This window comes from Nitrobacter vulgaris (assembly GCF_002028545.1).
Classification (GTDB): domain Bacteria; phylum Pseudomonadota; class Alphaproteobacteria; order Rhizobiales; family Xanthobacteraceae; genus Nitrobacter; species Nitrobacter vulgaris.
Genome location: NZ_MWPQ01000055.1, coordinates 1 through 57,315 on the forward strand (window position 1 = coordinate 1; position 57,315 = coordinate 57,315).

A 57,315-nucleotide genomic window follows, 5' to 3' on the forward strand; every position below is an offset into this window, starting at 1 on the left:
CCGGGCTGAGCGGCTCGATGACGAGCAGTTGCAACTCGGCTTCGAAGACCTCAACGCCGATCTTGCGCGCGTCGAAACTAGCCTTCCGCCTCCGCCAGCCGAGAGCCGTCCCCCGAGGACCCAAAGCGAGCGCCCGAGCCTGCCGGTGCACTTGCCCCGCGAGGATGTCAGGCTCGATGTTGAGCATCAAACCTGCCCCTGTTGCGGCGGCATACTGCACTTGATCGGCGAAACGACGAGCGAGATGCTCGACCATGTGCCGGCGCGACTGCGGGTCATCCGCATCGGCCGGCCGCGCTATGGCTGTCGGGCCTGCGGGACTATCCATCAAGCGCCAGCACCAGAGCGGCCGATCGCCAAGGGGCTGGCCTCCCCGGCTCTGCTCGCCCATGTTCTGGTCTCCAAATACTGCGATCACCTCCCGCTCTACAGGCAGAGCCAGATCTTCGCCCGGCAGGGCGTCACGTTGGACCGCTCGACCTTGGCGAACTGGATCGGCGGCGCCTGCTGGTGGCTGGAGCCCCTTCAATCCAAGCTCGCTGAACACATCTTTGCATCGCAGAAACTGTTCGCCGACGACACGCCGATCCCGGTACTCGATCCCGGCCGCGGCCGCACCAAAACTGGCCGGTTGTGGGTGTACGCCCGCGATGACCGGCCTTGGAACGGACCGGATCCGCCAGCCGCGGTCTATCTCTACACTCCGGATCGCAAGGCTGAGCGTCCCGCTGCTCATCTGGCCAACTTCAGCGGCATCGTTCAGGTCGACGGTTATCCCGGGTTCGATCGGCTTCGCGACGGCGGTACCATCCAGCTCGCAGCTTGTTGGGCTCACGCCAGGCGGAAGTTCTACGAGGTGCAGCAGGCGACCGCCTCGCCTGTCGCGACCGAAGCGCTGCGACGCATCGCCGAGCTTTACGTGATCGAGGCCGCCATCCGCGGCCAGACCGCGGAAGCACGGCAAAGCATGCGTCGATCAAAGTCGTTGCCTCTGGTCACGGCGATGAAAGCATGGCTCGAAATGCAACTCGCCCAAATCCCGCCGCGCGGCGGGCTCGCCAATGCCACTCGCTATGCCCTGAGCCGCTGGGATGCTCTTTGCTGCTTCCTCAATGACGGCCGCATCGAGCTCGACACTAACACCGTCGAACGCGCCATTCGTCCGGTCACGCTCGGACGAAAGAACCACCTGTTCGCCGGATCAGATGGCGGGGCTCAGCGCTGGGCCACAGTCTGCTCCCTCATCACCACGGCAAAGCTAAATGACGTCGAGCCCTTCACCTATCTCAAGGACATCCTTGAACGCATGTCGGCCGGTCATCCCATGAGCCGGCTCGATCAGCTCTTGCCATGGAACTGGCGCCCGGCAACTATCCTCAACTAAGATAACGTGTCAGGAATAGACGCTTACTATTTCGCCATGTCGAAAGTGCGGAGCATGCCAATCAGGACCAGAAGCACCGCGCATGGCCACAGCAGATGGTTGCCGGTCTTCAATGCGGTCATGACCGCCGCAATCGCAGCGCAGACCGCGCCAGCCAACATCGGCGCCGGATTCTGGAATAGCGAACCCACAAGCGCCGCATATATCGCTGGCGACATCGTATCGGTATCGCGATGGTGGTCGGCCAACTGCATCGACTGCGCGCGCATCCTTTCCGCGCGCACAGTGTTACCGGCCGCTAGTGAAGCCTTTCTGAGCGAACATCGTTAGCGAGACGTTTGAACCAGTCACCTGAAGGCCGAATTTACCCTGTAAAACAGAATGTTATAGGATCAAGGTCCAACCGACGCCGATCCGGTTTCGGCTCGGGGATCCGGCTTATGAGAGCAAGGGCGACCATGCCGGATCGGACGCAAAACCAGGCGTGGGAACTTTCAGTTCGTTGCGGCCGGAGACGTCGATCGTATAAAGCGATGGTCCAGCGTTGCCGCCGGGGTCGCGGAAGAACATCAGGACCCGCCCGTTAGGCGCGAAGGTCGGACCCTCGTTGTGAAATCCCGACGTCAGAATTCGTTCGCCGGAACCGTCCGGCTTGATAATGCCGATGGAAAACTGACCACCGCCTTGCTTCGTGAAGGCGATGTAGTCACCGCGGGGTGACCATACCGGAGTCGAGTAGGAGCCTTCCCCGAACGAGATGCGTTGGGCCCCGCCGCCGGTCGCTCCCATCACATAAATTTGCGGTTTGCCGCCGCGATCCGACTCAAAACAGATGCGGGCGCCGTCCGGCGAATACGAGGGCGACGTGTCGATCGCCGGCGTGTCCGTCAGACGTGTCGTCGACTTCGAGCGAATGTCCATCACGAACAGGTTCGAGTTTCCACCCTGCTGCAGGCTCATGATGATGCGTTGGCCATCCGGCGCGAACCGCGGCGCGAACGACATACCGGGGAAGTTGCCGACGATTTCGCGCTGGCCGGTTTCGATGTTGAACAGATAGACCCGGGGATCGCCCTGCCCGAATTCCATATAGGTGATTTCCTGGGTCGACGGCGAAAAGCGCGGGGTGATCACGAGGTCAGCTCCGCGCGTGAGGTAGCGCACGTTGGCGCCGTCCTGATCCATCAGGGCCAGCCGCTTGACGCGGTGCTGCGCTGTTCCGGACTCATCGACGAACACCACGCGGCTGTCGAAATAGCCTTTCTCGCCGGTCAAACGCTCGTAAATCTGATCCGAGATGATGTGCGCGATCCGCCGCCAATATTCCGGCGATGTAAAATATTGCTGGCCTGCAAGCTGCTGGCCGGTCGCGACATCCCACAAACGAAACTCGGCCTTGAGCCGCCCGTCGCCCTGACGCGTCATACGTCCGGTCACCAGCGCCTGTGCGTTGATGGTCTTCCAGTCGGCGAACTGCGGCGGCACGTCGATATTGGTTATCTTCTGGATATACGCGGCCTGGTCGATTGGCGCGAACAACCCGCTGCGCTTGAGATTGTTGGTGATGACCTTGGCGACGCCGGCACCGACCTCGCTATCCGACGGCGAACCGGCAATGAAATTCGGAATGGCGATCGGGAGCGGCGCGACGTTGCCCTCGGTGATCTGGACCCGCGCCTGGGGGAAGGCTTGCCGGCCGCCCAGCAACACGGCAGCCGATGCCATCCCGGAAATCATGTGTCGGCGGTTCAGACGGAACGGCATTCTCTGCAATCCATTTCTCTCGATCATCGGTCAGACTTTTCATCCGCAACGTTCGTTGCTTACGACTTTCGTTCTGTGAATACGGGCTCGAAAAACTTCCATTCGTCGAAATATGCCGCAGGCAGATTGTACGGCTGGCATTCAATGATCGCGCGCAGCGCGCTTTCCTGATAAACGCGGAAGTAGGGTGTCGACGGGTTGCTGATCGCGGTCGGCGTGGTCTCCAGTGTGCCGTCGCGTTTCAGCTTGATGCTGAACACCGCTTCGGTCATCTGAGCTTCGAGCCCGCCATAGGGCTTTTTCCAGCAGCGCTCGACCTGGGACTTGAACATCGACCCCCAGGTCGCGGAATTGTCCGCGGCCTTGCCATGAGCGAGGCCGAGCGCGGCATTCGGATTCAGCGTGTCTCCGGTGACCGAGCGGCGGGTGGGCTCGCGCTTGTCAAGCAGCGCCGCAATCTTTGATTGGTCGAACACGCGCTCAGCCTTCTTCGCCTCTGCCTGGGCTTTCGCCTCGGCTTCTGCCTTGGCCTTTGCCTCGGCTTTGGCTTTGGCTTCCGCTTTCGCTTTCGCCTCGGCTTTTGCTTTCGCCTGCGCTTCGGCCTTCGCCTTGGCCTTGGCTTGAGCCTCCGCCTTTGCCTCAGCTAAGGCTTCCGCCTCGGCCTTCGCGGCCTCTGCTTTGGCTTTCGCATCCGCCTTGGCCTTTGCGTCGGCTGCTTTGGCTGCCGCCTCGGCCTTCGCTGCTGCTGCGGCAGCCTCGGCAGCGGCCTTGTCATCTGGTTTTGGTTGTTCTTTGGGTGCCACGTCGGTCATGACCGGCGGCTTCTTGTCGTCGATCTTGCCGACAGTGTCCTCCGGCGGAGGTGTGGCCTCGGCGACCTTCTCGACCAGGGGTTTCGGTTTTTCCTTCTTGCCGGTCTTCATTCCCGCCGTGACGTGGGCAAGTTGATCGGCGGAGATGATGTCGACCGGCAAAGATTCCTCTGGCACCGATTCGAAAGCCTTCGACGAAAACGACACCAACCCCCACCCGATCACAAGGACGTGCAGGGCAACCGATGCTGCCAATGTCTTATCGACCTTGATCTTCAACCTTAAGATCCCTGCTCCACTTCGGTGACCAGCGCCAGACGCTTGAACCCGGCGCCCGACAGCCGACCCATCACTCGCGCCACCGTGCCGTAGTCGGCCTTCTTGTCGGCGCGCATGAAGATGCGCTCGTCAAGACCGCCGCGTGCATCGGTGATCGCCGTCAATTTCGGAACCAGCTCCTCCATCGTGACTTCGGTGTCGTTGATGAAAATCCGTCCCTGAGCATCAACCGACAACTGCAAGGGCGTCTTGTCCTGCTCGAGGCTTTTGGCCTGGGTCTGCGGCAAATCGAGCGGAACGCCCACGGTCAAAAGCGGTGCCGACACCATGAAGATGATGAGAAGCACCAGCATGACGTCGACCATGGGCGTGACGTTGATCTCGGCCATCGGCTGTGACCGCCGCCGTCCTCTTCGTCCACCACCGCTGGAGGAAGCCGCTGCCGGATTCATTGCCATGATGGACCGCCCGTTTCCATGCCGCTTGACCTCACGCCCGCTCGTCGATCTGACGTGAGAGGATCGCGGAAAACTCGTCGGCAAAACCCTCAAGGCGCTGGGCCTGACGATTCACTTCCGCAGTGAACTTATTGTAAAAAATAGTCGCGGGGATGGCGGCGATAAGGCCGATTGCCGTTGCAAACAGCGCCTCGGCAATGCCCGGCGCCACCACCGCGAGCGAGGTATTCTTCGATGCGGCGATCGACTGGAAGCTCGACATAATGCCCCACACGGTCCCAAACAGGCCAACGAAAGGACCGGCAGAGCCTACGGTCGCTAACACCAGCAACCGCCGTTCCAGCCGCTCGATCTCCCGCGCGATGGAAACGTTCATCACTTTCTCGATCCGCATCTGAAGCCCGGCAATCGAGCGCGCCTGACTTTCGAAAGAACGTTTCCACTCGCGCATCGCTGCAACGAAACAGGCCGCCATCGATTGTGTCGGCTTGGCCGACAACGCCCGGTACAGGTCCTCAATCGACTCCCCTGACCAGAAGGCTTGCTCGAAACGGTCCATCGCGCGCTTGGTGCGGGCGTAGAGAAAGATCTTGTCGATCGCGATCGCCCACACCCACACCGAGCAGGCTAACAGGCCCAACATGACTGCTTTCACGATCCAGTGAGCGTGAAAAAAAAGCGTAATCAGCGACACGTCGGCCGAAGCTAGGGGCAAGGCTGACTGCGCCACGTCGGCCGGATTCATGAGCAGTTTCCTCTCAACGCAAGATATCCCTTCGACGCGAGGCGCGACCTCAAGCCGCCAGTTTCGCGGCCACGAACTCACGCGGCGTAAAAGCGCCACGTAACAAGCCGGTTGAGTCACTTGGGGGGTCTGTCCAATGCCGGAGCCTGCATCCCCTGCCAACGTGTCAAAACGAGGGCTAACGGCGCGCCTTTACGGCTGTAACCAAACGCTAATCATGGTTAAGACCAGGTTACCAAAGAGGATTGAGGCTCTGAAATCCGCCTTAATATTCCAACCCTTGCTCACCGTGAGCCGTGCCCGGCGGAGAGCGGGTGGAGGTGGCCGACCGTCGATTATTCCCCAGGACGGGAGTTCCGGCTCAATGGGCGTGTGGCGATGATCCGACGCCTGAATCGAGAGAGGCTTCAGACCCGCAGATGAGAAAAAGCCCGCCTGTCGGGACAGGCGGGCTTTCCTATCGGTTGGTGGAAGCCGGGCAGCGTCAAAACCAGCGCCGGTCGCAGCGTCCGATTAGTGACTACTGGTCTTGCGGCCTATCGTTCGGCGGCGTCGGCTGGGTGCGATGCTGGGCCATGAAGGCATCGAACTCTTCCTTGTCCTTGGCGTGACGAAGCCGTTCGAGAAAGTCCTTGAACTCCTTCTGCTCGTCCTCGAGCCGCCGCAGCGTCTCCATGCGATACTCGTCGAAGGCGCGGTTACCGCTGGACGGCGCGCCAAAACCGCGGAAGCCAAAACCGCGGCGCTCCATATGGTCCCGCATCCGGTCCATCTTGTACTGCATCCGTTGCATTTTGCTCTCAAACCGGTCGTTGCTCCAGCAGCCCATTTTCCTGCTCCCTAGAGTGAAAAAGAGAATCGCGAGACCGATCGGCCACCACACCATGAAGCCCAGCACGATCAGGACAATCCGGAACGGATGCCAGGGCGCGTCCGTGAAACAGTGGGAATACGGGGGCTGACCTTGGCCCCGCGCATTGTTGGGGCCATTCCAGCGATCGTAGTCAGCGGTGTGGGCCATAGGCCTTCTCCATGAACGGCGTCATGCCACGTGAATGTAAATAACATTTACATAGGTAGCCCACTAAAGGCTTTTGTCAAGCGTGACTTTGACTGGAAATGCGGGGTTTTGGCGGTGCTACGGTTTCCCGCCGTTGTAAGGTCTCGTCACATTGAAAGCGGCAAATACTGGCGAGCAGATCGGAAAGCCTATCCATAAGAAGCTCTTGGCCGATTGCCGCGACCGCACGATAAAACCCAGTCCCGGTATACGCGCAGCTGAACGGTTGGTCAGGTCGCGGACTTTTGATCCCACGGCCCTCGCGGCGGCTTGGCCGGGGCGTTCGGGTCTTCAGGCGACCTGCGTTCGGTCGGAAAGCCGAGCCCTCGCAGATAAATCAGCACGCCGGCTTCGAGCAGATCTTCGGCGGACATCGGCAGCTTGCGTCGCGCCGCGTCGCCGCGGCCGAACAGGGAGGCTATGCCGTGCGCCAACGACCAGATATGCAGCGCCATCATCAAAGCCGGTGGTCGCGCGACGCCCGGCGGTGTCAGTGCTGCAAGCCGTTCCGCCGCGGCGCGAATGATGCTGAAGGCGCGCTCGCTCGCGGCTGACAGCATCGGATTGACATCGGTCGGCAGCCCGGATTCGAACATCGCCGAGTAATAAGCCGGTTCGTTGCGGGCGAAGGCGAGATAAGCGCGGCCGACGCGCTCGAACGCGCTGACGGTATCCGGGCGTCCGTCATCCCATGCCTTGGTCAACACCGCCTCGAACTGCTCGAAGCCGCGTTGCGCGATGCTCGCCAGCAGTTCATCGCGATCACGGAAGTGCCGGTACGGCGCCGCCGGACTGACGCCTGCGGAACGCGCCGCATCGGCGAAGGTGAAACCCGCCGCGCCTTTCTCGGCGATCAGGCCGAGTGCCGCCTCCAGCAGGGCCTCCTTCAGATTGCCGTGATGGTAGCCCCGCTCCGGGCGGCGATGGTCCTTGCGCCAACTCATGTGAAGAGTTTTTACATGAGCACGCGGGAAACACCACTCGTTTCGTCCTGCTTTCATTCGAGAAGCAGGGCGAAATCCAGCATGAAGAACCGCAACCCGTCGCGGCGAACCCCGACCTCCGGTCAAACGAGGCCGGTTCGCCGGAAGTCGGCCAATGGCTGTGGCGGCCTGATGCGGAGCCTATCGGCGCGCGACCTCTGCGCGCAACCGTTCTTCCTGCTCGCGCAGTTCCGGCGTGAACGCCTCGCCGAAATCCTCCGCGTCGAACACCTGACGCAGTTCGAGTTCATCTCCGGGTGCGAAAGGCGCGCGTTTCATCCACTGGATCGCCTCGTCTTTTGAACCGACCTCGATCAGCCAGAATCCGCAGACGAGATCACTGGTCACCGGGAATGGGCCCTCTGTCACCACAGGTGCAGCGCCTGAATATTTGATGCGCGCGCCTTTCGAGGTCGGATGCAACCCCTCGCCCGCCTGCATCACACCGGCCTTCACCATCTCTTCGTTGAACCGACCCATCGCGGTCAGCATTTCGGTGCTCGGCATCTCGCCCGCTTCGGTTTCCTTCGTCGCCTTCACAATCACCATGAAACGCATCGCGATTCTCCTTCGATCCAGTGATCCAGGCCGTTTCTTGGCGGCCCCGCAATGAAGACGGGCGGACTGCGGCCTCTCCGACATGTCCGGTAGAAATTTTTAGGCGTGTGCGCTGATCCCTCAGTCGCCCTGCGGAAACATGTGGAAATACGGCTCGGCGTCCTTCAGCACGCGGGCATAGGACGGTCGCGCCTTGAGACGTTCCAGATAGGCGGCAAGATGTGGATGGCTGTCAGCATATGGCAGCACCCTGGCGGCATAGAACAACGCCGGCGCGGCTGCGCAATCCGCCATCGAGAAATCGTCGCCGGCTGCCCAGCTGCGCGATGCCATCTCGCGCTCGGCGATGTCATAAGCCGCGCGCATCCGCGTTTTCGCATCCTCAACGCCGTGCGGGTCCTTGCTACCGGCTGGCCGTAGCCGGTCGCCGACCACCTTTTGCATATGGTTGTGAATGTGCAGATCGTAAAAGCGGTCCTTCAGCCGCACCTCGCGCTCCGCGTCGCGATCTTGCGGGATGAACCGCGTCCCGCCCGGATAATACCTGTCGATATACTCAATGATGATGCTGGATTCCGGCACCACCTCGCCGCGGGCGGCATCCTGCAACACCGGAAATTTGCCGACACCCCACAGCTTCAGCAGCACCGCGCGCTCGTCCGGATCGCCGAGATCGACCGACATAGCCGTGAACGGCGTCGCGTTCTCATGGAACGCGATTAGTGCCTTGTGGCAATAGGACGACAGCGGATGCATGTACAGCGTCAGCGGCATGATGTTCTCCCGATAAGCGAGCGCTTTGCAGCACTGCATGTGATGACGCAAGACGAAACCATCACGCGTCGTCAAGCGCACATGAGCGCGTATCGCGCGTTTTCCATCGCAACAAATTCCCGCCGCATTGCTTGATCACGCTTGCATCATTGCTTCGGCCGCGGGGACAAGATGCGGGCGCAGCAATTCCAAGGGGCGTTCCGCGTAAACATCGATTCAATTTTGGCTCGCGCGCAAGCCGTGATGAGTCATGCCCGAACCACACTGGCCAAAACCAAATGGGGGAGGACACCATGACCGATGCCACAAAGCGGACGGCTTCCGGCACGCTCGCCGATATGTTCGCGCATATCATGGCGGTAACGGCGCTGCTGGTGATCGCAGCCTGCGTCTTCTACGTGAAATAGCTCTTCGGCCGCCGTCACGGCATCGCGAACACGACTGCGCGAGAGGAAAAATAAGCGAATCTCTCGCGTGTGTCCTCGAAGGGGACATGGGAATTGATTTTCATCCTGCTCCCCCAAGTATGAGCGGTTAATTCAGCTTTCCACTGCCTTGCGCAGATTGGCGAGACCAGCCTCGAAATCAGTACCGACCATGCGATCCATGTTGATGAACACGTGCATGATCTTGCCGATGAACGGCGTCGGCCCCTGCATCGTCCATGTGACACGGGTGCCATCGCCCTGAGGCTGCAATGTGAATTCGGCGGTGTTGTGCGCCTCGAAGGGTTTCAGGAAATCGAGCTTGATGACGACATTCTGGGAAGCGGGCGCATCGAGGATTTCCATGTGGCCCGTGCCGATATTGCTGTCGCCTTCCCAGGCGTAGGTCGCACCTTTGCCGCGTTCGGCGCCGCCGTAGGTCCGCTTCATCGCGGGATCGCGGGTCTCATAAGGCGACCACCGTCCCCACTGATGGAAGTCGGCAATCAGCGGGAAGATATTCTCCGGCGACGCCTTGATGACGGCCGACCGCTCAACGCGGAACGTATCGGGCTTGGTCGAAGCCAGTATTAGAACAACGGCGAGAGCAATGACGATGATGGCAATGACGGCGGCAAGGACTTTCAACATGGCAATCCCTCAAGTCTGGATAAACAGGACAGCCCAAGGACGAACGGCGAGGCGACATCCCGACAGGGCCGGACACTTTTTTGAATCAGCCCCCAGAACCCTACTCCGCCGCCCTGGTGCGAGGCGCGCCGTCTTTCATCAGCCGATCCAGATGCATGCGGATATGCGCCGCCTCCGCCGAGGTATTGGCGAGCGCGATGGCGCGGTCGAATGCAACGCGGGCTTCCTCGTCGCGGCCGAGTTGCATCAGGTATGCGCCCTTCGCGCCGAAGAAGTGAAAATAGCCTGACAGGCGCTGCTCCAGCGGCGAGATCAGCGCGAGCGCCGCTTCCGGCCCCTTCACCTTGGAGAGAGCCACGCTGCGATTGAGCGTCACCACCGGCGACGGCTGCAATTGCTCCAGCGTCGCGTAAAGAAGATCGATCTGGCGCCAGTCGGTATCCTCCGGCTTTGGCGCGCTCGCATGAAGCGCCGCGATTGCCGCCTGCACCTGATAGGGGCCGGCGCGACGATGGCGCATCGCCTTGTCGATCAGCGCCGTGCCTTCCGTGATCATCTTTCTGTTCCACAGACTGCGGTCCTGATCCTCGAGCAGGATCACTTCGCCGTCGGAATCAAAGCGTGCGGCAGCGCGGGCATGCTGCAATAGCAACAGTGCCGTCAGCCCCATGATCTCCGGCTCGTTCTGAAACAGCCGAAGCAGCAGCCGCGCCAGGCGAATCGCCTCCTCACATAGCGGCGCCCGGACCTCGGAGGTGCCGCCGTTCGCCGAATAACCTTCGTTGAAGACGAGGTAGATCATGGCGGCAACGACGCCGAGCCGCTCGCTGCGCTCGACCGCGCCAGGCGTCTCGAACGCGACGCCGGCTTTCGCAACCGCCGCCTTGGCACGGGTGATGCGCTGCTCCATCGCAGCTTCGCTGACGAGAAATGCACGCGCGATCTGCTTCACCGTCAGACCCGAGACGATACGCAGCGCCAGCGCGATCTGCTGCGTCGCAGGCAGATCAGGATGGCAGCAGATGAACAGCAAACGCAAAATATCGTCGCGGTAGTGCGAGCCGTCGAGCCGCTCGGCGATTTCACTCTCGGCGTCGCCGAGGTCGGAGATCACATCGTCGTCCGGTAATTCCTGCTGCTTGCTCCGCCGCCGCACCTCGTCAAGCGCGGCGTTGCGCCCGACCATGATCAGCCACGCCGCCGGATCGCGCGGCGGCCCGTTTTCCGGCCAGTTCCTCAAGGCCCGCAAGCAGGCGTTCTGGTACGCCTCCTCGGCTGTGTCGAGATTGCGGAAATAGCGCAAGAGCGCGCCGAGCGCCTGGGGTCGCGCCGCCGTCAGGGCCGCATCGATCCAGGCGACGTCGGTCATGTCAGACCCCCTCCGGAATCGAACAGGCCGACGGGACGGATTTCATAGGAGCCACCCGGATTCGCCTCGCCGAGTTCCTGCGCCGCCTCCAGCGCCTCCTCAAGGTTCTTGCAGTCGATCAGGTAGAACCCGAGCAACTGCTCCTTGGTTTCTGCGAACGGACCATCGACGATCAACGGCGGGTTTTCCTTGCGCAAAGTGGTCGCCGCGGTGGTCGGCAGCAGCCGTGCCACCGGTCCAAGCCGGCCCTGCTTCTTCAACTTGTCCTGCACGACCGCGAGCTTTTGCATGACGGCAGCGTCCTGCTCCTTGCTCCAGGAACAGACGACATCCTCGTTATGGTAGCAAAGTAGGGCATAGAGCATGCGCAATGGTCCTTCTTCCTCTCAGGACGAACCAGTATGCCGATAGCCGACACATGACCCAACAAAATTTCCGGGGGGATTTTTTGGGCGACAGCACGCGCAAGGTCCAAACGCCCTTGGATAGCCGACGCGACCATTGAGTTATGGAAACGCGCCTTTTGACTTCCCGGCCCCCAACCAGGATAACGGGTTCGGGTTTGAGAAAAAGAAGCTAACCGTTCGCCGCCGCCTCGATATCGGCAATGACGATCTTCTTCATCTTCAACATCGCCTTCATGGCACGACCGGCTTTGGCTCGATCCGGATCCTGCAACAGGCGCGGCATCATATCGGGTACCACCTGCCACGACACGCCAAACCTGTCCTTGAGCCACCCACACTTAAGGGGCCCGCCGCCATCGGCGGTGAGCTTGTTCCAGTAGTAGTCAACCTCGTCCTGCGACTTACAGTCGATGCTGAACGAGACAGCTTCACTGAACTGGAAATGCGGGCCGCCGTTCAACGCGATGAACCGCCTTCCCTCGAGATCAAAGGCGACGGTCAGCACCGTTCCGGGCGGCTTAGAGCCGCCTTCGCCATAATAGGTCGTTTCGACGATCTTCGAATTGCTGAACACGGTGGTGTAAAATTTCACTGCTTCCTCGGCCTGCGTATCGAACTAAAGGAACGGGGTGATGTTGGGCATCGTGGGCTCCATGATTGCGCGCCCCGGTTGATGCGAGGCACCCCGCCAGCAACCGTCGGGTTCCGCAAGGACGTGGCCAAAGGACGACCGGCCCCGCCGCGATCGACATCACTAAGGGATTTTTATATCAGACATTTTTCCGCCTGGATTCGGCGACGTCCCGCCATTGTCGGCCATGCAAATCATCGTGACCGTCGGGGCATGGTGGTCCGGAATATCGGCGTGAGGCGCGCTCAAATCTTAAGAGGGATCTTCGTGTGATCCCCGGTGATCAGACCTGATCGGCCTTCATCGCGACACGAAGCGCCTTGGGTATCGGCTTCGCCCGCCCTTCGGATATGAACGCCACCTTCACCCTCGCGTCCAGCAGCAGCACGTCGCCACACCGCACCTCCTGATGCAAGGTGATCGAGGCGCCCCGGACTTCCAGTGGCCGCGTCACGATGTCGAGTACGTCGTCCATCCGCGCGGGCTTCAGAAACTCGAGCTGCATCGCGCGCACCACGAAGGCAAAACTGGGCGCCTCGCTTTCGGCCTCCGCGAACAGCGCGCGCTGGTCGGCGCCGAGCAGCCGCAGATAGTTGCTACGTCCACGCTCCATGAAGCGCAGATAATTAGCGTGATAGACGAGGCCGGTAAAATCCGTGTCCTCATAATAGACGCGGACTTGCATGTGATGCCTGCCGTCGCGAATCTCGCCGTCGAGATGGCGGGTCTGCGGCGACGCATTCATTGATCTTCGTCCTGCCCGAACAATCCGAACTGCGCGGGATCGCGCGAGGGCTCAGTCAGGCCGAGATGACGGAACGCGTGTGACGTGAGCAGCCGTCCGCGCGGCGTGCGCTGCAGGTAGCCGCACTGGATCAAAAACGGCTCGATGATGTCCTCGATGGCGTCGCGCGGCTCCGACAGCGCCGCCGCCATGGTCTCTACCCCCACAGGTCCGCCACCATAGTTCAGCGCAATGGTCGTGAGGTAGCGGCGGTCCATCGCATCGAGACCGGCCGCATCGACTTCGAGCGCGCCGAGCGCGTGGTCGGCGATTTTCCGGTCGATCGACGCCGCATCGGCGGCGGACGCGAAATCGCGCACCCGGCGCAGCAGGCGGCCGGCGATGCGCGGGGTGCCGCGGGCGCGGCGGGCGATCTCGTTGGCGCCGTCCGCCGTCATGCCGACATTGAGAACACGGGCGCCACGGCTGACGATCCTCTCCAGCTCATCGACGGTGTAAAAATTCAATCGCACCGGAATCCCGAAGCGGTCGCGCAGCGGATTGGTCAAAAGCCCCGCGCGCGTGGTGGCGCCGACCAGGGTGAACTTCGCAAGCTCGATCTTGACCGAGCGGGCCGCCGGCCCCTCGCCGATGATGAGATCGAGTTGAAAATCCTCCATCGCCGGATAGAGCACCTCCTCCACCGCCGGCGAGAGGCGATGAATTTCATCAATGAACAACACGTCGCGCTCTTCGAGGTTAGTCAGAAGCGCTGCGAGATCGCCGGCCTTGGCGATCACGGGACCGGAGGTGGCGCGAAAGCCGACGCCGAGTTCGCGCGCGACGATTTGCGCCAGCGTGGTCTTGCCAAGGCCCGGAGGGCCGACGAACAGCACGTGGTCGAGCGCCTCTTTTCGTTTACGGGCAGCATCGATGAAGATCTGCAGGTTAGCGCGGGCCTGCGCCTGGCCGACGAACTCGGCCAGCTTCTGCGGCCGCAGCGCGGTGTCGCCGACATCGTCGGCGCGGCGCTCGGGCGTGACGATGCGGGATGGCGTGGTCACTTCGACAGCTCCTTCAAGCCGAGCCGGATCAGTTGCGCGGTCTCCGCATTTTCGCCAGCGCCGCGCGAGGCGGCCGCGATCGCTGCGGTCGCCTGCGGTTGACCGTAACCGAGATTAACCAGTGCGGAGATCGCATCTCGCACCGGGCGCGGCGCATGCTGGTCATCGACGGCGCCTGCGAGATGCACCACCGCCGGATCGACATTGGCGAAGGACGGCGCCTTGTCCTTCAGTTCGGTGACGATGCGTTCGGCCACCTTCGGTCCGACCCCCGGCGTGCGCGCCACCGCAGCCTTGTCGCGGAGCGCAATGGCGTTAGCCAGATCGGCCGGCGACAGCGTGCCCAGCACCGCGAGTGCCACCCTCGCACCGACGCCCTGCACCGTCTGCAACAGACGGAACCACTCGCGCTCGTGGTCGGTGCGGAAACCGAACAGCTTGATCTGGTCCTCGCGCACATACGTCTCGATCGACAGCACCGCCGCCTCGCCCGGCGACGGCAGCGTCTGCAGCGTGCGCGAGGCGCAATGCACCTGATAGCCGACGCCGCCGACATCGAGGATCACGTAGTCCTCGCCGTAGGAGTCGATGATGCCTTTCAGTTTACCGATCATGCGCCCGCCACCTTCATCCGCAGCGCCGCAGCGCCCCGGTGATGCGCGTGGGTAATGGCAATAGCGAGCGCGTCGGCGGCGTCCGCGCTCTTCGGATCGGCTTTCGGCAGCAGGATTTTCAGCATCGCCTGGATCTGGGTCTTGTCGGCGTGTCCCGCGCCAACCACGGTCTTCTTTACTTGGTTGGGCGCGTATTCCGCCACCGCGATGCCGAACATCGCCGGCGCCAGCATCGCAACGCCGCGCGCCTGTCCGAGCTTCAGCGTCGCCACGCCATCCTTGTTGACGAAGGTCTGCTCGATCGCAGCCTCGGCGGGACGGAATCGGTCAAGCACCGCGCCGAGCCCGGCATGGATCGCCAGCAGCCGGCTCGCCAGCGCCATATGTTCGCGCGTCTCGACCGAGCCGCAGCCGACGAAGATCAGCCGGTTGCCCTCGATGTCGAGCACGCCCCAGCCGGTGCGGCGCAGGCCCGGATCAATGCCCAGAATGCGAATCGGTGCGGAGGTCATGGCCCATGTTAGCGCAAAGCATCCCGCTGCGTCCCCCAAGCGGGCTCCGGCTCTATTCGTTTCAACGCAATCGCACGGCCAGGACAGTCTCCCGAGGCGGGGCCATGATAAGCAACGTTGCGGCGAATCCTGGTTTGTCGAACCTTGCCCGTTCCGGTAACGACAAAACCGTATCCGCCATCCGACCGATCGATCCATGTTCGGCTGAACATGGTCCGCTCGGAGACGGGATGGCCACGTCATAAGCGACGGCAGATCCGTCTCCGAGACAGGACCGAAGAGGAATCTCAAGCGTCATGCGGACAGCAGTTGCCGTTTTCTTCATGATGACGATCGTCAGCACCGCTGTTTCGGCCGATTCGCCAACCGCCGCGCAAAGCCGGTTCACGTCCATTGCCAACAAGGACTGCACTTTCGCTCCGATCGGCGACGAGCCGGGCGACGAGGAAGACCAACTCAAGACATGTCCTGGCGTCGGTGGCGCGCAGGTGCTGGTCAACGCCCTGGGAACTCGTCTGCGGATAGGCTTCCGCTGGCCGAAGGGAGCTCACCCGCAAAAGATCATCTGGGCGGTGGAAGCATGGTCCGCCGGATCAGCCGTCGACTGGCGCGGGTCTGGCAAGGGCAAGGAGTTCGAGCCTTATGCCGCGATCGTCAGGATGAAACTCCAGAAACAGGATTTGCCGGTTTCGGGCGACCAGGTACTCGCCGTGATCCGGGTCGCACAGGATACCGCCTGCGTCATGGGGGCTGTTGACACCGGAGCGAACCCGAATGCCAATGAAGCTGCGCATGCACTCGCCGATGCAGCGGCATCGTTCGCATGTGGCAAGGACAAGCCAACGATCGGCGGAATGAGAACCAAGGCCGCAGAAGAGATTGTGCAAGGCATCGCCGAATGATGAACCGGCAGATCAAGCCAACAGGCCGGCAAGCGTAAGCCGCCGGTGCTGGAGCACGGACGGAAAGAGTATTCGCCAAGAGAATTGAGGCGGCCAGTCAGGTCGCGCGTCGAGCTAACCCTTCAACCGCATTCTGCCGGGGTTTTCACCACGATGAGCATACTGTTCAGAATCGTCCTTGCGTCCGTCCTCACGAGCCCTGCGCTTGCACTCGCGCAAACGCCGAAAAAACCCGCCGCGTCTCCTGCCTTGGAGGCGGAATTCAATGCCTTTATCGTCAAGTTCCGAGCGGCTTTGAAAGCGAACGATCCGGCTGCCGTCGCCAGCATGACCAAGCTGCCTTTCATGGGTGACAAGGCGTACGCGGATGCCGCACAGTTTCGGGCGAAGGCTTATCCGGAACTGTTCCCCGCGAAAGATCGTGCGTGCATCCAGCGGAAGAAAGCGGAATACGGTCGAGATGGCGAGAACAACGACAACTACTTTGTCATCTGCGGCGAGAGCATTTTTACCTTCACCAGGACGCCAGCCGGATTCCTTCTGACGGAGGTTGGCGTAAATGATTAGGCATGCGCCATGGCGTTTTCGAGCAAAGTGGAGCGGAAATGCTCTACAGCAGCGTCCCGCTCAGGATCAGCACCGCCACGCTGAAGTAGATCATCAGCCCGGTGACGTCGACCAACGTCGCCACCAGCGGCGCCGAAGCGCTCGCGGGATCGAAGCCGGCGCGTTGCAGCATAAACGGAAGCATCGATCCGGACACCGAGCCGAAAACAACAACGCCGATCAGCGCAGCCGCGACGGTCAGCCCGATCAGCATCCAGTGCTCGCCATAGTCGTAAATGCCGAGCTTCTGCCAGGCCACCACGCGGACCAGTCCGATGACGCCCAGCATGGCGCCGAGGATCAATCCCGTCGGCAGTTCGCGCAGGGCCACGCGCCACCAGTCGCCGAGCTTGACCTCGCGCAGCGCCAGCGCGCGGATCAGGAGCGAGGTCGCCTGCGAGCCGGAGTTGCCGCCCGAACTCATGATCAGCGGGATGAACAGCGTCAGCACGATGGCCTTTTCCAGCTCGCCCTCGAAGTGCTGCATGGCGCTCGCGGTCAATAGCTCGCCGATAAACAGCACGCACAGCCAACCGCCGCGCTTGCGGATCATACCCGGCAGCCCAACCTGCAGATACGGTTCGTCAGTCGCCGCCATGCCGCCGAATTTCTGGGCGTCCTCGGTGTTTTCTTCGATGATGGCGTCGATGATGTCGTCGACCGTGACGATGCCGAGGACATGCCCGGCCTTGTCCACGACAGGCACCGCCAGCATGTCGTGCCGCGAGATCAGCCGCGCGACCTCTTCGCGATCCGTTAGCGGGGAGGTGGTGATCGGGGCGCGCGCCAGATCGGCGATCTGGGCCGAAGGCTCACCGGCGATCAGCCGCCGCAACGACACCGCGCCCACCAGCCTTCGCGTGAAGGCGTCCAGTACATAGATCGCATAGACCGTCTCGCGGGTCCGTTCGACCTGGCGGATATGCTGTAGGGTCTGCTCCACTGTCCAGGTCGCGGTGACGCTGACGAATTCGGTTGTCATCATCGCGCCCGCGGTGTTTTCCGGGTAAGTGAGCAGATTCTCGATAGTGGCCCGCGTGTTTCGGTCGAGCCCCTGCATCAGTTCGCTGCGCGCCGGCTCATCGAGCTGCTGGACGATATCGGCGGCGACGTCCGCCGACATTTCAGTCAATAAGATGATGGCGGTGCGCCGGGGCAGCGAGGCGATGACCTCCGCGCCGTGATATAGTTCCGGCTTGTCGAGAATCTCGACCGAAGTATCGACCGGCAGAAGCACCAGCACCGCCGCGGCGTCCTGCGGTTCGAGCTGGTTGAGAATTTCGACGTTATCGGCGACATGGCCGCCGCTCAGGCGCGAGGCCAGCGCGTACACATCGAGGTCGCCGTCCGTTGTGGCGGTGTGGATATCCGTCATAGCTCACCTTCGTGGTCTGCCGGCAACGGCAGGCCTGGCGAGCCCATCAAGCTCTCAGACCGGCGCCGCTGTCGGCGAGGTACCTGGCAAAGTACCTGGACTGTCGCTTGGCATAATGTCGTGGTTTCCAGTGATGGGCGTGCGACCGAGGCCGCAAGCATCCCGCTTGGCTGACATGATCCTTCAGCCGGACGGCGTCAAGAAAAAAGCGCGATCACTCAGGTTCGGAAATTTGATGTGACCCTGCGCGACGGCAAGGCGCGCGCCTCAAGAAGCCGCCGTCGCAAGCATGTCCAGAATATCCTCCGGGAAGACCTGTTCGGTAGGCCTCGCGAGTTCGGCGCGCGACCACCAGCGATATTCCGCCATCACCTCGCGTTCAAGCTCGGTCCACGCCCCGCTGGACACGGCATGATAGCCGGTTCTCACCAGAAAGAACCGCTCGTCGGCCATTACACGCTCGCCGCCGATGAGTTCGAGAACGAATTGGCGCTGCGCGATTTCCGATCCGACGCTGGCGACACACAGGCCGGTCTCCTCCCATAACTCCCTGATCGCTGCCTGTTCGAAGGTTTCGCCATCGTCGACAGCGCCCCCCGGGGTCGCCCAAAAGCTTCTGTCCGCCGACGCGCTGTCCTTATGGGCGAAACGAAACAGCAGCAAGCGCTCGTCGGGGCCGAGCAACAGCAGCCGCGCCGCGGGGCGCAGACGCAGGGAGCCATGCGAGACCGCGCTCACCCCCCCAGCTTCGCCATCAGAGCGTCCGACACCTCAAAGTTGGCATAGACGTTCTGCACGTCGTCGTGCTCGTTCAGGAGGTCGATCAGCTTGAGCAATTTCTCACCGGTGTCGTCATCGACGGCAACGGTGTTCTGCGGCTTCCAGATCAAGGCGACCTTGCGCGCCTCGCCGAACCTGGCTTCCAGCGCCTTGGCGGCCTCGCGGAAGGTGTCCTGCGAGGCATAGATTTCGTGGCCGCCCTCGCCCGACACCACGTCGTCGGCGCCGGCTTCAATGGCAGCTTCCAGCATGTCGTCGGCCGAGGCCTTGCCCGCGTCGTATTCAATAACGCCAAGCCGGTCGAACATAAACGACACCGAGCCGGTTTCACCGAGATTGCCGCCGGCCTTCGTGAAATACGAACGGATGTCGGAGGCGGCGCGGTTGCGATTGTCTGTCAGCACTTCCATGATAACCGCCACGCCGCCGGGGCCGTAGCCTTCGTAACGCAGTTCGTCATAGCTCTCGGCATCGTTGCCGCTGGCCTTCTTGATGGCGCGCTCGATGTTGTCCTTGGGCATATTTTCTGCCCGCGCCGCGATCATGGCAGCGCGCAGCCGTGCATTCATCGCCGGATCGGGCGCCCCCAGTTTGGCCGCCACCGTGATTTCGCGCGCGAGCTTGCTGAACAGTTTCGACTTTTGGGCATCCTGCCTGCCCTTTCGGTGCATGATGTTCTTGAATTGGGAATGTCCGGCCATCGGCAGGGTCTCTCTCAAATCCGGGGCAGGCCCGGCGGCGGCACCGGGCGGCCTCTGCAAAGGTGGAAGCGGCGCGGCGTTATAAGACGGGTTCGCGCCGAATCAAAGACCCGCTCGGCAATGTGCGGTGCGGCCATGTCATCGAATCAGAATCCTTCAGCGGATCACGTCCAGAACGACGGCTCTGCCTGCTCGAGCCGTCCGCCGAGCCGCACCGGCGCGATTCTGAGCGCGAGCCCCGTCGCGTCGTCGGTCTCGACCGCGACGCCGCTCAAGGTGGCGACGCCGCCCGCCGGCTCGAACCGGGCGCTCGAAATGCCGGTGGTGAAGCGGCGCAGCGGCTCCTCCCTCTGCATCCCGATCACGGAGTCATAATCGCCGGTCATGCCGGCATCGCTCATATAGGCGGTGCCGCCGGAAAGGATGCGATGATCCGCCGTTGGCACATGGGTATGCGTTCCCACCACGAGGCTGACACGGCCGTCGCAGAAGAAACCCATGCTTTGCTTTTCGCTGGTCGCTTCGCCGTGGAAATCCACGACGATCGCGTCCACCGCCTCGCGCAGCGGACAGGCATCTAACTCACGATCGATAGCACGGAAGGGATCGTTGAACGGCTCCATGAAGATGCGCGCCATGGCATTGATGACAAGCGCGCGGCGGCCATCCTTGGTGTCGATCAGCATTGCGCCGCGTCCTGGCGTATGACGCGGGAAATTCAGCGGACGAATGAGCCGCGGCGCCCGCTCGATGAATACCAGCGCCTCTTTCTGATTCCATGCGTGATTGCCGAGGGTGACAGCGTCGGCACCGGCGTCGAGAAATTCCTGGTAGATCGTCTCCGTGATACCGAAACCGCCGGCCGCATTCTCGCCGTTGACGACGACAAGATCGAGCTTCCATGCGGCAATGATCACCGGCAGGTGTTCGTTGACCGCGGTGCGCCCGGTCTTGCCGACGACGTCGCCGATAAAAAGAATCCGCAACCTTATAAACTCCGGAAATCGAACAGATCGGTTTCGGTTAGCACATAATCGAGCCGGACGTCGTGGGGCAGTGCCGGCACCTGCGGTATCTCCTGCACCGTAAAAGCAAGACCGATCGCGACAAGGGTCTTATGTCGCCGCAGAGCCTCAAGCGTGCGGTCGTAATAGCCGGCGCCATAGCCGATACGATGGCCGGCGCGGTCGAACGCGACGAGCGGAACCAGCACGATATCCGGGACGACCTCGGCCGCAGTGGCGGACGGCTCGGAAATCCCGAACGCGCCGGGCACCAGCGCCGCGCCTTGCTTCCACGCGCGGAACGCCAGCGCGGCGTCAGGCCGTGAGATTGCCGGCATCGCAAGCGCCGCGCCCTGCCTGGCGAGGCTCTGCATCAGCGGCACGGGATCAATCTCGCTGCGGATCGGCGCGTAGCCGGCGACGACTGTTGATGACGTTATATCGAGGGGCGGCATCCGTGCCGCCATCGCGACCGCCGCACCGGCGCGCTGCTGTGGATCCAACGCATCGCGACGAGCCAGTGCGGCGGCGCGCAATTCGTTCTTGGGTGGAGCGTCAGAGGAAATCGACATGCAGAATGTTTATAGCGTTTTTTAGCAAAGGGGCCCGGTTCGTTCGACGAAAGCGTCAAGACAAAAATCACGGAGCCTAGCTTCTGGTCCCGTCAGAAGCAGAGCCGCTAACAGTTCAAAGCGAGCGACATGAAACTAGAAACCCGGCAATGCGGACAAATTTACAAAGTCTGCGACTGCTATGGCGGGCATAACAATCGAATAGCGCAAAGGGAAGCGCGAAGCCGCAATCGCCGTTGGAGCGCTCGATCCCGGAGTTCCCTACGAAAGTAGGTGGGCACCATATGTCCGGGTCCACGGACCCGGCCAGGGACAGTTCCCTTAAGGATCGATAAGGCCCCGGGGATGTATGGCTCCTGACGCGCGACGCAGCCTCGCATTGCGGAATGTATCTACGATGAGCAGCGAGCGCCAGTGCGACACGCTATCAGGCACGAACTTTCATGGTTGCTGTAAAAGATCTAGAAACGCGCACACCTCGACCAGATCAGTGTTGAAGCGAGATACTTCCAATATCGCAAACCGATCCAGATTCAGGATAACTCAGGCTCTGCCCACTGCATATGTGCGTGCGCGTTCCATTGGGCAGGCATCTCATAATTGCGATCAATCAAAGCCTGTCATTCGAATACTTACCCGATGGCGATGCCGCCGCCGACGGTGCGGTTTAACATCTGCGTGGTCTTCTCGATGCGGTGGGCCGCCATGTTCAGCGCGGCGACAACCGCTGTCTGCGTAGCGCGTGCGCGCTCGGCGGCCGCAGCGCGCACATCGCGCAATGCCTTGAGCTCTTCCTCCAGCGCCCGGATGCGCTGTTGCGCATCCAGCAGTTCGTCGGAGGTTACCAGCGCTGCCATGACCTCGAGCCGCTGGTCGCCGATCTCGCCGAACTTGCCGCGCAATTGGCCGATACGGCTTTCCAGATCGCCTGCAAGCTTCAGCAACCGGTCTTCCTGGCCATCCTCGCAGGCCATCCGGTACTGGCGGCTATTGATCGTCACGTTGACGTGGCTCATGGCTTCTCTCCCGCCGCCTCGAGCACGGACTTGATAGTGCCGATCGCCGCGTCGAGCTTTTCGGCGATCTCGCGATTGGTGCGCTCGAGCTTGCGGGTGCGCACCAGCGATCCGTCGAGCTCATCCGCAAGGCGCGAACGATCCGCACCCAAAGCCTGAATACGGCTCGCTAGCTCGTCCTCATTGCGGTCGGCATCGCGCCGTCGCTCCACCGCTCTCTCCAGCGCATCAAGCGCGGCCGTCAGTCGCCGGGTTGCAGCGTCGATATCGGTTCCGCCACTATTGGCCGGTTCAGCACTGCCGGAACGATTGGCCGGTTGGTCGTTCATGTTCGTCCTGCGCGCCTTTGGGCCAACTGCCGGCCAGACTACAAAGGTGCGGCTCGGCAAGCCCTTAGGGACCGAAATTTACGTGGCGGACGAGGCCAACGCAACGCCGCTGCAAAACTATGCACCGCAAAACATTCTCGCCCTAAGGAGGGCCTCCCGCCCCTTGGACTCCGCCGACGCAGGTGCTATGCCCCCGGCAAGCTAGTTTTTACCCCCTTGGACACCATCGGATTCCCATGCAAACCGTCAGCCCTCCTCCCTATCAGGATCGGATATCTCCCATGCCGACCGTCGATTCCTCCCGTATGGCAAATGCAATCCGCGCGCTCGCGATGGATGGTGTAGAAAAAGCAAAATCGGGCCATCCCGGCCTGCCGATGGGCATGGCCGACGTCGCCACGGTGCTGTTCACCAAGTTCCTGAAATACGACGCCGCCGATCCGCACTGGCCGGACCGCGACCGCTTCATCCTCTCCGCCGGCCACGGTTCGATGCTGCTTTATGCGTTGTTGTACCTGACGGGCAACAAGGACATGACGCTCGATCAGCTCAAGAATTTCCGGCAGCTCAACTCCAAGACGCCGGGCCATCCCGAGAACTTCATCACCGACGGCGTCGAAACCACCACCGGCCCGCTCGGCCAGGGCGTCGCCACCTCGGTCGGCTTTGCGCTGGCGGAGCGCCTGCTGGCCGCGGAGTTCAGCAGTGAAGTGGTCGACCACTACACCTATGTGCTGTGCTCCGACGGCGATCTGATGGAAGGCATCAGCCATGAGGCGATCGCGCTGGCTGGTCACCTCAAGCTCAACAAGCTGATCTTCCTTTACGATGATAACGGCATCACCATTGACGGCCCGATCTCGCTGGCCGACGACGTCGATCAGGTGGCGCGTTTCAAGGCGTGCGGCTGGGACGCAAAACGGATCGACGGCCACGATCAGAAGGCGATCGCCGCCGCAATCCGCCGGGCGCAAAAATCCGACAAACCGTCGCTGATCGCCTGCAAGACCATTATCGGTTTCGGCGCCCCCACCAGGGCCGGCACGTCCAAGGCGCACGGCGAAGCGCTCGGCGCGGAAGAACTCGCAGGCGCGAAGAAAGCCCTCGGCTGGGATTACGGCCCCTTCGAAATTCCCGACGATGTCCTCAAGGTCTGGCGAAGCGCTGGACGCAAGGGCAAGCGGCACAACAAGGAGTGGCGCGCGCGATTCGCAGCCCGGCCAGAGGCGGAGCGAGACGAATTCAAGCGCCGCGTCATTGACCGCAAGCCGTCTCAAAACCTCGCCGAGGTGATCCGCAAGCTCAAGGACAAACTGGTCGCCGAGCCGCCGACGGTCGCCACCCGCAAAGCCAGCGAATTGGCGCTCGAGGTGCTGGTTCCGGCGGTGCCGGAACTGCTGCTCGGCTCCGCCGACCTCACGCCGTCCAACAACACCCGCACCAAGGGTCTAAAAGAAGTGCAGCCTGGCCACTACGATGGCCGCTACATCCACTACGGCATCCGCGAACTCGGCATGGCCGCGGCCATGAATGGCATCGCCCTGCATGGCGGATATGCCCCGGCCGGCGGCACCTTCATGTGCTTCGCCGACTATGCCCGCCCGGCGATGCGCATTTCGGCGCTGGCGCATATTCCCACGATCTACATCATGACGCACGACTCGATCGGACTTGGCGAGGATGGCCCGACCCATCAGCCGGTCGAGCATCTGGCAAGCTTGCGCGCGATGCCAAACATGCGCGTGTTCCGCCCCGCCGATGCGGTCGAGACCGCCGAGTGTTGGCAGCTCGCTCTGGAGCGGCCAAAGGGACCGACGGTTCTGGCGCTGTCCCGCCAGAACCTCACGCCGGTGCGTAAGACCGCGCATGCGGACAATCGCTGCGCGCACGGTGCCTATGAGCTGGTCGCGGCCAATGGCGAGGCGAAGGTGTCGATTTTCGCGACCGGATCCGAAGTTGAGATCGCCGTCGCCGCACAACAGCAACTGTCCCAGCGCGGCATCGCGTCGCGGGTGGTTTCGGTACCCTCGCTCGAGCTATTGCTCGAGCAGCCCGAGGATCGCCGGCAGGCGATTATTGGCAAGGCGCCTGTCAAGATCGCCGTGGAAGCGGCTGTGCGCTTCGGGTGGGATGCTGTGATCGGGGCGGACGGACTTTTCGTCGGCATGCACAGTTTCGGTCACAGCGCTCCTGCCAAGGACCTCTACAAGCATTTCGGCATTACCGCCGAAGCCGTGGTCAAAGCGGTGGAGACGCGCCTTGGTTGAGGTTGAGATTGCCTCAATATCAAAAAGGCGCTAGCTAAAAACCGTGGAATGGATTTGGCCATTCGCTGCTCGGCCAATCATGGGCCCTGGATGCGAATGGAGAATCCAAAATTCCGCTGGCAACTTACATTTGCTGGCGGTCTCTGTGATTTCAACATTCGGGAAGATGCTCGCTGAAATGGGCATTCGAATGTTAAAATCGGACCGCTAGACATTACCAATGGTCACGGCCTGGCAGAACCGGGCGAAAAGGCGTTGACGCTGCGCGCGCAAAATGTGGTTGCGCGCAGGGAACGTCACCCATTTGAAGGAGAATGAAGATATGGCAGTCCGGGTCGCAATCAACGGGTTTGGCCGCATTGGCCGCAATGTTTTGCGCGCCGTTTACGAGGCCGGCCGCGACGAAATCGAGATCGTCGCCATCAACGATCTCGGCCCGGTGGAAACCAACGCGCACCTGTTGCGCTTCGACTCGGTGCACGGCCGCTTCCCTTTCGAGGTGAAGGTCGAAGGCGACAGCATCGTGATCGGCAAGAAAAAGATCAAGGTGATCGCCGAGCGTGATCCATCGAAACTGCCCTGGAAGGAACTCGGCATCGACATCGCGATGGAGTGCACAGGCCTCTTCACCGCGAAAGAAAAAGCCTCCGCACATCTCACCGCCGGCGCCAAGCGCGTGCTGGTATCGGCTCCGGCCGAAGGCGCCGACATGACCGTGGTCTACGGCGTCAACCACGACAAGCTGACGAAGGACCATCTGGTCGTTTCGAACGGTTCCTGCACCACCAACTGTCTCGCTCCGGTGGCGAAGGTCCTCAACGATCTGGTCGGCATCGAAACCGGGTTCATGACCACGATCCACGCCTATACCGGCGACCAGCCGACGCTCGACACCATGCACAAGGATCTCTATCGCGGCCGCGCCGCGGCTCTCTCGATGGTCCCGACCTCGACCGGCGCCGCGAGGGCGATCGGCCTGGTGTTGCCCGAGTTGAAGGGCAAGCTTGACGGCGTCGCGATCCGCGTACCGACGCCGAACGTCTCGGTGGTCGATCTCAAGGTGATCGCCAAGAAGGAGACCACCACCAACGAAATCAACGAGGCGATGAAGCGGGCTGCATCACAGGAGCTGAAGGGCATCCTCGGCACCACGGACCAGCCCAATGTCTCGAGCGACTTCAACCACGATTCGCACTCCTCGACGCTCCACATCGACCAGACCAAAGTGCAGAACGGCACGCTGGTGCGCGTGTTGTCGTGGTACGATAATGAATGGGGCTTCTCCAACCGCATGACTGACACCGCCGTAGCAATGGCGAAGCTGATCTGAGACCACGTGTCCGGGCGCATCGCGGCGCACGCGCCGCGATGCGGAACCGGCGCCATTCATACCGCAACTTTTCCTGCGTGGCGGTCCCGGTTTGCGGCGCACCGTTGACGCGGCACCATGTTCGGGACATCCAGACCATGACAAAATCCTTCCGCACCCTCGATGACGTTGACGTTAGAGGAAAGCGCGTCCTGCTGCGCGTCGACCTCAACGTCCCCATGGAGCAGGGGCGCGTTACCGACGCCACGCGGTTGGAACGGGTGGCGCCGACGATCACGGAAATAGCGGACAAGGGTGGCAAAGCGATCCTGCTGGCGCATTTCGGCCGGCCCAAGGGTCCCGATCCCAAAAACTCGTTGCGGCCGGTCGCGGCGGAACTTGCCAAAGTACTCGGCAAACCGGTCGCGTTCGCCGACGACTGCGTCGGCGAACCGGCACAACAGGCGATCGCCGCGATGAAGGATGGCGACATCCTGTGCCTGGAAAATACCCGCTTCCACAAGGAAGAGGAAAAGAACGATCCGGAGTTCGTCGCCGAACTCGCCAAGCTCGGCGATATCTGGGTCAACGACGCCTTCTCAGCCGCGCATCGCGCCCACGTCTCGACCGAAGGTCTCGGCCACAAGCTGCCGGGTTATGCCGGACGCACCATGCAGGCCGAGCTTGAAGCGCTCAACAAAGCGCTCGAAGCACCGACCAAACCCGTCATCGCCGTGATCGGCGGCGCAAAGGTCTCGACCAAAATCGACCTCCTGGAAAACCTCGTCAGCAAGGTCGATGCGCTGGTGATCGGCGGCGGCATGGCCAACACCTTCCTGCACGCGCAGGGCATCAACATCGGCAAATCGCTGGCGGAAAAAGATCTCGCGGCGACCGCGCTACGCATTATGGAAAAAGCCGAGGCCGCCAACTGCGCCATCATCCTGCCGGTGGATGCGACCGTGGCATTCCATTTCGCTGCCAACGCGCCGTCCCAAGCCTACGGGCTCGACGCTATTCCTGCGGAGGGGATGATTCTCGATGTTGGACCGCAGTCGGTGGAGCGCGTTCATTCGGCCATCGACGACGCCGCAACGCTGGTCTGGAACGGCCCGCTCGGCGCGTTCGAACTGACCCCTTTCGATCATGGCACCGTCGTCGCGGCAAAACACGCGGCAGCCCGCACCAAGACTGGAAAGCTGGTGTCGGTCGCAGGCGGCGGCGATACAGTCGCGGCGTTGAACCAGGCTGGCGTAGCCGGTGACTTCACCTATGTTTCAACGGCCGGCGGCGCGTTCCTGGAGTGGATGGAAGGCAAGCCGCTGCCCGGCGTTGAGGTGCTAAGGGCAAAATGACGCTGCTCCTCGCGGCAAAATGAGTTGCGGTGTCAGAAAACCGCAACTCTCATGCCTGCATGATCCTCAAGTTCCGACCTTATCGGAAGTCGGATGAGGTATGCAGGAGGAGCCGCTGATGAATCTCGCTGACCTCAACGAAGTGGCGCAGGCCATGGTCGCGCCGGGCAAGGGCATTCTTGCCGCCGACGAATCGTCTCCCACCATCACCAAACGGTTCAACGCCATCGGCGTGACATCCACCGATGAAAGCCGGCGCGACTATCGCGAGATGATGTTCCGCGCCGCCGACGCCATGACGAAATACATCTCCGGCGTTATCCTTTATGACGAAACGATCTGGCAGAACGCGAAGGACGGCACGCCGCTGATCAAACTGATCGAGCAGGCCGGCGCCATTCCCGGCATCAAGGTCGATGAAGGAACGCAACCCTTACCCGCATGTCCCGGCGAACTCGTGACCGTTGGACTGGACCGGCTCGCGGAGCGGCTGAAAAAATACTACGCTCAGGGTGCACGCTTCGCGAAATGGCGCGCGGTGATCGACATCAACACGGCGGGTCGTATCCCGAGCATGACGGCGATCGGCGTCAATGCTCATGCCCTGGGGCGCTACGCCGCGCTGTGCCAGGCTGCCCAAATCGTACCTATCGTCGAACCGGAAGTGTTGATGGACGGCGATCACGACATCGATCGCTGCTTTGAGGTCACGACGCGCGTGCTCAACGTGACGTTCCAGGAATTGCGCAAGCAGCGCGTCGCGCTGGAAGGTATGATTTTGAAGCCAAATATGGCGGTCCCGGGCAAAAAGAGCGGGAAAAATGCATCGGTCGAAGAGGTCGCGGAAAGGACGGTGCGCATGCTGAAGGCCTGCGTGCCGGCCGCCGTCCCCGGTATCGCGTTTCTGTCCGGCGGACAGTCCGACGAGGAGGCCACAGCCCATCTCGATGCCATGAATCGGATAGACAACCTGCCGTGGAGGCTCACCTTCTCCTACGGCCGCGCGTTACAGGCGGCGCCGCAGAAGGCGTGGTCCGGCAAGTCCGAGAACGTCGCAGCCGGGCAACGGGCTCTCATCCACCGGGCGCGGATGAATTCGCTCGCAAGCAAAGGAGAGTGGAGAGCCGACCTCGAGGAGAAAGCTGCGTGAGGGATTACCGCCCAAGCGCCTGTCCATGATTTGCCCTTGCGGTACGACGCCGCAACTGTTTTTGAGGGTCGATGCCTGAATCACGGGCGCGGAGAAGGTGCTGCGCCCTGATATCGCGATGATTTTGGATCAGATCGATCCGAATGATGAACGTGATCTACCAGCAGGTCGAACGCCGCTAAAACTTTCCCCTGCTGCTCACGCTAAATTCGACGAAAATGTCCTGACATTGAGCCGCTCACTTTCACCTGTCCGGCTACCTGAGGCCCTCCGATGCTCGCGAAATCAGCCCCCCTCCGGCCCGCGCCGCGTCTTTATCTGGCGACGCCGGAGATTGACGATCCGGCAAGGATCATGACGCCACTGGCCGACGCGCTGGCGTCCGCGGATGTCGCCGCAGTGCTGATGCGGCTCGCGCCCTCCGATCCACGCACAATGATGTCGCGCATCAAGGTTCTCGCGCCGTTGATCCAGAATAGCGGCGCTGCGCTTTTGCTCGATGGTCACGCCGATCTGGTCGCGCGGTCCGGCGCCGACGGCGCACATTTTACCGGTATCGAGGCGCTGCAGGAGGCAATGCCGCCACTAAAACCCGACCGCATCGTCGGCGTTGGCGGCTTGTCGACACGCCATGACGCCATGGTCGCTGGCGAGACCGGCGCCGACTACGTGCTGTTCGGCGAGCCGGATAAGACCGGTGATCGGCCGTCCGCGGAAGCGATTGCTGATCGGTTGACATGGTGGGCCGAACTGTTCGAGCCGCCCTGCGTCGCCCACGCCGCGAACCTCAATGAAGCACAGGTTTTCGCAGCATCGGGTGCGGATTTCGTGCTGGTCGACGACATCGTCTGGAACGACCCCCGCGGCGCGGCGCTGGCGCTCACGGATGTCGCAACCGCAATCTGCCAAGGTTTCGGATCGCAAGGAAGCGCGCAACGTGCGGACCATCCTAATGGGGACGCCGGATGACCTTCCTGCGTCCTGTTGTCATCGTCGCCAGCATTCTCATGCTCGGGGAAAGCGCCCTGGCGCAGCTCCAGTCAGCGCCGACGGCCGCCCCCCCATCCGCCAGCAAGAACGTGAAGACGAAGACCATCAAGTCGGTCCCGCCAACGCCACCAGCCAGGCCCGAACCGGACAACAAGGCGAGCGCACAAGCCCCTGACGACCCGAATGCGGATCTGGTCTACGGCGCCTATCAGCGCGGTCTCTACAAGACCGCGTTTGATCTCGCATTGAAACAGGCACAGGAAAACAAGGCTCCCGCCGCCATGACCATGCTCGGCGAGCTCTACGCCAATGGGCTCGGGGTCAAGCGCGACTACGGCAAGGCAATCGAGTGGCACCAGCGTGCGGCCGATCTGGGGGATCGCGAAGCAATGTTCGCACTCGCGATGCTTCGCATCAGCGGACGCGGCGGACCGCCCGACAGGGCGAGCGCTGTAAAATGGCTGGCTTCGTCCGCCAAGCTAGGCCAGCCCAAAGCCGCCTACAACCTGGCCCTTCTCTACATGGACGGGCAAACGCTGCCGCAGGACTTCAAGCGCGCCGCCGAACTGCTGCGATCCGCAGCCGACGCCGGCACCCCGGAGGCGCAATATGCGCTGGCGACCTTCTACAAGGAGGGCAACGGCCTCGAAAAGAATCTCTACAAGTCAGTGCGGCTGTTGCAGGCGGCCTCGCTCGCCGGCAACGTCGATGCCGAAGTCGAGTATGCGATCGCGCTGTTCAACGGCAGCGGCACCGAGAAGAACGAGGCCGCCGCGGTATCGCTGCTGCGCAAAGCCGCCAGGCAAAACAGCGCGATCGCTCAAAATCGCCTCGCCCGGGTTCTCGTCACGGACATGGGCGTGCCAACAAACAAGATCGAAGGCCTGAAATGGCACATCGTGGCGAAGACCGCCGGCAAGGGCGATCTGATGCTCGACGAAGCGATGGCGCAGGCAACGCCCGAAGAACGCGCCAAGGCGGAGAGCGCCGCCCGTAAATGGCTTGGAATCCAATGAACCGCTTGACGGGAACCTTCCCGCAGGGCACCCAGACCTCATCATCCACCTGAGCTCAATCATGCTGCAATCCGCTCTCATGAACGTCATGGTCAAGGCTGCGCGCCGCGCCGGCCGGAGCCTGAAACGCGATCTCGGCGAGATCGAGAATCTTCAGGTGTCACTGAAGGGACCTGCGAACTTCGTGAGTCTCGCGGACAAGCGGGCGGAGGACATCCTGTATGAGGAGCTCAGCAAGGCACGTCCCGGCTACGGCTTTTTCGGCGAAGAAGGCGGCAACCGCGAGGGCACGGACAAGAGCCACACCTGGATCGTCGATCCGCTCGACGGCACCACCAACTTCCTGCACGGCATTCCGCATTTCGGAGTCTCGATCGGCCTGCAGCGTGACGGCGTGCTGATTGCCGGCCTCGTTTACAATCCCGCCAATGACGAGCTCTACACCGCGGAGCGCGGCAAGGGTGCCTTTCTCAACGATCAGCGGCTGCGCGTGTCGGGGCGCCGCCAGATGAACGACTGCGTTATCGCCTGCGGCCTGCCGCATATCGGACGCGGTGACCATGAATTGTCGCGACGGGAGATGGCCGCCCTGCAGCCGAAGGTGGCGGGCCTGCGGCGTTTCGGCGCGGCCTCGCTCGATCTCGTCTTTGTCGCGGCGGGACGCATCGACGGCTACTGGGAGCGCAACCTGCAGCCGTGGGATATTGCGGGCGGACAGATCATCGTGCGCGAGGCCGGCGGCATCGTCAGCGGCATCCAGGGCGATGACGATCCGCTCGCGACCGGTGATGTGATCTGCGGCAACGAGTTCGTCCACGCCGAACTCGTAAAAATCCTCAAGCCGCTGGGATAATGGCCCAGGCCAATGAAGGCGTTTGCTCGACGCAAAGCGGTTCTGACGCCTGCGCTACAAAAACTGAGTCAGCGAGGACAATGGTCATGGCTGACGATTGTTAGCGCGACGATGGAAATATCTCACGCATACCGCACCCGCTGGAAGCTTCAGAGTCTTTCACCGCTGTCGTGACGCACGGAAACTCCGCTGGTTATTCCGCTGGATGCAGCGGTGCCGGCGGCCCGTGGATTTCCGGCTCGCCCACCGGCTCCAATCCGCTCTTGTCGCGCCCGAGTATGCGCATCACGACGACGAAAAACACCGGCACCATCAAGAGCGCCAGCACCACCACCGCGATCATGCCGCCCATCACGCTGGTGCCGAGCGCCTGCTGGCTCGCTCCGCCTGCACCGCTTGCAACGACCATCGGCAGCACGCCGGAGACGAATGCAAGGCCGGTCATCAAAATCGGGCGGAAGCGCAGCGCGCACGCCTCCATCGTGGCTTCGATGAGCGGCTTGCCCTGCGCGCGCAAATCCTTGGCGAATTCGACGATAAGGATAGCGTCCTTGGCCGCTAGGCCGATGATGGTGACGAGTCCGACGGTGAAATAGACGTCGTTGGCAAGCCCGCGCGTTGTCGCCGCCAGCACCGCGCCGCAGATCCCGAGCGGCACCGTCAGCAACACTGCGAGCGGAATGGTCCAGCTTTCATAAAGCGCAGCCAGGCAGAGGAACACCACTAGCGCCGAGAGCGCGAGCAGGAACGGCGCCTGTGATCCCGACAACTTTTCCTGCAACGACTGACCGGTCCATTCATAGCCAAAGCCGCGCGGAAGACGATCAGCCAGCCGTTCCATCTCGGCGATCGCATCGCCGGAGGTGAAGCCCGCCCGCGCCTCTCCGGTGATGCGCATTGACGGATAGTAGTTGAAGCCGACGACCTGTGTCGGCCCCTTCGACCATTCGATGGAGGAGAAGGAGGAGAACGGAACCAGCCCCCCACTGCTGTTCTTGACGTTGTAGTTGAGGATGTCTTGCGCCGTGGTGCGGCCGTCGCGATCCGATTGCACGATCACGCGCTGCATCCGCCCGCGGTTGGGGAAGTCGTTGACATAGGTCGAGCCGAGATTGGTCGACATGGTATCGTTGATATCCTCGAACGTAACTCCCAGGGCGCTGGCCTTCTCGCGATCGATCGTGAGATTGACCTGCCCCGCCGACGGCAAACCCTCGACATAGACATTCTGCAGGATCGGACTGGCATTGGCCTCGGCGATCAGCTGAGCGGTCGCCTGCAACAACGCCGGGTAGCCTTTTTGGCCGCGATCCTGCAAACGGAAGCTAAAACCCGAAGAATTGCCGAGGTTGTCGATCGGCGGCGGCTGCAGCGCGGTGATCTTGGCGTCGCGTAGCGACAACAGATCGCGATTGGCATCAGCGACGATATTGGCGGCTGAATCTTTCTCAGGCCGCTCCGACCAGTCCTTCAGGGTAATAAACGCCTGCGCCGTGTTCATGCCCTGCCCCGAATAGGCAAAACCGGTCAGAAAAGTGACATCCTGAATCCCCGGCCGTTTGGCCAGGTATTTTTCGACCGCCTCCACAGCCGTTTCGGTGCGCCCGTGGGACGAATCCGCCGGCGTCTGCACGTCGGTCGTGATGAAGCCCTGATCGTCCACCGGCAGAAAGCCGGCGGGCAATCGAACGAAAGCCCAGACCAGAGCACCGACCAGAACGGCGTAAATCAGCATCAGGCGTCCGGTTCGCCTCAGCGACCAGCCGACCGTCGAGACATAGCGGCCACGCACGCTCTCCAGCGCGCGATTGAACCAGCCGAACAAGCCTCTGCGGGCGTGGGCGTGTCCGGCCTCTACGGGCTTGAGCAGCGTGGCGCACAGCGCCGGCGACAGCGACAGCGCCATCAGAGCAGAGAAGGCGATCGCGGAAACCACTGTGACGGAGAACTGCCTGTAGATGATGCCGACAGAGCCCGGAAAGAACGCCATCGGCACGAACACCGCCATCAGCACCAGCGTGATGCCGATGATGGCGCTCGTGATCTGCGACATCGCCTTACGCGCCGCTTCCTTGGGCGGCAGTCCCTCCTCCGCCATGATGCGCTCGACATTCTCCACCACGACGATGGCGTCGTCGACCAGAATGCCGATCGCCAGCACCATGCCGAACATTGTCAGCATGTTGATGGAATAGCCGGCGATTAGCAGCACCGAACAGGTGCCGAGCAGCGCTACCGGCACCACGATGATCGGGATGATCGTGTAACGGATGTTCTGCAGGAACAGAAACATCACGAGAAACACCAGCACCACCGCCTCGATCAGCGTATGCACGACCTTTTCGATCGAGGCTTCCACCACGGGCGTGATGTTGTAAGGGATACCGTAGGCGATATTCGCCGGAAAGAACTTCGAAAGTTCCTTCATCTTGGCTTCCACCGCGCTCGCGGTGGCAAGCGCGTTGGCGCCCGGCGCGAGCAGCACCGAAAGACCCGCGGTCGGCTTGCCGTTGAGGCGAGTGGTGAATCGGTAATCCATGCCGCCAACCTCGACCCGCGCCACGTCGCGCAGGCGTACGGCGGAGCCGTCGCGGTTGGCGCGCAGCAAAATGGAGCCGAATTCCTCGGGCGTGGTGAGTTGCCCCTTGACCAATACCAGCGCCGCAGTTTTCTGCCCGTCCCGGCTCGGCGGTCCACCGACGCTGCCCGAAGCCACCTGCGCGTTCTGCGCCGCAATCGCCTTGGTAACGTCTTCCGACGTCAGATCGTAGCCAACGAGCTTTTCTGGATCGAGCCAGACTCGCAACGAGCGTTCGGTGGAGAACAGTGTGGCCCGGCCGACGCCAGGGATACGCCGGATTTCCCCGATGATGTTACGGGTCATAAAATCGCCGAGGCCGACCTCATCCAGACTGCCGTCTGTCGAACGCAGCGTGATGATCTGCAACACCGCGCTCGAGGCTTCCTGGACCAGGATGCCTTCCTTCAGCACGGCCGCGGGCAAGCGAGCCTCGATGCGCTTGATGCGATTCTGCACGTCCACCGACGCGAGAGCCGTGGAGGTGCCGGGAACAAAGAACGCGGTGATCTCAACCTGCCCCAGAGAATCACTGGTGGATTCGAAATTGAGGATGCCCGTCGCGCCGTTGAGCTGTTCCTCGATCAGGCGCGTGACGCTGTTATAAAGGTTCTCCGGCGAGGCGCCGGGATACACGGTCGCGACCGAGATCGAAGGCGGCGCGATGATCGGATACTGCGCGATGCCCAGGAATGGAATCGAAATCGTGCCGATCAAACAGATGAACAGCGCGACGACCCACGCGAAGATCGGCCGGTCGATGAAGAAAGCCGGCATGCGTTACCGCCGCGCGGACGCTGTCTCGCCCGCCAGCGCTCCGGTCTCCCGCGAAGCATCGGCTTCCGTCCACATCACGGCGCTGACCTTGTCGCCCGCCGTGAACTTCTGGAAGCCTTCCACCACAACACGGTCGCCCGCCTTCAGCCCGTGGCTCACCATGGAGTGACCGTGTTGGACGGCAGCCGTCCGGATCGGACGCACGATGACGCGACCGTCGTCTCTGACGACATAGACCTCGCTGCCGCCGCTGGCGTCGCGTTGCACCGCCTGTTGCGGAACGGCGATGGCATCGCTGTCGACGCCCTGCTCCAGCAGCACGCGAACGTACATGCCTGGCAGCAACTCGCGCTTCGGATTCGTAAATTCGCCGCGCAGCGTCACCTGACCGGTCGAGGCATCGACCTTAGCTTCAGAAAACAGGAACTTTCCGGGCACCGGGTAGAGCGTTCCATCGTCGAGCACGAGGCGGACCTTTGCAGCGCCCGGTGCGATGCGCTCCAGTTCGCCGGTCTCGAATGCACGACGCAGATTATTTAGCTCCGACACTGACTGGGTGAAGTCGGCATAAATCGTGTCGAGTTGCTGCACGGTCGCGAGGCTTGCCGCATCGTTCTGAATAACAAGCGCACCCTCCGTCACCTGAGCCGCGCCGACCACGCCGTCGATCGGCGCACGAATGGTGGTGTAATCAAGATGGAGCCGTGCTCGCGCCAAGTCCGCCTTGCGGCCAGCGACATCCGCCGCTGCCTGACGCATGTTAGCGATCGCCCTCTCGTTTTCGGCCTCTGAGGTGGCATGGCGGGCGGTCAGTTTCTCGATACGCCTCGCATGATGCGATGCCTGCTCGAATACGGCATTAGCCTTTGCCAGCGACGCCTCCGCGGCCTGCACTTCGACCGCGAACGGCTCCGGATCGATCTGATACAGCGAGGCGCCCGCCTTCACTTCGCTGCCCTGCTGAAACAGCCGCTTGGTAATAATGCCGGAAACCCGTGGGCGTACTTCTGCAACCCGTAACGGCGAGATGCGGCCCGGCAGTTCGCGAACGATCGCATGCGGTTTCGGAACCACCGTGACGACGCTGACTTCGGGGATAACCGCTTTCACCGAAGCTTCGGCCGTAGCGGGCTCATCACAGCCGCCAAGGAGCGGCGACAGTCCGGCGAGCAAAATAGCCACCAACGTCAGACGTGAATTGAATCTTGGCATTGGAACTTGGAAACCTCGTATTCGCAAAGTGAAATACGAATCCGCCGCCCGCGAAGCGCTATGCTTCGCAGCCTGATGCGCGAATCCGTATCAATATCCCCTGAAGCAGGTTAGACGAGAACGACTGCGACGCAATAAGATTCGTTGGCGGCGCAATGTCACATGACACTATCGGTTTGAGATCACTCCGATTTCTCGGATTCAAACAGTCGTGATCAGGTTCCATTCGAATTGAAAGAAAATGGTAACGCGCGTGCGTTCCGAGCGTGTCGTTTGATCGCCACGAGGCGAAGCACAAAGATTGACCAGAGCAGCAATGTCTTTCGGCACGAGACAGACGAGCCGCGAGATAACGAAGGCTATCTCATCGAGTCGGGTCGGTCCGCACAGTTGAAACCGCGACGCGCGTCTAAGCCTCACAGTAGTCTGCACGACGTCTTCGACACAAAAGAAACGCAACGATTGAAAGCTCTTGGTGCTGCAAAACAGCGACGACAAAATAGTTGGAAGAGCTATTTTTTGCCGGCGACACCGTGCCATAATGCGGCTTGTCTCGACTTCCTCGCCTCTCCTTGATGGGTTAAGCAAGTTCGCTCATGGCGCAAGGCACCGCTCCCCGCTCCGCACCGGAGATCGAACCGACCAAGCTAGCGCCGCCCCGGATATTTCTGGTGCGCATGGTCGTGTTCATTGTGCTGTGCGCGCTGGTACTGATCGTTCTTTACAAGCAGACCGTTTCCGCCTTCTTCGCCAACCCCAGTCTCAACGCGCTGATCGTAGGCGTGCTGACGATCGGAATCGTTTTTGCATTCCGGCAGGTGATCCGACTCTATCCGGAAGTCGCATGGGTCAACAATTTCCGCGTCGCCAATCCGGGCCGGGCCACTGACCGGAGGCCGCGACTGCTGGCTCCGATGGCCGCGATTCTCGGCGGCGAACGCACCGGGCGGATGTCGATCTCCCAGCAGACGATGCGGCATCTGCTCGATTCCATCGCCACCCGGCTCGACGAAGCCCGCGACATCTCCCGCTACATGATGGGTCTGTTGGTCTTCCTGGGCCTGCTCGGCACGTTCTGGGGCTTGATCGAAACTGTCGGCTCCGTCGGCAAGGTGATAGACGGCCTGAAGATCGGCGGCGACACCGGGTCCATGTTCGAGACGCTGAAAGAAGGTCTCGCTGCGCCGCTCGGCGGCATGGGCATTTCGTTTTCGTCGTCGCTGTTCGGCCTCGCCGGATCGCTGATTCTCGGCTTTCTCGATCTGCAATCCAGTCAAGCGCAGAACCGCTTCTATACCGACCTTGAGGACTGGCTCGCTACCACCGTTCGCGAATATAGCGGCGAGGCCCGGGCTGATCCGGCCGCCGAAATAAAAGCTGCGATTGAACGGCTTCGCGTCACCGTCGAGAAGACGGGATCCGGCCATGAGACCACCTCCGCAATGGCGAGTCTTGCAGAAGCCATTCAGGGGCTCGTCAGCCATATGCGGACCGAACAGCAGTTGGTTCGCGAATGGGCGGACGAACAGGGCGAGCAAAACCGCGAGATCAAAAAGCTGCTTCAGTACCTCGCACAGCCGCCGGATGACGACCAACTGACCGTCCCGTTTACCCCGACCGCTGCTTCGCGGCCGGCGCCTTCCTCCGCGGAGGGAGGGGCACAATCTTAAGAGAAACATCATGGCCCTAGCACGCGGGCGCCGGAACGAGAGCGGATTCAACTACTGGCCAGGATTCGTTGATGCCCTCTCGACGCTGGTGCTCGCGATCGTTTTCCTGCTGTCTGTGTTTCTGGTGGTGCAGTTCTTCCTGTCGCAGGAAGTCTCGGGCAAGGACAAGGCACTGGAGCAACTCAATGCCAGGATCGCTCAATTGACCGATCTGCTGTCGCTGGAAAAGCTCGGCAAGGTCAGCCTCGGCGACGAGGTCAGCCAGTTGCGTGCGGGTCTCGTATCGGCCGAAGCCGAGCGCGATCGGATCAAGGGACTTTATGAGGGCCTCGCCGGCGCGGGTAACGATGCCGCGGGCCGCAACAGCCAATTGAACAAGGCGCTGGATTCCGAAAAGCAGCTTTCGGCTCGCGCGCTGGCGCAGGTCGAGGTGCTGACACAACAGATCAGCGCGCTGCGCCGACAACTGGCGGCGCTGGAGAACGCACTCGACGTCTCCGAGAAAAAAGACAAAGAGTCGCAGAACCGCATCGCTGATCTCGGCCAACGGCTGAACGTCGCACTGGCAAAGCGAGTGCAGGAGCTGTCTCGCTACCGCTCGGAATTTTTTGGACGCTTGCGCGCCATTCTCGGTAACCGGCCTGATATTCGAATTGTCGGCGACCGTTTTGTTTTCCAGTCAGAGGTCTTTTTCGATACTGCGCAGGCGACGCTTCTGCCGGAAGGAAAATCCGAACTCGATAAGGTTGCCGGCGCGCTGACCGATCTCGACAAACAGATCCCAAGCGAGATCGCCTGGGTGCTGCGCGTGGACGGCCACACCGACGTCAGGCCCATCAATAGCCCGGTCTTCAAGTCGAACTGGGACTTGTCGGCGGCGCGCGCGATCTCGGTGGTGCAGTATCTGGTATCGCTCGGCGTGCCGCCGCAACGCCTGGTCGCTGCGGGCTTCGGCGAGTTCCAGCCGCTCGATCCCGGCGCGACGGAAGACGCCTTCAAGCGCAACCGCCGTATCGAACTGAAGCTCACCGAGCGGTAAGAGTATGATCCCGAAAGGTGGAACTCCGGTTGTCGGGGAAATCATGCCCAAACAAGAAACCGAGTCGTTCAAACTCAGACCCTACGCGCCAGCCGACGAAGACGCCACGATCGCTTTGTGGCAGGCGACGTGGCAACAAACCTACCCCGCGATCGATTTCGCGGCACGCGTGCCGTGGTGGCGCGAACGCTGGCGCAACGAGCTTGTACCCAACGCCGAAATCATTGTTGCCGAACAATCCGGAGAGCTGGCAGGTTTCATCACCATCGATGCGGCGGGCTATCTCGACCAGCTCGTGGTCGCACCCGAGCACTGGGGCGGCGATATTGCAAACGCCCTGATGGACGAGACGAAACGGCTATCGCCGGCGGGAATTACGTTGCTGGTCAACTCCGACAACGGCCGCGCCATCCGCTTCTACGCGCGCAACGGATTCGTCCACGCGGGCGACGATGTCAATCCAACGTCGGGACGGCTGGTCAACCGTATGGAATGGAAACCGTGACGCCCGTATTTGAGTCGCCGTGGCCGGGCATGACGCAGCATTGCGTCACACACCCTCGAACTGCAGCCGCGCCAGGCGCGCATACAGTCCATTGGCGGCGACCAGCGAGGCGTGCGTGCCCTGCTCCACGATCCGTCCCTGATCCATGACCATGATCCGGTCGCATGACAGCACGGTAGCGAGACGATGCGCGATCACCAGCGTGGTGCGGTGCTTCATCAGTTCTTCCAGCGCGGTCTGCACCAAAGTCTCCGATTCGGCGTCGAGCGACGACGTCGCCTCATCCAGCAGCAAGAGAGGCGCGTCGCGCAGGATTGCGCGGGCGATGGCGATACGCTGGCGTTGTCCGCCGGACAGCGTCACGCCGCGTTCGCCGAGCAGCGCCTCGAAGCCACCGGGCAACCGGCAGATGAACTCCGTGGCATGGGCCAGCTCGGCGGCACGCTCGACCTCGGCATCGGACGCATCCGGCCGACCGAAGCGGATATTCTCGCGGGCGGACGCGGCAAAGATCACCGATTCCTGCGGCACCAGCGCGATGCGGGCACGAACCTCGCGTGGATCGGCGGTGCGCAGCGGAACGCCATCGAACGAGATGGTGCCGGCGGCGGGATCGTAGAACCGCAGCAGCAGGTGAAATATTGTACTTTTTCCTGCGCCTGACGGGCCGACGATGGCAACCTTCTCACCGGCCTTCACGGCCAGCGAGACACCGTCCAGCACCTTGACCTGCGGGCGCGACGGATATGCGAAGCTGACGTTGTCCAGCGTGACATCGCCGCGCGCCGGCGCCGGCAGAGCGCGCGGTGATGGCGGCGCCGCGATCACTGGCTTGACGCGAAGCAACTCGAAGAGGCGCTCGGCCGCACCGGAGGCGGCGGCAACCTCGCCCCAGACTTCACTGAGCTGGCCGAGACCGGTCGCGGCGAACGCGGCATACAGCACAAACTGGCCGAGACGGCCCGGCGTCATGTCGCCACTCAGCACGTCGCGCGAACCGATCCAGAGGATCAGGACCACGCTGGTGAAAACGATGAAGATGATGATCGCGGTCAGCACGGCACGGGCGCGCGCCGAATTGCGCGCCGCCAGATAGGCCTGCTCGACTTCGCCGCCGAAACGGACATCGGCGAGCCGCTCGTTGGTATAGGCCTGCACCGTCCTGATTCCGCCGACCAGTTCGGAGGCATAGGCCGTGGCTTCCGCGAGATTATCCTGCGCGCTCCGCGACAGGCGGCGCACCCAGCGTCCGAATGCGACCAGCGGCAGGACGATCAGCGGGATAGCCGCCAGCACCAGGCCGGACAGGCGCGGGCTGGTGATCACCATCATCGAGGCCGCGCCGAGGAACAGCACGACGTTGCGTAACGCGACCGATATCGAGGAACCGACCGCGGACTTGATCTGGGTTGTATCGGCCGTCAGCCGCGAGACCAGTTCGCCGCTGCGGGCGGTGTCGAAAAACACCGGCGACAGCGAGATCAGGTGGGCGAACACGTCGCGCCTCAGATCGGAGACGATGCGCTCGCCGGTGGTGGTCACCAAAAAATAACGCGCCGCGCTGGCGCCGGCGAGGACGGCGACAACACCGATCATCATGGTGAAGTAGCTGTTGATCATCGCGACGCCTTCGGACGTGAAGCCGAAGTCGATGATCCGGCGCACTGCGAGCGGCACGACCAGCGTCGTCAGCGCGGCGACGACCAAGGCGACAAGCGCAAGCAGCGCCCGACCGCGGTAGCGGGCGATATAAGGCAAGAGCGCGAGAAGCGGGCGCAACCGAGTGCCGCCGCGTGCGCCGGCGTCCGGCGGCGAGGCCTGATCCGCCATGACAGGTGCGACCGGCTCGGGTCCGGCCTTTGAGGGACCGTCGAGCGGCAGAGTGACGGCCGCGGATTTCGAGGTATTTTCACGCACTTCTACCGGACTCATCGCCTGACCACGCTATTGCTGATAAGGCAACCTAATATGCCCCCCCGCGCACGCTGGCAAATGCACAGGCGCGCTTGTCCGTCAAACCTTGGTGCGATATAGAGCGGACCAAATCCGCCCAAAACCATCCGCCCTGCAAGGACACGTCATGAAAGCCGAAATTCACCCGGATTATCATACAATTAAGGTCGTGATGACCGACGGAACAGAGTACCTGACCCGTTCCACCTGGGGCAAGGACGGCGATACGCTGAACCTCGACATCGATTCCAAGTCGCATCCAGCATGGACCGGCGGTTCCCAACAGATTCTCGACCGCGGCGGCCGCGTCTCCCGGTTCCAGAAAAAATTCTCGGGCTTCCTCAAGAAGGACTGAGTTTAAAACTCAATCCGAGATCGCGTCATTGCGAGGCGCATCATGCCGGAACAATCCGGACGTTCTGAGGAGACCCGCTTAGCGGGTCTTTTATCGGTTGGCCGGCCCGCCGGCTCGCATGACATCGGAAATGATCGCGTTCCATCAAGAGGTGAAGCGCTCTCGTCGCGCTACGCCTTCAAAAAACATGCGGCACGACGGCCGAGACCATCCCGTTGCGACTTTCTCGGTAGGGTTAGCCGGTCTGGCGCTCGAATGCTTCCCTGAGACGGTCGAGTTGCGACACCAGCGGATTACCGGCCGTCCCATGCTCTACAGGCGGCGCATGGATGGTGGTATCGAGGCGCCGTACCCGCGCCTGCAAATTCATCGACCGCTCGATCAGATCCTGCAACTGCCACGGCAATTTTGCGATCATGTCCTGCGCACCGGGATCCGCCGCCGACAGCTTGACCCTGGTCTTTTCGCGATTGGCCTGTGCCAGCGTCATCTCGCCTTCCTTCACGGCGCGATGCAGCAAGAGCCACGAAGCGAGTTGCATCAACCGAGTGGTCAGCCTCATGCTTTCGGTGGCGTAGGTCAGGCTGACTGAACGTTCGAGCGATTTCGCCTCGGTGCGGCCATCACCATCGAGATAGGCAGCGGTTTCCTCGACCAGATCCATGCCTTCCCGGAACAAGGCGGTGAATACGGAAGAGCCGGCGAGATGTTCGCTGAACTGGACAAGACCGCTGTCGCCTGCCGATGGATCGAACATGGTTCACGCCTCACGCAGTGTCCGCAAGTGAAATCCGGTTACCGTAAGAAAATTCATTAAATCAATAACTTACGTACACCCTGATCGCGACGGCCGGTATCCATTTTTCGAATACACCTTTGGCCGCCTGCCGGCTTCTTCGCGCCGACTTATGATGAACAAATCATTGCGCGCCGCGGAGCGGGAGTCCAGCGCCAGATATCGGCAAGGATTAATAAGGGTTAATATTCAAGGCGACATTGCGAGGATAACGCCAAGCAAAATGACGCAGTAAGATGACGCAGGCAAAAAAAGAGCCGCCGTTTCCGGCGGCCTGAAGTTGATAACAGGGAGGCGTCAAACAGAGTGGACAGGAAGCCACTCGGTGTCCAATGAAGGACATTTCAGTCATAGTCGGGAAAGCTTAATTAATCGTAAACGAACGAATTTCTTCAGCTTTTGTTTGCAGTTTGGGCAGGGCTCTCCCCGGTCATGCAGGCACCGGGGGAACCGGTCGGACCAATCCGGACCGAATACATCTCTCAAGACTTGAAAAAACGGTCAGCCGCATCCTTCGAGGCGCGCTTCTTCACTTCAGCCGCCCGCAGGCGCTGGATCTCGGCCGTCAGCAACGCGATACGGTCCTCGAGTTCGTTCACCGAAAGCAGCGAGAGATCCTGCCCGATGTCATGCGTGATCTTTTTCCTGGGTTCGTCGTCATCGATGGTCATGCGTCCGTCCCGCTGCGGCTCAAGAGCCCGTCGTCACAGGTTTTTCCAGTTCGCGGCCGGCTGTCCAGAGCTTATTCGCTTCTCATGCAATCCGAGGCCCGACCGTGACGAGTTTGTCGGTGACGGGCTTCTCACACGAATTGGTACGCACGTCGCTTGAAAACGCTATAGTCAGCATCGGACCGTCTTTCCCGCGCTTTCCCCGGTGACGACCCATGGATAAGCCACCAGTGCAAATGACCGCCATCGGCATCAGCAAGCCCGGTGGCCCGGAGGTTCTTGTGCCGGAGATTCGTCCGGTTCCCTCACCCGGCACAAACGAAATCCTGATCAAGGTCGCGGTGGCCGGCGTCAACCGGCCGGATATCCTACAGCGCTCCGGCAGCTATCCCCCACCACCCGGCACCAGCGATCTGCCCGGCCTGGAAGTCGCTGGCGAGATAGCTGCGCTTGGCGAAGGCGCGAGCAAGTATCAACTCGGCGACAAAGTGATGTCGCTGGTCTCGGGCGGCGGATACGCACAATACTGCGTCGCGCATGAGTCGATCGCGATGCCGATCCCTCTCGGGTTCTCCATGATTGAAGCCGGCGCTACACCGGAAACCCTGATGACGGTGTGGCACAATGTGTTCGAACGCGGCGCATTGAAAGCAGGCGAGACGTTGCTAATACACGGCGGTTCATCGGGCATCGGCACTATGGCGATTCAACTCGCCAAGGCGTTCGGTGCAAGGACGATCGTGACCGTCGGATCAAAGGAGAAGGCAGACGCCTGTCTTAGCCTTGGTGCCGATCACGCCATCAACTACAAACTCCAGGATTTCGTCGCGGAGGTGAAGGCGATGACGGCCGGCGCAGGCGCCAATCTCATCCTCGATATGGTCGGCGGCGACTACATCGAGAAGAACTATGATGCCGCCGCGCTCGAGGGCCGCATCGTGCAGATCGCATTTCTCAATGGTGCGAAGGCAACCGTTAATTTCGCCAGGCTGATGATGAAGCGGCTGCACCATACCGGTTCGACGCTGCGGCCGCGGTCGGTTGCAGACAAGGCCTTGATGGTCGGCGCCATCGAAGCCAAAGTGCTGCCCTTGATGCACGACGGACGAATCAAGCCGCTGATCGACAGCAGCTTCCCGCTCGACAAGGCAGCGGAAGCTCATCGGCGGATGGAAACCAGCGCGCATGTGGGCAAAATTGTGTTGACAGTTTAGATTCCTGCGAACCTGCGGGAGCCTATAATTCCTTTTGAAATTATGTCATCTATCTCGCGCGGTCGGCTGGTTCGGCGAGAGCAGGTGGCGGGTTTGCACGGGTTCGCTTTCATTTCTGTGACGTCCAGGTCTGTGACATCCAGGATCGTCTCCGCGCGGGTCTCGATCTCCTCCCGCGCAAAAAGGCGGGACTGTATGTTGAACATGAGGAAATGACATTGCGTGCGATCAGGTGGCTTGCGTGTCTTTCGCTGGCCCTCATGATTTTCGTCGTGGCATCGCCGGCACGCGCAGTCGACGCCGTCAGCGTCCGCAGCGACGCGCCCGCCATCGACCTCACCGCCATCCTCGATCATCAGCACAGCGACTCAGACCGCATTCAAGTCTCGACCGCGCCCGGCACCGACGGTATCATTCGCCGCATCGAGGTGCGCGCGCGGGAAGGCGGCCAGCACTGGGTCGTTTTCGCGCTTGCCAACAACACCGACGATCAACTGGATCGTTTGATCGTCGCACCGCATTACCGCCTCGTGTCTTCGGGACTGCTCTGGCCGGATCTCGGACAATCGCGCATCGCGACCATCACGCCATCGACCGGTGATCGTCCGGAGCGGCAGGAGAGCGCCACCGCCGACGTCTTCCGCATCACGCTCGATCCGGGCGCAGTCATTACTTTCGTCATGGAACTGCGCACCGACAAGCTGCCGCAGCTTTATCTCTGGGAGCCCGACGCCTACAAGGACAAGGTCAATTCCTTCACCTTGTATCAGGGCATCGTCATCGGCATCTCCGGGTTGCTGGCGCTGGTGCTGACCATCCTGTTCGTGGTCAAGGGAAGCATCATGTTTCCTGCAGCCGCAGCGCTTGCCTGGGCGGTGCTGGTTTATATCGGCGTCGATTTCGGCTTCTGGGGCAAGGTGCTGGACATGTCGGCCGGTGCTGAACGGGTCTGGCGCGCCTCGGGCGAGGCGATTCTCGCGGCAACGCTGCTCGTATTCCTATTCGCCTATCTCAACCTCAATCGCTGGCACGTCCGCTATTCGCATATCACCCTTGGCTGGCTGGCTTTCCTCGGCTCTCTGGTGGCGCTTGCCCTGTTCGATCCGGCGGTGGCCTCCGGTATCGCGCGGATGTCGCTCGCCCTGATCGCCATATTCGGCTTCGGACTGATCGTCTATCTCGCGGTTCACGGCTTTGATCGCGCCGTATTGCTGATCCCGACCTGGTTCCTGTTGGTGGTTTGGGTCAGCGCCGCCGGAATGGCGATCGAAGGCAAAGTCATCAACGACATCGTCGGCCCCGCCCTGCTCGGCGGCCTCGTGCTGATCGTGATGCTGATCGGATTCACGGTAATGCAGCATGCTTTCGCTGGCGGAGGCAGCACCTCGGGCGTCGTATCCGACGTCGAGCGCCGCGCTCTCGCGTTGACCGGCGCGGGTGATCTGGTTTGGGACTGGGACGTCTCCGCCGACAAGGTCTTCACCAGTCCCGAGACCGAAAGCCTGCTCGGCCTGAAACGCGGAGCGCTCGAGGGTCCGGCGGCGACCTGGCTGGAGGTACTGCATCCGCTCGATCAGGACCGGTTCCGCGCGGCGCTAGACAGCGTACTCGAACAGCGTCGGGGACGGCTAGTGCAGGACTTCCGGCTGCGCATGTCCGACGGCCACTTCATGTGGTTCGCACTGAAAGCGCGCCCGGTGGTCGGGTCCGACGGCGAGGTTTCACGGGTGGTCGGAACTCTCACCGATGTCACCGAGACCAGGAAAGCCGAGGAGCGGATGCTCCACGATTCGGTGCACGACAACCTGACCGGCCTTCCAAATCGCAAGCTTTTCATCGACCGTCTCAACGCGGTCGCGACCTTCGCCAAGACCATGCCGAGCCTGCGGCCGACCCTGATGGTAATCGACCTCGACCGTTTCAAGCAGGTCAACGATTCCGTCGGTATCGCGGTCGGGGATTCGATCCTGCTGACGCTGGCACGGCGGTTGACGCGCATCCTCAAGCCACAGGATACGCTGGCGCGACTTTCCGGCGACCAGTTCGGCCTCATCGTGTTGTCGGAGCAGGACCCGCCCCGCATCACCGCGTTCGCCGAAACCATCCGCAAGACCATCCGCGCTCCGATCACCTTCAATGACCGCGAGATCTTCCTGACCGCGTCAATCGGTCTCGCGCTGAGCGACCCTCAGACGCAATTGACGGAGGAGATCATCAAGGACGCTGAACTTGCGATGTACCATTCCAAACGGATCGGCGGCGATCGGATCGACGTTTACAAACCTGCGATGCGCGCCCGGAAAAACGATCGGCTATCGCTCGAGTCGGAGTTGCGGCGCGCCATCGAACGGCGTGAGATCGCCATCCTGTACCAGCCTATCGTCCGGCTGGAGGACCGCTCGATCGCGGGTTTCGAAGCGCTGGCACGGTGGGATCACCCCAAGCTTGGGCGGATGGCGCCGGACGAATTCATCACTATCGCCGAGGAAGCCGGCCTGATTGTCGATCTCGGGACGTTCGTGATGGACCAGACCACGCGCCAACTCGCGGTCTGGCAGCGCACTATCCGGTCGCAACCACCGATTTTCGCCAGCGTCAACGTCTCTTCGCGCCAATTGCTGCGGCATGATCTGATCCACGACATCCGCTCTGTGCTGTCGCGCTCATCAATCGCGCGCGGCACACTGAAGCTTGAACTGACAGAATCGCTGGTCATGGAAAATCCCGAACATGCAGCTCAGATGCTGCAACGAATTCGCGAACTTGGCGTCGGGCTCTCGCTTGACGATTTCGGTACGGGCTATTCCTCGCTATCGTACCTGCAGCGTTTCCCGCTCGACACTATCAAGATCGACCAATCGTTCGTGCGCACCACAACGCGGGGCACGCGGCCTGTCATTCTCAAGTCGATCATCGCAATGGCGCACGATCTCAGCATGGACGTTGTCGCCGAAGGCGCTGAAACCGACTCTGATGCGGTAGAACTCTATCAGATGGGCTGCGAATACGCGCAAGGCTTCGCATTCGGCGAGCCGATGGACGCCGATGCGACGATGCGGCTCCTGGCCCAGGAGCGGCTTGAGGCGGCAAGCTGAGATCGGCCAATGCGCAACACCCGAAAGGCAAAACCTCGGCTCGCTCAGGCGTGACCGGCTTCGTTCGACAACATGCCCGGATCGATGCCGATCTTGTGCAGCGCGCGAGTATATTTATCCTCGATATCGTGGCCGAAGATCAGGTCCTGATCAGCCGGGCAGTGCAACCATCCGTTGTCCTGGATTTCCGTCTCCAGCTGACCCGGCGCCCAGCCGGCATAACCAAGCGCCAGGATCGCGTGTTTTGGGCCGGTGCCTTTGGCAATAGCTTCCAAAATATCGAGCGTCGCGGTCAGGCAGATGCCCTCGTCAATGGGCAGCGTCGCATCTTCGATGAAGAAATCGCTCGAGTGCAGAACGAAGCCGCGGCCGGTTTCGACCGGGCCGCCTTTCATCACTTTCATCGTCTCGGCGGTTTCCGGCAGCTTGATCTGGTCGGTTCGCTTAATGATGTCGAGTTGCACCAACAAATCAGTGAAGTCGACGCTTCCGGCAGGGCGATTGAGGATAATACCCATCGCTCCCTCGGACGAGTGCGCGCAAACATAGATCACGGATCGTGCGAACCGCTCATCTTCCATCACCGGCATAGCAATCAGCAGCTGGCCGTCGAGATAGTTGCGGTCATCAGTCTCCGTGTCTGCATCGTCGGTGTGACGACGGTCCCTGCCAGGCCCTTTACGCGCTGGATTCATCAGCAAATGACCCTCATGTTGCCCTTCCATCCTGATATTGGGCGTCCATTCTGTCAATCAACCATCCCGCCACGGCTAAACAGCACATCACAAGCAATTCAATAGTTTGGCTTCGGAGCAACCTGTAAAAAGACGCTGCATGATCATCAAAGTTCCTCTTTACGCGGTGCCCTGCGTTGCGGTCGCATTGCTGGGTTGTGCGCTTTCAATTCCTGCGACGGCCCAAGATTCCTCGCCATGGCAGCAAGGCAGCCACGCCGCCGTCCGCCTGCTCGCGGGCTCGCGCAGCGGAGCGGTACTGCTCGGTGGCATCGCGTTTCAGCTCGAGCCGGGTTGGAAAACCTTCTGGCGGACACCGGGCGACTCGGGCGTGCCGCCGCGGTTTGACTTCTCAAGGTCGGACAACGTCGATGCTGTGACTGTGCTGTGGCCCGCGCCATCGAAATTTCCCGACGGCGCGGGCGGTCATGCGCTCGGCTACAAGGAGCAGATCGTGCTGCCGTTGCGGATCGCAGCTACCAATGCCGAGAAACCGATCACGCTGCGCGCAACCGTCAATTTCGCGGTATGCGCCAAGCTGTGCATTCCCGCCGAAGCCACTATGGAGCTTGCTTTCGCCAGCGTCGCCAGCGCAGAGGACAGCGCGCTTGCCGCGGCGCTCGATATGGTGCCAAAGCCGGCCCGGATCGGGGACCCTAATCCCTTGACGATTCGCGACGTCAGGCGCGACGAGAAATCCACGGTGATCGTCGATGTCGCAACCTCAAATCCCAGGGACGAGGTCAACCTGTTCGTCGAAGGCCCGACGCCGGACTGGTCGCTGCCGATCCCGACCCGGCACGAGCACGCGCCGCGCGGGGTGAAACGATTTTCATTCAAGCTCGACGGCCTACCGGCGAACGCGAATGCTGAAGGCGCCGCGTTGAAGCTGACTCTGGTCGGCGACAAGAGCGCCTATGAATTCAATATCAATCTGAATTGATGGCGAACCGTCAGAGGCGATGCAAGCCTATCTGTTTCACCCAACAGAATCTTAAGGAATCGTTGCTTAAGTCCGGATCATGGCGCGCTTCCCGCGCCGAGGATTTCGCCGTGGCCATGACGGACACCCAACCCGCCCCTGCGAAGCGATCGCCCTTACTGACCGGACGATTGCGCGCAATAATGGGAGGTTCGAACGAGGCTTCGCTGACCAAGCGGCTCGCCGGCACGATCTTCATCATCCGGGTCATAAGCGCCGGCCTTGCATACGTGGCGCAAATCCTTCTCGCGCGGTGGATGGGCGGTTCCGACTACGGCGTCTATGTGTATGTCTGGACCTGGGTTCTGCTGCTCGGCAGCATGATGGATTTCGGCATCTCGGCCTCGGCGCAGAAGATCATTCCGGAATATCGCGCGAGCGGCGACGATGCACGGCTGCGCGGATTCCTGAGCGGCAGCCGCTGGATGACATTCATCGTTGCCTCGCTGGTCTCGATATCGCTCGCGGCCCTGGTCAGAGTACTGTCGCCGTGGATCGATGCGGCGACGGTCGTGCCGCTTTATGTCGGCTGCCTGACGCTACCGGCATTCGTGGTCGCCAACACCCAGGACGGCATCGCGCGTTCCCACGATTGGATGCGGCTCGGACTGATGCCCCAGTTCATCGTGCGGCAATCGCTGATTATCGGCTTCACCGCCGGCGCTTTCGCGCTGGGATTTCACCTCAGCGCCACCGTCGCCATGCTGGCCAGCGTAGCGGCGGTCTGGATTGCCATGATCGGCCAGATGATCGTACTCAATCGCAGATTGGGCACGATCGTAGCGTCCGGGCCGAAGGTCCACGATTTTCGCGGCTGGCTCTCGGTCTCGTTGCCGATTTTGCTGGTCGAGAGCTTTTATCTCCTGTTGTCCTACACCGATGTACTCGTGCTGCAGCAGTTTCGCTCGTCGGAGGAGGTCGGCGTTTACTTTGCCGTCGTTAAAACCTTGGCGCTGGTGTCGTTCATTCACTACGCTATGTCGGCGACAACGGCGCACCGCTTCACTGAATATCATGCCGCAGGCGACCGCGAGCGGTTGGCGGCCTACCTCGCCCATGCGATCAAATGGACGTTCTGGCCCTCGCTTGCGGCAACGTTGCTGCTGCTCGCACTCGGCAAACCGATGCTGTGGCTATTCGGTCCGCAATTCGTCACCGGCTACAGCATCATGTTCGTAGCCGCGATCGGGCTCGTGGTCCGTTCCGCCATCGGCCCGGTCGAGCGGCTGCTCAACATGCTTGGCCATCAGCACGCCTGTGCATCCGCTTATGCGCTGGCCTTCGGCATGAACGTCGCGCTGTGCTTCGCGCTCGTCCCGCGCTACGGCGGCCATGGCGCCGCCGCCGCCACTTCAATCTCGCTCGCGTTCGAAACGGTCCTGCTGTTCTGGATCGTCCGCCGAAGACTCGGATTGCATGTGCTGGCGTTTGGAAAGCGGGCCTCTGTATAAAAACGTCACCCCGTCGTGGCCGGATTTATTCCGGGGTATGGACGAAACAAATCCATCGTTCAGCGGAGAAGATTGCCTACGCTGCCGTCCAGCCGCCATCGATCGACAGGTTGCTTCCGGTGATCTGAGCGGCATCGTCGCCGCAGAGATAGAGCGCCAGCGCGGCGACTTGCTCCACGGTGACGAACTGCTTGGTCGGTTGCGCCGCGAGCAGCACGTCGTCCAGAACCTGCTCCCTGGTCAGGTTGCGCGCCTTCATGGTGTCGGGAATTTGTTTCTCGACCAGCGGCGTCCAGACATAGCCGGGGCTAATACAGTTGCAGGTGACTCTGTGCGGCGCGAGCTCAAGCGCCACCGTCTTGGTAAGGCCAGCAATTCCATGCTTGGCGGTCACATAGGCCGACTTGAAGGGCGAGGCCACCAACGAATGCGCCGATGCGGTATTGATGATGCGACCCCAACCGCGTTTCTTCATGCCAGGCACGGCGGCGCGGATGGCATGGAAGGCCGACGACAGATTGATGGCGATGATCGCGTCCCACTTCTCGATGGGAAAGTCCTCGATCGGCGCAACGAACTGGATGCCCGCGTTGTTAACGAGGATATCGACCGAGCCAAAGGTTGTTTCGCCCAGTTCGATCATGCCCGCAATTTCGGCGGGCTTAGTCATGTCGGCAGGCGAGTAGACCGCCTTGACCTTGAACTCCGCCTCGATGCCGGAGCGTTCCTTGTCGATTTCTGCCGCAGTGCCAAGCCCATTGATCACGACATTAGCGCCGGCGCCGGCGAAGGCGCGGGCATAGGCCAGCCCTATGCCGCTGGTTGATCCGGTCACGACCGCGGTCTTGCCTTTCAAGTTCGTCATCGCCTTCTCCTGTCGGAACAGCGGATCATCGACGGCGGTGCTTCTATCAAATCACGGGCTCACAGTATCACCGCTCAAGCCGGCCCGCGGCGCCTCCACGCTAATGCGCCTGAGGCGGCACCGTGACGTCGGTTCGCGCTCGGGTCGCAGGCGACACCGCTCCACGCAGTCGTTATCGCTCGTCGGTGGACGCCAATACCAGCGTCCAGAACACCTTGTATTTGGTATCCGGAGCATAGGTCGCTGCGATGCCCAATTTCGTGACGCCGTTCTTGAGCATGTTGGCCCGATGCGGGGGCGAATCGCGCCAGCCCGAGAATGCCTCGGCGAGGGTATGGTAACCGGCACCGATATTCTCGACCGCCAGCGTTGCCGGATAGTTGGCCGCCGCCAGCCGCTTGGGCAGCGTGCCGGCAATGTCGTGATCCATTTTATTGCGTTTGGCCATCACCATCGATTGGGTTTCGGCGACCTTCATGAGTTCGGGATCGACCGTCACAGGACCCAGGCTGTTATTAGCGCGATAGCCCGAAATCATGGAGGCCGCCACCGCGGCATCCAGCTTGGCTCCGCCATGGGCCATGTCGAGATAGAACGCCGGCTGCTCGTCAGACGGCGGTTTATCCGTAACGCATCCGGCCACGGTCAGCAGGCCAAGAAGCATGGCAAAGGTGCGGATCATCCTCGTATCCCGAATCCGAAGTTCTGCACTGCGCCCTTCGAACTTCGGATTCGAAAGGACGCGAGCAGCTTATACTTGCTAGAGGTCCATCGATCTTAACATTCGCCAAAGACGCGCTGAAAACAGCATGCGAATGTCGGAATCGGGCCACTAGTCCCCAATCAGTTGCAGGTGTTGCACATCAATGGTGGCTGAAAGGTGAATGAAGCCTTAGCGTACCGACACTGGCTTTCGCCTGTCTTGCGGCAATCTTTGATATGAACGCCGGATCAAAGGGACATAAGCGGCCGCACGATTCCAGATTTTGGTTCGCTTGATGGACTCACTGAGACAATGAAGGTCTGAACCAAAACCACGCTAGGCCGGATCCGCGAAAATACGATAACGCCGGGGCCGCAATCCGACGACCTCGCCATCCCGAAGCTCGCGATCACGCGGCGCATCGATCTCGATGATGGTTTCGCCCTGGCCGTCGGACAATGCGACGTCGGCGCGCTGGATCGGACCGAAGGTCCGCACCCGCCGCACGGTGCCCTCGAGGCCACCCCAGCCGGGCGGACTGATCTGCATATCGTGGCGGCGAACGAACAGCTTCGACGGCCCGGATACACCGCACTCCGCTGCGATATTCAGCGGTGTGCCGCCAAGCCGAATCACACCGTCCTGAACATCGACGGGCAAGACAATCGATTCGCCGATAAAGCCATGGACGAAGGCGGTCGCCGGGCTGTCATAAACCTCACCCGGCCTGCCGATCTGCTCGATCCTGCCCTTGTCCATCACCACGACGCGGTTTGCGACTTCGAGCGCTTCCTCCTGATCGTGAGTCACGAACACCGAAGTGACATGAATCTCCTCGTGCAACGAGCGCAGCCAGCGGCGCAACTCCTTCCGCACCTTGGCATCGAGCGCACCGAACGGCTCGTCCAGCAGTAGGATGCGGGGCTGGGTGGCCAGCGCTCGGGCAAGTGCGATGCGTTGACGCTGGCCGCCGGAGAGTTGACTCGGGTAGCGGTCAGCGAGCCAGTCGAGCTGCACCAGATCGAGCAATTCCCTGACTCGCGCGCGGATGCTGGCTTCGTCCTTGCGAACGGCGCGCGGCTGCACCCGCAGCCCGAACGCGACGTTTTCGAATACCGTCATATGGCGGAACAAAGCGTAGTGTTGAAATACGAAGCCCACCTGCCGCTCACCCGCCCCGCGCGCCAGGGCGTTCTCGCCGTCGAATGACACCGAGCCACCGTCCGGCCAGTCGAGCCCGGCGATAATTCGCAGCAGCGTCGTCTTGCCCGAACCCGACGGGCCAAGCAGCGCCAGTAATTCCCCATCCGCGATCGTCAGGTCGACACCACCAAGCGCGGAAAATGCGCCAAATCTCTTGACGATATTTTTTAGCTCAATGCTCACGCGCCTGCCGTCCCTCGTCGAGTTGCCCTTCGAGAATCGTTTTGGCAACCAGCGTGATCAATGCGAGCAACGCCAATAACGATGCTACCGCGAACGCCGCCACGAATTGATACTCGTTATACAGGATTTCAACCAGCAGCGGCATCGTATTGGTTTCACCCCGGATGTGACCGGAAACCACCGAGACCGCACCGAACTCGCCCATGGCGCGCGCGTTGCAGAGCAACACGCCATAGAGCAAGCCCCATTTGATATTCGGAAGCGTAACGCGAAAGAAAGTCTGCAGTCCGGAGGCGCCGAGCGATAGCGCGGCTTCTTCTTCCGCCGTTCCCTGCTCCTGCATCAACGGAATTAGCGCCCGCGACACGAACGGAAAAGTCACGAACGTTGTCGCCAATGCGATGCCAGGCAACGAAAACAGAATCTCGATGTTGTTATCTTGTAGCCAAGGTCCGAGAAAACCCTGTCCGCCGAACAACAGCACGAACACCAGACCGGAAACGACCGGGCTGACCGAGAACGGCAGATCGATCAAAGTGATGAGCAGCGTCTTTCCGGGAAACTCGAACTTGGCGACGGCCCATGCGGCAATCAATCCGAACACCAGATTGAGACCCACCGAGATCGCCGCAACCGTCAACGTCAACCTGATCGCCGATAACGCTTCAGGCTCGACAAGCGCCGCGAGATACACCCGCCCGCCCCTGGATAACGCTTCGACGAACACGATCGTCAGCGGCAACACGATGAACAGCGTGAGAAACAGGATACAAAGGCCGATCAACAGTCCACGCACCCAGCGCGGCTCGGAGCGGGCATCGGTCTGGTCAAGCGGAATCGCGATCGCGGCTTCAGACATCAACGCCACCTCTAGTACGCCTGCTCTTGCGACCGAGCCCAGCGCTGCAAGCGATTGATGACGAAGATCACCAGGAAAGACACCACCAACATGACCACGGCGATCGCGGTCGCGTCGGCGTAGCGGAATTCCGACAGGCGGATCACGATCAGAAGCGGCGCGATTTCCGACACGTTCGGCAGGTTACCGGCGATGAAAATCACTGAGCCGTATTCACCGACCGCGCGTGCGAATGCGAGCGCAAACCCCGTGAGCAGTGCCGGCACAAGGCTTGGAAGAACAACCCGCCACACTGTCTGCCATCGACTGGCGCCAAGACTGGCAGCGGCTTCCTCGATCTCAGGATCGAGATCGATCAGTACCGGCTGCACGGTGCGCACCACGAAAGGAATCCCGATAAACACCATCGCAACAAAAATACCGAGGGGTGTAAACGACACTTCGACGCCCAGCTCGGCCAGCGGTGCACCGAGCCAGCCATTCTGCGCGAACAGCGTCGTCAGCGCAATGCCGGCCACCGCGGTCGGCAACGCAAAGGGAATGTCGACGATCGCATCGAGAATGCGGCGACCCGGAAACCGGTAGCGTACCAGCGCCCAGACGATGACGCTGCCCATCACCAGATTGACCAGCGCGGCAAGGAACGCGAGTCCGAATGAAATCTTGAGCGCGTTCAATGTTCGCCGGCTGGTGATGATATCGAGAAACTGGGCAAAGTTCAGTTCAAATGACTTTAGAAACAATCCCGCAAGAGGGATCAGAACGATGATCGAAAGCCAGGTCAATGTCAGCCCCATGGTGAGGCCGAATCCCGGCAGCGTCCGACGTCGTCCCAATCCTCCTTTCACGTCGTCCCGCTCCGCCCCGTTGAATCAGTCCTGGTAGATCTGATCGAAGATGCCGCCTTCGCTGAAGTGCACCTTCTGCGCCTTGGCCCAACCGCCGAACACGTCGTCGATCTTGAACAGTTCAACCTTGGGGAATGCATCGGCATATTTCTGGATTATTTCCGGGTCAGTCGGACGGTAGTAGTTTCGCCCAGCGATATCCTGGGCGTCCTTCGTATACCAATATTTCAGATACGCCTCGGCAACGGCGCGTGTACCCTTCTTGTCTACCACTTTATCCACGACAGCAACCGGCGGTTCCGCCAGAATGGAGATCGACGGCACCACGATCTCGAATTTATCTTTTCCGAACTCCTTCAGCGCGAGAAAGGCTTCGTTCTCCCATGCCAGCAGCACGTCGCCGACGCCGCGCTCGACGAAGGTGACGGTAGAGCCGCGCGCGCCGGTATCGAGCACCGGAACGTGTTTGTAAATGTCGGCCACAAACTGTTTAGCCTTGTCTTCGCCGCCCAGCTTTTTCAGCGCAAAACCCCATGCTGCGAGATAATTCCAGCGCGCGCCGCCGGAGGTTTTGGGATTCGGCGTAATGACTTTGACACCGGGCTTGATCAGATCGCCCCAATCCTTGATAGCTTTGGGATTGCCGGTACGCACCAGAAAAACGATCGTTGACGTATAGGGAGATGAGTTCTCCGGCAACCGCTTCTGCCAGTCCTTAGCCAACAGACCGTGCTCCGCCGCCGCATCGATGTCATAGGCGAGCGCAAGGGTCACCACATCGGCCTGCAAACCATCGATCACTCCGCGCGCCTGCTTTCCGGAGCCGCCATGAGACTGCTTGATCTCGACGCTCTTGCCGGTTTCCTTTTGATAATGCGCCGCAAACGCCTTGTTGAAATCAGCATAAAGCTCTCGAGTCGGATCGTATGAGACATTCAGCAACGACACGTCGGCCGCGTAGGCAGAACCAGCCCATATCAATCCAGCCAAAACCATAAAGATTCGACGAAGCATTCCCATCTCCATAAGGCCCGCTCACGCGACGACCATTAGCGCCAGAACCCATGAAGAAACTCGTCAAAGGGCAGCTTCAAGTCAACGAAACGACATTTCAATGTTTGCGGCGGTGCAGAGTTATTCCTCTACGAAGTCTTCATCGTGTGGATGCCGCATTCCGTCTTGGCTCTGCCGCGCCAGCGGCCGGCGCGTGCGTCTTCATTCGCGGTCGCGCGCGAGGTGCATGGCATGCAGCCGACGGAGAGGAATCCCGACGCGATAAGCGGGTGCGGCGGCAGTTTCGCCGATGCATAGATCGCCTCGATGTCGGCGCGCGAGGCGTTCGCGAACGGATTGAACTTGAGCCGCGCGCCGTCGTCTTCCACGAATGGAATGTCGGCGCGAAGGCCACCCTGAAACCGCTTGCGACCGTTGATCCAGGCGTCGAACGGCTGAAGTGCGCGCGCAAGCGGCTCCACTTTCCGAATCCGGCAGCAGGCATCCGGATCTGAGTGCCATAACTCGCGATCAGGGTCCTCGCCTTTCAACGCATCCTCTGACGGCGGAATGGAGCGAACATCTGTCAGGCCGAGCGCCGCGATCAATGTGTCACGATAGGTCAGCGTCTCTTCAAACAGCCATCCGGTATCGAGAAAGATGACCGGAATGGCAGGATCGACGTCAGCCATCACCTTGAGCAGCGCAGCGGACTCGGTGCCGAACGACGAGACCAGCGCCAGCCTGTCTCGACCAACCGTGCGAAGCGCCACACTGATCACATCCGCGGGGGAAGCGCTGCGCAAAGACTCGTTTAGCGCGGCCGCAGCAGGCAATGCGGGGATCTCTGCCGCTGGAGCAGATTGCGCTGTCGCACCCGTCGCGGCGCTCTTTCGTTCAAGCAGAGAAGTCATTCTGCGGCCATCTGAAATGTCTGGAGGGAGGAATTCTGGCTCGCATTGCGCCACGGCGCGGAGTGCGAAACGACGTCACCGATCACAAGGATAGCGGGGCCACCCTCGACATCGCGAACCAGCGCCGGAAGGTGATCCAGTATACCGATGACGGATTTGGCATCGGGACGGGTGGCGCGGGCGAACACGCCGACCGGCGTTTCGGGCGAACGCCCGGCCTCCAGCAGCCCGCTGCGGATCGCCGCCGCCGCCGTGATTCCCATATAGACCACGACG

General features: G+C 61.4%; 54 protein-coding genes, 1 other RNA gene and 2 pseudogenes (1 of these 57 only partly in view). 18 read left to right on the plus strand and 39 right to left on the minus strand.

Annotated elements, in window-relative coordinates:
• Positions 1–1,384, plus strand: a 1,384-nt coding sequence (gene tnpC, locus B2M20_RS15735; protein WP_079447990.1) for an IS66 family transposase, incomplete at its 5' end; no start/stop codon positions are given.
• 29 nt (positions 1,385–1,413) lie between these two features.
• On the opposite strand, the pseudogene B2M20_RS15740 reads toward tnpC, so the two are convergent.
• The 17 genes and pseudogenes from B2M20_RS15740 to ruvC form a co-directional block, all read right to left on the minus strand.
• Positions 1,414–1,638 (minus strand): annotated as a pseudogene (locus B2M20_RS15740) (hypothetical protein); the annotation flags it as partial.
• A 184-nt stretch (positions 1,639–1,822) separates the two neighbouring features.
• Complete coding sequence (gene tolB, locus B2M20_RS15745; protein WP_079447991.1) at positions 1,823–3,148, minus strand: Tol-Pal system beta propeller repeat protein TolB; 1,326 nt, start codon at positions 3,146–3,148, stop codon at positions 1,823–1,825.
• A 59-nt stretch (positions 3,149–3,207) separates the two neighbouring features.
• Positions 3,208–4,233 carry a cell envelope integrity protein TolA gene (gene tolA / locus B2M20_RS15750; RefSeq protein ID WP_079448118.1) on the minus strand — a complete coding sequence of 342 codons (1,026 nt, stop codon included), beginning with the start codon at positions 4,231–4,233 and terminating at the stop codon, positions 3,208–3,210.
• Between the two features lie 8 nt (positions 4,234–4,241).
• Positions 4,242–4,697, minus strand: coding sequence for a protein TolR (gene tolR / locus B2M20_RS15755; RefSeq protein ID WP_079447992.1), 456 nt, complete (start codon positions 4,695–4,697; stop codon positions 4,242–4,244).
• Positions 4,698–4,728: 31 nt separating this feature from the next.
• Complete coding sequence (gene tolQ, locus B2M20_RS15760) at positions 4,729–5,442, minus strand: protein TolQ (RefSeq protein ID WP_079447993.1); 714 nt, start codon at positions 5,440–5,442, stop codon at positions 4,729–4,731.
• 520 nt (positions 5,443–5,962) lie between these two features.
• Positions 5,963–6,463, minus strand: a complete 501-nt coding sequence (locus B2M20_RS15765) for a DUF2852 domain-containing protein (protein ID WP_079447994.1) — start codon at positions 6,461–6,463, stop codon at positions 5,963–5,965.
• A gap of 269 nt (positions 6,464–6,732) precedes the next feature.
• Positions 6,733–7,446, minus strand: coding sequence for a TetR/AcrR family transcriptional regulator (locus B2M20_RS15770; RefSeq protein ID WP_079447995.1), 714 nt, complete (start codon positions 7,444–7,446; stop codon positions 6,733–6,735).
• Positions 7,447–7,626: 180 nt separating this feature from the next.
• Positions 7,627–8,043, minus strand: a complete 417-nt coding sequence (locus B2M20_RS15775) for a YciI family protein (protein WP_079447996.1) — start codon at positions 8,041–8,043, stop codon at positions 7,627–7,629.
• A gap of 120 nt (positions 8,044–8,163) precedes the next feature.
• Positions 8,164–8,817 (minus strand): glutathione S-transferase family protein, encoded by a 654-nt coding sequence (locus B2M20_RS15780; protein ID WP_079448119.1) that lies wholly within the window; start codon positions 8,815–8,817, stop codon positions 8,164–8,166.
• Between the two features lie 539 nt (positions 8,818–9,356).
• Positions 9,357–9,893: an SRPBCC family protein gene (locus B2M20_RS15785; protein ID WP_079447997.1), complete on the minus strand. Its 537-nt coding sequence runs from the start codon at positions 9,891–9,893 to the stop codon at positions 9,357–9,359.
• A 100-nt stretch (positions 9,894–9,993) separates the two neighbouring features.
• Positions 9,994–11,262, minus strand: coding sequence for an RNA polymerase sigma factor (locus tag B2M20_RS15790; protein ID WP_079447998.1), 1,269 nt, complete (start codon positions 11,260–11,262; stop codon positions 9,994–9,996).
• Positions 11,259–11,627, minus strand: coding sequence for a YciI family protein (locus B2M20_RS15795; protein WP_079447999.1), 369 nt, complete (start codon positions 11,625–11,627; stop codon positions 11,259–11,261). Before B2M20_RS15795 ends, B2M20_RS15790 begins: the two co-directional genes overlap by 4 nt.
• Positions 11,628–11,838: 211 nt before the next feature.
• Positions 11,839–12,312 (minus strand): annotated as a pseudogene (locus B2M20_RS15800) (VOC family protein).
• A gap of 271 nt (positions 12,313–12,583) precedes the next feature.
• Entirely contained in the window at positions 12,584–13,045 is a 462-nt protein-coding gene (gene ybgC / locus B2M20_RS15805; RefSeq protein ID WP_079448000.1) for a tol-pal system-associated acyl-CoA thioesterase, read from the minus strand.
• Positions 13,042–14,088, minus strand: a complete 1,047-nt coding sequence (gene ruvB, locus B2M20_RS15810; RefSeq protein WP_079448001.1) for a Holliday junction branch migration DNA helicase RuvB — start codon at positions 14,086–14,088, stop codon at positions 13,042–13,044. Before ruvB ends, ybgC begins: the two co-directional genes overlap by 4 nt.
• Positions 14,085–14,702 (minus strand): Holliday junction branch migration protein RuvA, encoded by a 618-nt coding sequence (gene ruvA / locus B2M20_RS15815; RefSeq protein ID WP_079448002.1) that lies wholly within the window; start codon positions 14,700–14,702, stop codon positions 14,085–14,087. The genes ruvB and ruvA overlap by 4 nt, the downstream gene beginning before the upstream one ends.
• A complete protein-coding gene (gene ruvC / locus B2M20_RS15820) occupies positions 14,699–15,214 on the minus strand; it encodes a crossover junction endodeoxyribonuclease RuvC (protein ID WP_079448003.1) in 516 nt (171 codons plus the stop codon). The genes ruvA and ruvC overlap by 4 nt, the downstream gene beginning before the upstream one ends.
• Positions 15,215–15,510: 296 nt before the next feature.
• Between ruvC and B2M20_RS15825 the strand changes: the two genes are divergently transcribed.
• On the plus strand, positions 15,511–16,116 hold the full coding sequence (locus B2M20_RS15825) for a hypothetical protein (RefSeq protein WP_079448004.1): 606 nt from the start codon (positions 15,511–15,513) through the stop codon (positions 16,114–16,116).
• Between the two features lie 153 nt (positions 16,117–16,269).
• Positions 16,270–16,683 carry a hypothetical protein gene (locus B2M20_RS15830; RefSeq protein ID WP_079448005.1) on the plus strand — a complete coding sequence of 138 codons (414 nt, stop codon included), beginning with the start codon at positions 16,270–16,272 and terminating at the stop codon, positions 16,681–16,683.
• A gap of 43 nt (positions 16,684–16,726) precedes the next feature.
• Here B2M20_RS15830 and mgtE read toward each other — a convergent pair whose 3' ends face one another.
• The 8 genes from mgtE to B2M20_RS15870 form a co-directional block, all read right to left on the minus strand.
• The gene (mgtE, locus tag B2M20_RS15835; protein ID WP_079448006.1) at positions 16,727–18,097 is read right to left on the minus strand and encodes a magnesium transporter; all 1,371 of its coding nucleotides are present in this window, start codon (positions 18,095–18,097) and stop codon (positions 16,727–16,729) included.
• Positions 18,098–18,364: 267 nt separating this feature from the next.
• On the minus strand, positions 18,365–18,835 hold the full coding sequence (locus B2M20_RS15840) for an NUDIX hydrolase (RefSeq protein ID WP_244553559.1): 471 nt from the start codon (positions 18,833–18,835) through the stop codon (positions 18,365–18,367).
• Positions 18,832–19,578 carry a YebC/PmpR family DNA-binding transcriptional regulator gene (locus tag B2M20_RS15845; protein ID WP_079448007.1) on the minus strand — a complete coding sequence of 249 codons (747 nt, stop codon included), beginning with the start codon at positions 19,576–19,578 and terminating at the stop codon, positions 18,832–18,834. The genes B2M20_RS15840 and B2M20_RS15845 overlap by 4 nt, the downstream gene beginning before the upstream one ends.
• Before the next feature lie 164 nt (positions 19,579–19,742).
• A complete protein-coding gene (locus B2M20_RS15850; RefSeq protein WP_079448008.1) occupies positions 19,743–20,564 on the minus strand; it encodes a TIGR00282 family metallophosphoesterase in 822 nt (273 codons plus the stop codon).
• Between the two features lie 2 nt (positions 20,565–20,566).
• A complete protein-coding gene (locus tag B2M20_RS15855; RefSeq protein ID WP_079448009.1) occupies positions 20,567–21,154 on the minus strand; it encodes a 5-formyltetrahydrofolate cyclo-ligase in 588 nt (195 codons plus the stop codon).
• A 217-nt stretch (positions 21,155–21,371) separates the two neighbouring features.
• Positions 21,372–21,532: non-coding RNA, 6S RNA (gene ssrS / locus B2M20_RS15860), on the minus strand.
• 254 nt (positions 21,533–21,786) lie between these two features.
• Positions 21,787–22,170, minus strand: a complete 384-nt coding sequence (locus tag B2M20_RS15865) for a cell division protein ZapA (protein ID WP_079448010.1) — start codon at positions 22,168–22,170, stop codon at positions 21,787–21,789.
• Positions 22,167–22,499 carry a DUF4164 domain-containing protein gene (locus tag B2M20_RS15870; protein WP_079448011.1) on the minus strand — a complete coding sequence of 111 codons (333 nt, stop codon included), beginning with the start codon at positions 22,497–22,499 and terminating at the stop codon, positions 22,167–22,169. Before B2M20_RS15870 ends, B2M20_RS15865 begins: the two co-directional genes overlap by 4 nt.
• 281 nt (positions 22,500–22,780) lie before the next feature.
• Here B2M20_RS15870 and tkt point away from each other — a divergent pair, with 281 nt between their 5' ends.
• The 7 genes from tkt (at position 22,781) to B2M20_RS15910 (ending at position 31,439) form a co-directional block, all read left to right on the plus strand.
• Positions 22,781–24,766: a transketolase gene (gene tkt, locus B2M20_RS15880; protein ID WP_079448013.1), complete on the plus strand. Its 1,986-nt coding sequence runs from the start codon at positions 22,781–22,783 to the stop codon at positions 24,764–24,766.
• Between the two features lie 322 nt (positions 24,767–25,088).
• Positions 25,089–26,096 (plus strand): type I glyceraldehyde-3-phosphate dehydrogenase, encoded by a 1,008-nt coding sequence (gap, locus tag B2M20_RS15885; protein WP_079448014.1) that lies wholly within the window; start codon positions 25,089–25,091, stop codon positions 26,094–26,096.
• A 137-nt stretch (positions 26,097–26,233) separates the two neighbouring features.
• Positions 26,234–27,430, plus strand: a complete 1,197-nt coding sequence (locus tag B2M20_RS15890) for a phosphoglycerate kinase (RefSeq protein WP_079448121.1) — start codon at positions 26,234–26,236, stop codon at positions 27,428–27,430.
• Positions 27,431–27,548: 118 nt separating this feature from the next.
• Positions 27,549–28,580 carry a class I fructose-bisphosphate aldolase gene (locus B2M20_RS15895; protein ID WP_079448122.1) on the plus strand — a complete coding sequence of 344 codons (1,032 nt, stop codon included), beginning with the start codon at positions 27,549–27,551 and terminating at the stop codon, positions 28,578–28,580.
• A 273-nt stretch (positions 28,581–28,853) separates the two neighbouring features.
• Positions 28,854–29,549, plus strand: a complete 696-nt coding sequence (locus B2M20_RS15900) for a thiamine phosphate synthase (protein WP_079448015.1) — start codon at positions 28,854–28,856, stop codon at positions 29,547–29,549.
• Positions 29,546–30,586: a tetratricopeptide repeat protein gene (locus B2M20_RS15905; RefSeq protein ID WP_079448016.1), complete on the plus strand. Its 1,041-nt coding sequence runs from the start codon at positions 29,546–29,548 to the stop codon at positions 30,584–30,586. Before B2M20_RS15900 ends, B2M20_RS15905 begins: the two co-directional genes overlap by 4 nt.
• A 61-nt stretch (positions 30,587–30,647) precedes the next feature.
• Positions 30,648–31,439: an inositol monophosphatase family protein gene (locus B2M20_RS15910; RefSeq protein WP_079448123.1), complete on the plus strand. Its 792-nt coding sequence runs from the start codon at positions 30,648–30,650 to the stop codon at positions 31,437–31,439.
• 193 nt (positions 31,440–31,632) lie between these two features.
• Here the strand turns inward: B2M20_RS15910 and B2M20_RS15915 are convergent, their stop codons facing one another.
• Both B2M20_RS15915 and B2M20_RS15920 read right to left on the minus strand, forming a co-directional pair.
• Positions 31,633–34,794 (minus strand): multidrug efflux RND transporter permease subunit, encoded by a 3,162-nt coding sequence (locus B2M20_RS15915; RefSeq protein WP_079448017.1) that lies wholly within the window; start codon positions 34,792–34,794, stop codon positions 31,633–31,635.
• A 3-nt stretch (positions 34,795–34,797) separates the two neighbouring features.
• Positions 34,798–36,006, minus strand: a complete 1,209-nt coding sequence (locus B2M20_RS15920) for an efflux RND transporter periplasmic adaptor subunit (protein WP_173816039.1) — start codon at positions 36,004–36,006, stop codon at positions 34,798–34,800.
• Between the two features lie 596 nt (positions 36,007–36,602).
• On the opposite strand from B2M20_RS15920, the gene B2M20_RS15930 reads away from it, so the two are divergent.
• Genes B2M20_RS15930 through B2M20_RS15940 form a run of 3 tightly spaced genes read left to right on the plus strand, consistent with a single transcriptional unit; the run spans position 36,603 to position 39,220 of the window.
• Positions 36,603–37,676, plus strand: a complete 1,074-nt coding sequence (locus B2M20_RS15930) for a flagellar motor protein MotA (protein WP_079448019.1) — start codon at positions 36,603–36,605, stop codon at positions 37,674–37,676.
• 10 nt (positions 37,677–37,686) lie between these two features.
• A complete protein-coding gene (locus B2M20_RS15935; protein WP_079448020.1) occupies positions 37,687–38,715 on the plus strand; it encodes a peptidoglycan -binding protein in 1,029 nt (342 codons plus the stop codon).
• Between the two features lie 43 nt (positions 38,716–38,758).
• Positions 38,759–39,220 (plus strand): GNAT family N-acetyltransferase, encoded by a 462-nt coding sequence (locus B2M20_RS15940; RefSeq protein ID WP_079448125.1) that lies wholly within the window; start codon positions 38,759–38,761, stop codon positions 39,218–39,220.
• Between the two features lie 45 nt (positions 39,221–39,265).
• Here the strand turns inward: B2M20_RS15940 and B2M20_RS15945 are convergent, their stop codons facing one another.
• The gene (locus B2M20_RS15945) at positions 39,266–41,050 is read right to left on the minus strand and encodes an ABC transporter transmembrane domain-containing protein (RefSeq protein ID WP_079448126.1); all 1,785 of its coding nucleotides are present in this window, start codon (positions 41,048–41,050) and stop codon (positions 39,266–39,268) included.
• A gap of 250 nt (positions 41,051–41,300) precedes the next feature.
• On the opposite strand from B2M20_RS15945, the gene rpmE reads away from it, so the two are divergent.
• Positions 41,301–41,528, plus strand: a complete 228-nt coding sequence (gene rpmE / locus B2M20_RS15950; RefSeq protein WP_079448021.1) for a 50S ribosomal protein L31 — start codon at positions 41,301–41,303, stop codon at positions 41,526–41,528.
• Between the two features lie 235 nt (positions 41,529–41,763).
• On the opposite strand, the gene rcdA is transcribed toward rpmE, so the two are convergent.
• Positions 41,764–42,285: a protease adaptor protein RcdA gene (gene rcdA, locus B2M20_RS15955; RefSeq protein ID WP_079448022.1), complete on the minus strand. Its 522-nt coding sequence runs from the start codon at positions 42,283–42,285 to the stop codon at positions 41,764–41,766.
• A 521-nt stretch (positions 42,286–42,806) separates the two neighbouring features.
• Positions 42,807–42,995 carry a DUF1192 domain-containing protein gene (locus tag B2M20_RS15960; protein ID WP_079448023.1) on the minus strand — a complete coding sequence of 63 codons (189 nt, stop codon included), beginning with the start codon at positions 42,993–42,995 and terminating at the stop codon, positions 42,807–42,809.
• A gap of 215 nt (positions 42,996–43,210) precedes the next feature.
• Between B2M20_RS15960 and B2M20_RS15965 the strand changes: the two genes are divergently transcribed.
• A complete protein-coding gene (locus tag B2M20_RS15965; protein ID WP_079448024.1) occupies positions 43,211–44,209 on the plus strand; it encodes an NAD(P)H-quinone oxidoreductase in 999 nt (332 codons plus the stop codon).
• 218 nt (positions 44,210–44,427) lie between these two features.
• On the plus strand, positions 44,428–47,304 hold the full coding sequence (locus B2M20_RS15975) for an EAL domain-containing protein (RefSeq protein ID WP_079448127.1): 2,877 nt from the start codon (positions 44,428–44,430) through the stop codon (positions 47,302–47,304).
• A 44-nt stretch (positions 47,305–47,348) separates the two neighbouring features.
• Here the strand turns inward: B2M20_RS15975 and B2M20_RS15980 are convergent, their stop codons facing one another.
• Complete coding sequence (locus tag B2M20_RS15980) at positions 47,349–47,999, minus strand: YqgE/AlgH family protein (RefSeq protein ID WP_079448128.1); 651 nt, start codon at positions 47,997–47,999, stop codon at positions 47,349–47,351.
• A gap of 139 nt (positions 48,000–48,138) precedes the next feature.
• Here B2M20_RS15980 and B2M20_RS15985 point away from each other — a divergent pair, with 139 nt between their 5' ends.
• Positions 48,139–48,981, plus strand: a complete 843-nt coding sequence (locus B2M20_RS15985) for a protein-disulfide reductase DsbD domain-containing protein (protein ID WP_079448026.1) — start codon at positions 48,139–48,141, stop codon at positions 48,979–48,981.
• 116 nt (positions 48,982–49,097) lie between these two features.
• On the plus strand, positions 49,098–50,471 hold the full coding sequence (locus B2M20_RS15990) for a flippase (protein ID WP_087881213.1): 1,374 nt from the start codon (positions 49,098–49,100) through the stop codon (positions 50,469–50,471).
• Between the two features lie 76 nt (positions 50,472–50,547).
• Here B2M20_RS15990 and B2M20_RS15995 read toward each other — a convergent pair whose 3' ends face one another.
• From B2M20_RS15995 to cysG, 8 genes are all read right to left on the minus strand, one after another.
• A complete protein-coding gene (locus tag B2M20_RS15995; protein ID WP_079448027.1) occupies positions 50,548–51,336 on the minus strand; it encodes a 3-hydroxybutyrate dehydrogenase in 789 nt (262 codons plus the stop codon).
• 172 nt (positions 51,337–51,508) lie between these two features.
• Positions 51,509–52,018: a CAP domain-containing protein gene (locus tag B2M20_RS16000; protein ID WP_079448028.1), complete on the minus strand. Its 510-nt coding sequence runs from the start codon at positions 52,016–52,018 to the stop codon at positions 51,509–51,511.
• Between the two features lie 357 nt (positions 52,019–52,375).
• Positions 52,376–53,425 (minus strand): sulfate/molybdate ABC transporter ATP-binding protein, encoded by a 1,050-nt coding sequence (locus B2M20_RS16005; protein WP_079448029.1) that lies wholly within the window; start codon positions 53,423–53,425, stop codon positions 52,376–52,378.
• Complete coding sequence (gene cysW, locus B2M20_RS16010; RefSeq protein ID WP_079448130.1) at positions 53,415–54,284, minus strand: sulfate ABC transporter permease subunit CysW; 870 nt, start codon at positions 54,282–54,284, stop codon at positions 53,415–53,417. Before cysW ends, B2M20_RS16005 begins: the two co-directional genes overlap by 11 nt.
• Positions 54,285–54,295: 11 nt before the next feature.
• Complete coding sequence (gene cysT, locus B2M20_RS16015; RefSeq protein ID WP_079448030.1) at positions 54,296–55,132, minus strand: sulfate ABC transporter permease subunit CysT; 837 nt, start codon at positions 55,130–55,132, stop codon at positions 54,296–54,298.
• Between the two features lie 24 nt (positions 55,133–55,156).
• On the minus strand, positions 55,157–56,146 hold the full coding sequence (locus B2M20_RS16020; RefSeq protein ID WP_079448131.1) for a sulfate ABC transporter substrate-binding protein: 990 nt from the start codon (positions 56,144–56,146) through the stop codon (positions 55,157–55,159).
• A 128-nt stretch (positions 56,147–56,274) separates the two neighbouring features.
• Positions 56,275–57,039: a phosphoadenylyl-sulfate reductase gene (locus B2M20_RS16025; protein ID WP_079448031.1), complete on the minus strand. Its 765-nt coding sequence runs from the start codon at positions 57,037–57,039 to the stop codon at positions 56,275–56,277.
• A protein-coding gene (cysG, locus tag B2M20_RS16030) for a siroheme synthase CysG (RefSeq protein ID WP_079448032.1) crosses the window boundary here: on the minus strand, positions 57,036–57,315 show its final stretch. Its footprint extends 1,157 nt past the window's final position; the window shows 280 of its 1,437 coding nt (coding positions 1,158–1,437); its start codon lies off the right edge, out of view; it ends in the stop codon at positions 57,036–57,038. Before cysG ends, B2M20_RS16025 begins: the two co-directional genes overlap by 4 nt.

Excerpts from the sequence above, each read along its gene's own strand:
- B2M20_RS16020 (WP_079448131.1), bottom strand. The coding sequence starts at position 56,146 with ATGCTTCGTCGAATCTTTATGGTTTTGGCTGGATTGATATGGGCTGGT.
- B2M20_RS16000 (WP_079448028.1), bottom strand. The coding sequence starts at position 52,018 with ATGATCCGCACCTTTGCCATGCTTCTTGGCCTGCTGACCGTGGCCGGA.
- B2M20_RS15765 (WP_079447994.1), bottom strand. The coding sequence starts at position 6,463 with ATGGCCCACACCGCTGACTACGATCGCTGGAATGGCCCCAACAATGCG.
- B2M20_RS15905 (WP_079448016.1), top strand. The coding sequence starts at position 29,546 with ATGACCTTCCTGCGTCCTGTTGTCATCGTCGCCAGCATTCTCATGCTC.
- B2M20_RS15845 (WP_079448007.1), bottom strand. The coding sequence starts at position 19,578 with ATGGCCGGACATTCCCAATTCAAGAACATCATGCACCGAAAGGGCAGG.
- B2M20_RS15945 (WP_079448126.1), bottom strand. The coding sequence starts at position 41,050 with ATGGCGGATCAGGCCTCGCCGCCGGACGCCGGCGCACGCGGCGGCACT.
- mgtE (WP_079448006.1), bottom strand. The coding sequence starts at position 18,097 with ATGACGGATATCCACACCGCCACAACGGACGGCGACCTCGATGTGTAC.
- B2M20_RS15855 (WP_079448009.1), bottom strand. The coding sequence starts at position 21,154 with ATGTCGATTTCCTCTGACGCTCCACCCAAGAACGAATTGCGCGCCGCC.
- tolB (WP_079447991.1), bottom strand. The coding sequence starts at position 3,148 with ATGCCGTTCCGTCTGAACCGCCGACACATGATTTCCGGGATGGCATCG.
- B2M20_RS15930 (WP_079448019.1), top strand. The coding sequence starts at position 36,603 with ATGGCGCAAGGCACCGCTCCCCGCTCCGCACCGGAGATCGAACCGACC.
- B2M20_RS15915 (WP_079448017.1), bottom strand. The coding sequence starts at position 34,794 with ATGCCGGCTTTCTTCATCGACCGGCCGATCTTCGCGTGGGTCGTCGCG.
- B2M20_RS15935 (WP_079448020.1), top strand. The coding sequence starts at position 37,687 with ATGGCCCTAGCACGCGGGCGCCGGAACGAGAGCGGATTCAACTACTGG.
- B2M20_RS15870 (WP_079448011.1), bottom strand. The coding sequence starts at position 22,499 with ATGAACGACCAACCGGCCAATCGTTCCGGCAGTGCTGAACCGGCCAAT.
- B2M20_RS15895 (WP_079448122.1), top strand. The coding sequence starts at position 27,549 with ATGAATCTCGCTGACCTCAACGAAGTGGCGCAGGCCATGGTCGCGCCG.
- B2M20_RS15775 (WP_079447996.1), bottom strand. The coding sequence starts at position 8,043 with ATGCGTTTCATGGTGATTGTGAAGGCGACGAAGGAAACCGAAGCGGGC.
- B2M20_RS15940 (WP_079448125.1), top strand. The coding sequence starts at position 38,759 with ATGCCCAAACAAGAAACCGAGTCGTTCAAACTCAGACCCTACGCGCCA.
- tolQ (WP_079447993.1), bottom strand. The coding sequence starts at position 5,442 with ATGAATCCGGCCGACGTGGCGCAGTCAGCCTTGCCCCTAGCTTCGGCC.
- rpmE (WP_079448021.1), top strand. The coding sequence starts at position 41,301 with ATGAAAGCCGAAATTCACCCGGATTATCATACAATTAAGGTCGTGATG.
- B2M20_RS15830 (WP_079448005.1), top strand. The coding sequence starts at position 16,270 with ATGAGCATACTGTTCAGAATCGTCCTTGCGTCCGTCCTCACGAGCCCT.
- B2M20_RS15960 (WP_079448023.1), bottom strand. The coding sequence starts at position 42,995 with ATGACCATCGATGACGACGAACCCAGGAAAAAGATCACGCATGACATC.
- B2M20_RS15985 (WP_079448026.1), top strand. The coding sequence starts at position 48,139 with ATGATCATCAAAGTTCCTCTTTACGCGGTGCCCTGCGTTGCGGTCGCA.
- B2M20_RS15825 (WP_079448004.1), top strand. The coding sequence starts at position 15,511 with ATGCGGACAGCAGTTGCCGTTTTCTTCATGATGACGATCGTCAGCACC.
- gap (WP_079448014.1), top strand. The coding sequence starts at position 25,089 with ATGGCAGTCCGGGTCGCAATCAACGGGTTTGGCCGCATTGGCCGCAAT.
- ruvC (WP_079448003.1), bottom strand. The coding sequence starts at position 15,214 with ATGACCTCCGCACCGATTCGCATTCTGGGCATTGATCCGGGCCTGCGC.
- B2M20_RS15920 (WP_173816039.1), bottom strand. The coding sequence starts at position 36,006 with ATGCCAAGATTCAATTCACGTCTGACGTTGGTGGCTATTTTGCTCGCC.
- B2M20_RS15790 (WP_079447998.1), bottom strand. The coding sequence starts at position 11,262 with ATGACCGACGTCGCCTGGATCGATGCGGCCCTGACGGCGGCGCGACCC.
- B2M20_RS15990 (WP_087881213.1), top strand. The coding sequence starts at position 49,098 with ATGACGGACACCCAACCCGCCCCTGCGAAGCGATCGCCCTTACTGACC.
- ybgC (WP_079448000.1), bottom strand. The coding sequence starts at position 13,045 with ATGAATGCGTCGCCGCAGACCCGCCATCTCGACGGCGAGATTCGCGAC.
- tkt (WP_079448013.1), top strand. The coding sequence starts at position 22,781 with ATGCCGACCGTCGATTCCTCCCGTATGGCAAATGCAATCCGCGCGCTC.
- B2M20_RS15910 (WP_079448123.1), top strand. The coding sequence starts at position 30,648 with ATGCTGCAATCCGCTCTCATGAACGTCATGGTCAAGGCTGCGCGCCGC.
- B2M20_RS15795 (WP_079447999.1), bottom strand. The coding sequence starts at position 11,627 with ATGCTCTATGCCCTACTTTGCTACCATAACGAGGATGTCGTCTGTTCC.
- cysW (WP_079448130.1), bottom strand. The coding sequence starts at position 54,284 with ATGTCTGAAGCCGCGATCGCGATTCCGCTTGACCAGACCGATGCCCGC.
- B2M20_RS15780 (WP_079448119.1), bottom strand. The coding sequence starts at position 8,817 with ATGCCGCTGACGCTGTACATGCATCCGCTGTCGTCCTATTGCCACAAG.
- ruvA (WP_079448002.1), bottom strand. The coding sequence starts at position 14,702 with ATGATCGGTAAACTGAAAGGCATCATCGACTCCTACGGCGAGGACTAC.
- B2M20_RS15785 (WP_079447997.1), bottom strand. The coding sequence starts at position 9,893 with ATGTTGAAAGTCCTTGCCGCCGTCATTGCCATCATCGTCATTGCTCTC.
- B2M20_RS15890 (WP_079448121.1), top strand. The coding sequence starts at position 26,234 with ATGACAAAATCCTTCCGCACCCTCGATGACGTTGACGTTAGAGGAAAG.
- B2M20_RS15965 (WP_079448024.1), top strand. The coding sequence starts at position 43,211 with ATGGATAAGCCACCAGTGCAAATGACCGCCATCGGCATCAGCAAGCCC.
- B2M20_RS15770 (WP_079447995.1), bottom strand. The coding sequence starts at position 7,446 with ATGAGTTGGCGCAAGGACCATCGCCGCCCGGAGCGGGGCTACCATCAC.
- B2M20_RS15900 (WP_079448015.1), top strand. The coding sequence starts at position 28,854 with ATGCTCGCGAAATCAGCCCCCCTCCGGCCCGCGCCGCGTCTTTATCTG.
- B2M20_RS16025 (WP_079448031.1), bottom strand. The coding sequence starts at position 57,039 with ATGACTTCTCTGCTTGAACGAAAGAGCGCCGCGACGGGTGCGACAGCG.
- B2M20_RS15995 (WP_079448027.1), bottom strand. The coding sequence starts at position 51,336 with ATGACGAACTTGAAAGGCAAGACCGCGGTCGTGACCGGATCAACCAGC.
- tolR (WP_079447992.1), bottom strand. The coding sequence starts at position 4,697 with ATGGCAATGAATCCGGCAGCGGCTTCCTCCAGCGGTGGTGGACGAAGA.
- B2M20_RS15865 (WP_079448010.1), bottom strand. The coding sequence starts at position 22,170 with ATGAGCCACGTCAACGTGACGATCAATAGCCGCCAGTACCGGATGGCC.
- rcdA (WP_079448022.1), bottom strand. The coding sequence starts at position 42,285 with ATGTTCGATCCATCGGCAGGCGACAGCGGTCTTGTCCAGTTCAGCGAA.
- B2M20_RS15980 (WP_079448128.1), bottom strand. The coding sequence starts at position 47,999 with ATGAATCCAGCGCGTAAAGGGCCTGGCAGGGACCGTCGTCACACCGAC.